The 56,514-nt window shown below is 56.1% G+C and carries 54 protein-coding genes, 5 tRNA genes and 2 pseudogenes (1 of these 61 only partly in view); 23 read left to right on the top strand and 38 right to left on the bottom strand.

From position 1 onward, the window contains the following. The 15 genes from QC823_RS11140 to QC823_RS11070 form a co-directional block, all read right to left on the bottom strand. Positions 1 to 57, bottom strand: partial view of a type II secretion system F family protein gene (locus QC823_RS11140; protein WP_309656418.1) — the beginning only. Its footprint begins 912 nt before the window's first position; 57 of the gene's 969 nt are visible here — the first part of the coding sequence; the start codon lies at positions 55 to 57; its stop codon lies beyond the left edge, outside the window. 12 nt (positions 58 to 69) lie between these two features. After that, positions 70 to 1,071 (bottom strand): type II secretion system F family protein, encoded by a 1,002-nt coding sequence (locus QC823_RS11135; RefSeq protein WP_309656417.1) that lies wholly within the window; start codon positions 1,069 to 1,071, stop codon positions 70 to 72. Continuing rightward, a complete protein-coding gene (locus QC823_RS11130) occupies positions 1,062 to 2,426 on the bottom strand; it encodes a TadA family conjugal transfer-associated ATPase (protein ID WP_309656416.1) in 1,365 nt (454 codons plus the stop codon). Before QC823_RS11130 ends, QC823_RS11135 begins: the two co-directional genes overlap by 10 nt. 50 nt (positions 2,427 to 2,476) lie before the next feature. After that, entirely contained in the window at positions 2,477 to 3,664 is a 1,188-nt protein-coding gene (locus QC823_RS11125) for a CpaE/TadZ family protein (RefSeq protein WP_309656415.1), read from the bottom strand. A gap of 52 nt (positions 3,665 to 3,716) precedes the next feature. After that, complete coding sequence (locus tag QC823_RS11120) at positions 3,717 to 4,055, bottom strand: hypothetical protein (protein ID WP_309656414.1); 339 nt, start codon at positions 4,053 to 4,055, stop codon at positions 3,717 to 3,719. Then, positions 4,045 to 5,640, bottom strand: a complete 1,596-nt coding sequence (locus QC823_RS11115; RefSeq protein ID WP_309656413.1) for a type II and III secretion system protein family protein — start codon at positions 5,638 to 5,640, stop codon at positions 4,045 to 4,047. The genes QC823_RS11120 and QC823_RS11115 overlap by 11 nt, the downstream gene beginning before the upstream one ends. 28 nt (positions 5,641 to 5,668) lie before the next feature. Further along, complete coding sequence (gene cpaB, locus QC823_RS11110) at positions 5,669 to 6,496, bottom strand: Flp pilus assembly protein CpaB (protein ID WP_309656412.1); 828 nt, start codon at positions 6,494 to 6,496, stop codon at positions 5,669 to 5,671. Continuing rightward, the gene (locus QC823_RS11105; protein ID WP_309656411.1) at positions 6,493 to 7,869 is read right to left on the bottom strand and encodes an AAA family ATPase; all 1,377 of its coding nucleotides are present in this window, start codon (positions 7,867 to 7,869) and stop codon (positions 6,493 to 6,495) included. Before QC823_RS11105 ends, cpaB begins: the two co-directional genes overlap by 4 nt. A 109-nt stretch (positions 7,870 to 7,978) precedes the next feature. Further along, positions 7,979 to 8,512: an A24 family peptidase gene (locus QC823_RS11100; RefSeq protein WP_309656410.1), complete on the bottom strand. Its 534-nt coding sequence runs from the start codon at positions 8,510 to 8,512 to the stop codon at positions 7,979 to 7,981. Positions 8,513 to 8,595: 83 nt separating this feature from the next. Then, a complete protein-coding gene (locus tag QC823_RS11095) occupies positions 8,596 to 8,817 on the bottom strand; it encodes a Flp family type IVb pilin (RefSeq protein WP_309656409.1) in 222 nt (73 codons plus the stop codon). A gap of 496 nt (positions 8,818 to 9,313) precedes the next feature. Continuing rightward, positions 9,314 to 9,832 carry a transcription/translation regulatory transformer protein RfaH gene (rfaH, locus tag QC823_RS11090; protein WP_309656408.1) on the bottom strand — a complete coding sequence of 173 codons (519 nt, stop codon included), beginning with the start codon at positions 9,830 to 9,832 and terminating at the stop codon, positions 9,314 to 9,316. A 376-nt stretch (positions 9,833 to 10,208) separates the two neighbouring features. Next, positions 10,209 to 10,646 (bottom strand): low molecular weight protein-tyrosine-phosphatase, encoded by a 438-nt coding sequence (locus tag QC823_RS11085; RefSeq protein WP_309656407.1) that lies wholly within the window; start codon positions 10,644 to 10,646, stop codon positions 10,209 to 10,211. Positions 10,647 to 10,695: 49 nt separating this feature from the next. Next, entirely contained in the window at positions 10,696 to 11,334 is a 639-nt protein-coding gene (locus QC823_RS11080; protein ID WP_309656406.1) for an ElyC/SanA/YdcF family protein, read from the bottom strand. A 31-nt stretch (positions 11,335 to 11,365) separates the two neighbouring features. Further along, positions 11,366 to 12,541, bottom strand: coding sequence for an O-antigen ligase family protein (locus QC823_RS11075; RefSeq protein WP_309656405.1), 1,176 nt, complete (start codon positions 12,539 to 12,541; stop codon positions 11,366 to 11,368). 171 nt (positions 12,542 to 12,712) lie between these two features. Continuing rightward, the gene (locus QC823_RS11070) at positions 12,713 to 13,273 is read right to left on the bottom strand and encodes a sugar transferase (protein WP_309656404.1); all 561 of its coding nucleotides are present in this window, start codon (positions 13,271 to 13,273) and stop codon (positions 12,713 to 12,715) included. 391 nt (positions 13,274 to 13,664) lie between these two features. Here QC823_RS11070 and QC823_RS11065 point away from each other — a divergent pair. Next, positions 13,665 to 13,853, top strand: a pseudogene (locus QC823_RS11065) (transposase); the annotation flags it as partial. 53 nt (positions 13,854 to 13,906) lie between these two features. On the opposite strand, the gene QC823_RS11060 reads toward QC823_RS11065, so the two are convergent. The 6 genes from QC823_RS11060 to hemA form a co-directional block, all read right to left on the bottom strand. After that, positions 13,907 to 14,659, bottom strand: coding sequence for a HesA/MoeB/ThiF family protein (locus QC823_RS11060; RefSeq protein ID WP_309656403.1), 753 nt, complete (start codon positions 14,657 to 14,659; stop codon positions 13,907 to 13,909). Positions 14,660 to 14,686: 27 nt separating this feature from the next. Further along, positions 14,687 to 15,190 carry an Lrp/AsnC ligand binding domain-containing protein gene (locus QC823_RS11055; RefSeq protein WP_309656402.1) on the bottom strand — a complete coding sequence of 168 codons (504 nt, stop codon included), beginning with the start codon at positions 15,188 to 15,190 and terminating at the stop codon, positions 14,687 to 14,689. Between the two features lie 72 nt (positions 15,191 to 15,262). Next, positions 15,263 to 16,630 carry an RNA-guided endonuclease IscB gene (gene iscB / locus QC823_RS11050; RefSeq protein WP_309656401.1) on the bottom strand — a complete coding sequence of 456 codons (1,368 nt, stop codon included), beginning with the start codon at positions 16,628 to 16,630 and terminating at the stop codon, positions 15,263 to 15,265. Between the two features lie 308 nt (positions 16,631 to 16,938). Continuing rightward, positions 16,939 to 17,796 (bottom strand): peptide chain release factor N(5)-glutamine methyltransferase, encoded by an 858-nt coding sequence (prmC, locus tag QC823_RS11045; protein WP_309656400.1) that lies wholly within the window; start codon positions 17,794 to 17,796, stop codon positions 16,939 to 16,941. Further along, positions 17,793 to 18,884 (bottom strand): peptide chain release factor 1, encoded by a 1,092-nt coding sequence (gene prfA, locus QC823_RS11040; RefSeq protein ID WP_309656399.1) that lies wholly within the window; start codon positions 18,882 to 18,884, stop codon positions 17,793 to 17,795. The genes prmC and prfA overlap by 4 nt, the downstream gene beginning before the upstream one ends. Further along, on the bottom strand, positions 18,881 to 20,194 hold the full coding sequence (gene hemA / locus QC823_RS11035; RefSeq protein WP_309656398.1) for a glutamyl-tRNA reductase: 1,314 nt from the start codon (positions 20,192 to 20,194) through the stop codon (positions 18,881 to 18,883). Before hemA ends, prfA begins: the two co-directional genes overlap by 4 nt. Before the next feature lie 171 nt (positions 20,195 to 20,365). Here hemA and QC823_RS11030 point away from each other — a divergent pair, with 171 nt between their 5' ends. The 10 genes from QC823_RS11030 to QC823_RS10985 all read left to right on the top strand — a co-directional run bounded on the left by QC823_RS11030 (position 20,366) and on the right by QC823_RS10985 (position 29,189). Further along, the gene (locus tag QC823_RS11030) at positions 20,366 to 22,147 is read left to right on the top strand and encodes a tetratricopeptide repeat protein (protein WP_309656397.1); all 1,782 of its coding nucleotides are present in this window, start codon (positions 20,366 to 20,368) and stop codon (positions 22,145 to 22,147) included. Between the two features lie 58 nt (positions 22,148 to 22,205). Then, positions 22,206 to 22,889 carry a lipoprotein insertase outer membrane protein LolB gene (gene lolB / locus QC823_RS11025; RefSeq protein WP_309656396.1) on the top strand — a complete coding sequence of 228 codons (684 nt, stop codon included), beginning with the start codon at positions 22,206 to 22,208 and terminating at the stop codon, positions 22,887 to 22,889. 9 nt (positions 22,890 to 22,898) lie between these two features. Next, positions 22,899 to 23,768, top strand: a complete 870-nt coding sequence (gene ispE / locus QC823_RS11020; protein ID WP_309656395.1) for a 4-(cytidine 5'-diphospho)-2-C-methyl-D-erythritol kinase — start codon at positions 22,899 to 22,901, stop codon at positions 23,766 to 23,768. Positions 23,769 to 23,800: 32 nt separating this feature from the next. Then, a tRNA-Gln gene (locus QC823_RS11015) sits at positions 23,801 to 23,875 on the top strand. 58 nt (positions 23,876 to 23,933) lie between these two features. Continuing rightward, positions 23,934 to 24,875 carry a ribose-phosphate diphosphokinase gene (locus QC823_RS11010; RefSeq protein WP_179930342.1) on the top strand — a complete coding sequence of 314 codons (942 nt, stop codon included), beginning with the start codon at positions 23,934 to 23,936 and terminating at the stop codon, positions 24,873 to 24,875. Positions 24,876 to 24,971: 96 nt separating this feature from the next. Continuing rightward, complete coding sequence (locus tag QC823_RS11005) at positions 24,972 to 25,628, top strand: 50S ribosomal protein L25/general stress protein Ctc (RefSeq protein ID WP_309656394.1); 657 nt, start codon at positions 24,972 to 24,974, stop codon at positions 25,626 to 25,628. A gap of 108 nt (positions 25,629 to 25,736) precedes the next feature. Next, positions 25,737 to 26,318: an aminoacyl-tRNA hydrolase gene (pth, locus tag QC823_RS11000; RefSeq protein WP_309656393.1), complete on the top strand. Its 582-nt coding sequence runs from the start codon at positions 25,737 to 25,739 to the stop codon at positions 26,316 to 26,318. 108 nt (positions 26,319 to 26,426) lie between these two features. Next, on the top strand, positions 26,427 to 27,518 hold the full coding sequence (gene ychF / locus QC823_RS10995; protein WP_309656392.1) for a redox-regulated ATPase YchF: 1,092 nt from the start codon (positions 26,427 to 26,429) through the stop codon (positions 27,516 to 27,518). A 106-nt stretch (positions 27,519 to 27,624) separates the two neighbouring features. Next, entirely contained in the window at positions 27,625 to 29,043 is a 1,419-nt protein-coding gene (mltF, locus tag QC823_RS10990; RefSeq protein WP_309656391.1) for a membrane-bound lytic murein transglycosylase MltF, read from the top strand. 69 nt (positions 29,044 to 29,112) lie between these two features. Then, positions 29,113 to 29,189, top strand: a tRNA-Met gene (locus QC823_RS10985). A gap of 104 nt (positions 29,190 to 29,293) precedes the next feature. On the opposite strand, the gene QC823_RS10980 is transcribed toward QC823_RS10985, so the two are convergent. Next, a complete protein-coding gene (locus tag QC823_RS10980; RefSeq protein ID WP_309656390.1) occupies positions 29,294 to 30,595 on the bottom strand; it encodes a M18 family aminopeptidase in 1,302 nt (433 codons plus the stop codon). Between the two features lie 245 nt (positions 30,596 to 30,840). On the opposite strand from QC823_RS10980, the gene QC823_RS10975 reads away from it, so the two are divergent. Continuing rightward, on the top strand, positions 30,841 to 32,919 hold the full coding sequence (locus QC823_RS10975; protein ID WP_309656389.1) for a carboxy terminal-processing peptidase: 2,079 nt from the start codon (positions 30,841 to 30,843) through the stop codon (positions 32,917 to 32,919). Positions 32,920 to 33,003: 84 nt separating this feature from the next. On the opposite strand, the gene QC823_RS10970 is transcribed toward QC823_RS10975, so the two are convergent. The 4 genes from QC823_RS10970 to QC823_RS10955 all read right to left on the bottom strand — a co-directional run bounded on the left by QC823_RS10970 (position 33,004) and on the right by QC823_RS10955 (position 33,804). Next, complete coding sequence (locus tag QC823_RS10970; protein WP_309656388.1) at positions 33,004 to 33,366, bottom strand: metalloregulator ArsR/SmtB family transcription factor; 363 nt, start codon at positions 33,364 to 33,366, stop codon at positions 33,004 to 33,006. A gap of 105 nt (positions 33,367 to 33,471) precedes the next feature. Next, a tRNA-Asn gene (locus tag QC823_RS10965) sits at positions 33,472 to 33,547 on the bottom strand. A 71-nt stretch (positions 33,548 to 33,618) separates the two neighbouring features. After that, positions 33,619 to 33,694: transfer RNA gene (locus QC823_RS10960), tRNA-Asn, on the bottom strand. Between the two features lie 34 nt (positions 33,695 to 33,728). Further along, a tRNA-Asn gene (locus QC823_RS10955) sits at positions 33,729 to 33,804 on the bottom strand. 191 nt (positions 33,805 to 33,995) lie between these two features. On the opposite strand from QC823_RS10955, the gene miaB reads away from it, so the two are divergent. From miaB to lnt, 5 genes are all read left to right on the top strand, one after another. Further along, on the top strand, positions 33,996 to 35,339 hold the full coding sequence (gene miaB, locus QC823_RS10950; protein WP_309656387.1) for a tRNA (N6-isopentenyl adenosine(37)-C2)-methylthiotransferase MiaB: 1,344 nt from the start codon (positions 33,996 to 33,998) through the stop codon (positions 35,337 to 35,339). Between the two features lie 70 nt (positions 35,340 to 35,409). Continuing rightward, positions 35,410 to 36,474, top strand: coding sequence for a PhoH family protein (locus QC823_RS10945; RefSeq protein ID WP_309656386.1), 1,065 nt, complete (start codon positions 35,410 to 35,412; stop codon positions 36,472 to 36,474). After that, entirely contained in the window at positions 36,471 to 36,965 is a 495-nt protein-coding gene (gene ybeY, locus QC823_RS10940; RefSeq protein ID WP_309656385.1) for an rRNA maturation RNase YbeY, read from the top strand. Before QC823_RS10945 ends, ybeY begins: the two co-directional genes overlap by 4 nt. A 69-nt stretch (positions 36,966 to 37,034) precedes the next feature. Next, positions 37,035 to 37,910 carry an HlyC/CorC family transporter gene (locus tag QC823_RS10935; protein ID WP_309656384.1) on the top strand — a complete coding sequence of 292 codons (876 nt, stop codon included), beginning with the start codon at positions 37,035 to 37,037 and terminating at the stop codon, positions 37,908 to 37,910. A gap of 42 nt (positions 37,911 to 37,952) precedes the next feature. Further along, positions 37,953 to 39,425, top strand: coding sequence for an apolipoprotein N-acyltransferase (gene lnt, locus QC823_RS10930; protein ID WP_309656383.1), 1,473 nt, complete (start codon positions 37,953 to 37,955; stop codon positions 39,423 to 39,425). Between the two features lie 91 nt (positions 39,426 to 39,516). Here the strand turns inward: lnt and phaC are convergent, their stop codons facing one another. The 5 genes from phaC to prmB form a co-directional block, all read right to left on the bottom strand. Continuing rightward, a complete protein-coding gene (phaC, locus tag QC823_RS10925; protein WP_309656382.1) occupies positions 39,517 to 41,394 on the bottom strand; it encodes a class I poly(R)-hydroxyalkanoic acid synthase in 1,878 nt (625 codons plus the stop codon). 140 nt (positions 41,395 to 41,534) lie between these two features. Further along, a complete protein-coding gene (locus tag QC823_RS10920; protein WP_309656381.1) occupies positions 41,535 to 41,972 on the bottom strand; it encodes a phasin family protein in 438 nt (145 codons plus the stop codon). A 152-nt stretch (positions 41,973 to 42,124) separates the two neighbouring features. Further along, positions 42,125 to 42,613 (bottom strand): DUF6489 family protein, encoded by a 489-nt coding sequence (locus tag QC823_RS10915; RefSeq protein WP_309656380.1) that lies wholly within the window; start codon positions 42,611 to 42,613, stop codon positions 42,125 to 42,127. A gap of 110 nt (positions 42,614 to 42,723) precedes the next feature. Beyond that, on the bottom strand, positions 42,724 to 43,815 hold the full coding sequence (gene aroC / locus QC823_RS10910) for a chorismate synthase (RefSeq protein ID WP_309656379.1): 1,092 nt from the start codon (positions 43,813 to 43,815) through the stop codon (positions 42,724 to 42,726). A 13-nt stretch (positions 43,816 to 43,828) separates the two neighbouring features. Further along, complete coding sequence (gene prmB / locus QC823_RS10905; RefSeq protein ID WP_309656436.1) at positions 43,829 to 44,758, bottom strand: 50S ribosomal protein L3 N(5)-glutamine methyltransferase; 930 nt, start codon at positions 44,756 to 44,758, stop codon at positions 43,829 to 43,831. A gap of 206 nt (positions 44,759 to 44,964) precedes the next feature. Between prmB and QC823_RS10900 the strand changes: the two genes are divergently transcribed. Next, positions 44,965 to 45,534: a Smr/MutS family protein gene (locus QC823_RS10900; protein WP_309656378.1), complete on the top strand. Its 570-nt coding sequence runs from the start codon at positions 44,965 to 44,967 to the stop codon at positions 45,532 to 45,534. Here QC823_RS10900 and QC823_RS10895 read toward each other — a convergent pair. The 4 genes from QC823_RS10895 to QC823_RS10880 all read right to left on the bottom strand — a co-directional run bounded on the left by QC823_RS10895 (position 45,457) and on the right by QC823_RS10880 (position 50,508). Then, positions 45,457 to 46,518 (bottom strand): patatin-like phospholipase family protein, encoded by a 1,062-nt coding sequence (locus QC823_RS10895; protein ID WP_309656377.1) that lies wholly within the window; start codon positions 46,516 to 46,518, stop codon positions 45,457 to 45,459. The genes QC823_RS10900 and QC823_RS10895 overlap by 78 nt on opposite strands. Beyond that, a complete protein-coding gene (locus tag QC823_RS10890; protein WP_309656376.1) occupies positions 46,511 to 47,473 on the bottom strand; it encodes an alpha/beta fold hydrolase in 963 nt (320 codons plus the stop codon). The genes QC823_RS10895 and QC823_RS10890 overlap by 8 nt, the downstream gene beginning before the upstream one ends. Positions 47,474 to 47,731: 258 nt before the next feature. Beyond that, a complete protein-coding gene (locus tag QC823_RS10885) occupies positions 47,732 to 49,204 on the bottom strand; it encodes a sodium-dependent transporter (RefSeq protein ID WP_309656375.1) in 1,473 nt (490 codons plus the stop codon). Positions 49,205 to 49,284: 80 nt separating this feature from the next. Beyond that, positions 49,285 to 50,508: a YbfB/YjiJ family MFS transporter gene (locus tag QC823_RS10880; RefSeq protein WP_422823647.1), complete on the bottom strand. Its 1,224-nt coding sequence runs from the start codon at positions 50,506 to 50,508 to the stop codon at positions 49,285 to 49,287. Positions 50,509 to 50,773: 265 nt separating this feature from the next. Here QC823_RS10880 and QC823_RS10875 point away from each other — a divergent pair, with 265 nt between their 5' ends. Continuing rightward, positions 50,774 to 52,042 (top strand): M20/M25/M40 family metallo-hydrolase, encoded by a 1,269-nt coding sequence (locus QC823_RS10875; protein WP_309656373.1) that lies wholly within the window; start codon positions 50,774 to 50,776, stop codon positions 52,040 to 52,042. Positions 52,043 to 52,144: 102 nt separating this feature from the next. Here QC823_RS10875 and QC823_RS10870 read toward each other — a convergent pair whose 3' ends face one another. Beyond that, on the bottom strand, positions 52,145 to 52,834 hold the full coding sequence (locus QC823_RS10870; RefSeq protein WP_309656372.1) for a type 1 glutamine amidotransferase domain-containing protein: 690 nt from the start codon (positions 52,832 to 52,834) through the stop codon (positions 52,145 to 52,147). Between the two features lie 383 nt (positions 52,835 to 53,217). On the opposite strand from QC823_RS10870, the gene QC823_RS10865 reads away from it, so the two are divergent. Further along, the gene (locus QC823_RS10865; protein ID WP_309656371.1) at positions 53,218 to 53,676 is read left to right on the top strand and encodes an SRPBCC family protein; all 459 of its coding nucleotides are present in this window, start codon (positions 53,218 to 53,220) and stop codon (positions 53,674 to 53,676) included. Between the two features lie 35 nt (positions 53,677 to 53,711). After that, the gene (locus tag QC823_RS10860; RefSeq protein ID WP_309656370.1) at positions 53,712 to 54,167 is read left to right on the top strand and encodes a PAS domain-containing protein; all 456 of its coding nucleotides are present in this window, start codon (positions 53,712 to 53,714) and stop codon (positions 54,165 to 54,167) included. Between the two features lie 21 nt (positions 54,168 to 54,188). On the opposite strand, the pseudogene QC823_RS10855 reads toward QC823_RS10860, so the two are convergent. Next, positions 54,189 to 54,425: pseudogene (locus QC823_RS10855) on the bottom strand (zinc ribbon domain-containing protein); the annotation flags it as partial. A gap of 34 nt (positions 54,426 to 54,459) precedes the next feature. On the opposite strand from QC823_RS10855, the gene QC823_RS10850 reads away from it, so the two are divergent. Further along, complete coding sequence (locus tag QC823_RS10850; RefSeq protein WP_309656369.1) at positions 54,460 to 54,834, top strand: DUF2237 family protein; 375 nt, start codon at positions 54,460 to 54,462, stop codon at positions 54,832 to 54,834. A gap of 242 nt (positions 54,835 to 55,076) precedes the next feature. Then, positions 55,077 to 55,364: a sll1863 family stress response protein gene (locus QC823_RS10845; RefSeq protein ID WP_309656368.1), complete on the top strand. Its 288-nt coding sequence runs from the start codon at positions 55,077 to 55,079 to the stop codon at positions 55,362 to 55,364. A 46-nt stretch (positions 55,365 to 55,410) separates the two neighbouring features. Here QC823_RS10845 and QC823_RS10840 read toward each other — a convergent pair whose 3' ends face one another. Next, positions 55,411 to 55,992 carry a nucleoside deaminase gene (locus tag QC823_RS10840; RefSeq protein ID WP_309656367.1) on the bottom strand — a complete coding sequence of 194 codons (582 nt, stop codon included), beginning with the start codon at positions 55,990 to 55,992 and terminating at the stop codon, positions 55,411 to 55,413. Between the last annotated feature and the right edge of the window lie 522 nt (positions 55,993 to 56,514).

The following is a 56,514-nucleotide window of genomic DNA, read 5'->3' as shown; positions in this document are numbered from 1 at the left end:
TTTCGGATCGTCGAGAGTGTTGCTAAACGGCTGCAACCATTGCATTAAAGCGTCCATGTCCTACCCTCCTCAGACCTCGATGCGCACAATCTTGCGCATCCACAGAATACCAATAACGATCATCACGAAGGCCGCCATCACCAGTTGCCGCCCGATCGGATCCTGGGTCAGCATGGGAATGAAGTTAGGCGAGACCAACGTGAGCACACCCGCCAGTACAAACGGCAGTAATGAGAGAATCCAGGCTGCCATCCGCCCTTGGGCGGAGAGCGTCTTCACTTTGCGATGAAAGCGGAAGCGGTCACGCACTACGGCGGCCAGGCCATCGAGCAACTCAGCCAAGTTGCCGCCGGTCTCCTTCTGGATCAGCACCGAGGTAACGAAGATCATCACCGTCACGCTCTGCACTCGCCGCAACAGACCGAGCATGGCACCGCGAACGTCACCGCCGTAGTTGATCTCCATGAAGGTGGTGCGAAACTCCCCCGCGAGGGGCTCGGTCATTTCCTCGGCCACTAGGTTCATGGCATCGCTGAAGGGATGACCGGCACGCAGTGCCCTGGCCATGATGATTAGCGCATCGGGCAGTTGCTCCTCGAAGTGAGTCAGGCGCTGGCTGCGTTGCCGCAGTAGGCGCATGAAGGGAAACGCCGCCACGGCCACCCCCAGCAGCACCCCAAGCAAAGGCTGAGGCAGCAAAAAGTAACCCGCCACGCCGCTGACACCGCCCAGGCAGACCGAGTAGAGCACCACGCGATAGGCAGGCGTCTCCTTGCCCGCCTGCTCGATAAGCTGTTCCAGACGCTCCATTCCCGGCAGCGATTCCAGCGCCCGTTCCAGGGGCGAGAGCTTGTGCAGGTACTTGCGCCGCATTAGCGAGACCTCGCCGGAAGCTTGGGCCTCGCTGGAAATCGCCCGTAATCGCTTCTTTAGACGCTTTCGCGCCTGACGGTTTTCGCCAAAGGCGGGTACCAGGAAACTCTGCATCAGCAAGAAGGCGGCAATGAACACCATGCCGATGACGATCGTTTGGTCGGAGAACTTGATATCCATAAGGCTGCTCAGATCCATGACCGCGACCCTCCTGTGTTCTGGAAGATCTCCAAACCAGGGTCGAGCCCGCGCCGCTTGAGGTGATCGTGGAAGCCTGGCACCACGCCAGTGGCCACATAGCGGCCGATTACCTTTCCATCGGCATCGACACCCTCACGATCAAAGCGGAATATCTCCGACATGGTGATAATCTCGCCTTCCTGGCCGTTTACCTCCTGCACGCTGACCAGGCGGCGCACGCCATCCTCCTGGCGCTCGATCTGCACCACCACGTCGATGGCCGAGGCGATCTGCGAGCGCAGCGCCTGGGGTGGCAGTTGGTAGCCGCTCATAGCTACCATATTCTCAATGCGTGTAAGGGCGTCGCGAGGGGTGTTAGCGTGGATGGTGGTCAGCGAACCGTCGTGGCCGGTGTTCATGGCCTGCAGCATGTCGAAGGCCTCGCCGCCGCGCACCTCGCCCACCACAATGCGGTCGGGGCGCATGCGCAGGCTGTTGCGTACCAGGTCACGTTGGCTGATCTCGCCCTTGCCCTCGATATTAGGCGGACGGGTCTCCAGACGCCCCACATGGGGCTGCTGCAGTTGCAGCTCCGCCGAATCCTCGATGGTGACGATCCGCTCATCTCGGGGAATGAAGCCCGAGAGTACGTTGAGCAGGGTGGTTTTACCGGCACCAGTGCCGCCGGAGACCAATACGTTGAGCCGCGCCTTGACCACCTTTTCCATCAGCAGGGCGATCTCCGGCGAAATACTGCCGTACTCCACTAGGCTGTTGGCGTCCAAGCGCTCCACGGCGAAGCGGCGGATGGAGAGCATAGGACCGTCGATGGCCAGCGGTGCAATCACCGCATTGACCCGCGAGCCGTCCTTGAGGCGCGCATCCACCATGGGGGATGACTCGTCGATACGTCGCCCCACGCTGGAGACGATGCGGTCGATAATACTCATCAGGTGGGCGTCGCTGTCGAAGCGCAGCTCGGTTTGCTCAAGCTTGCCGCGCCGCTCAACGTAGATGGGCGTGGTACCGTTGACCAGAATATCGGAGATCGTTTTGTCGGCAAGCAGTGTCTCCAGCGGCCCCAGACCCAGCACTTCGTCCTGCAGTTCGCTGACGATGCGCTGGCGTACTCCGGCGTTGAAGGGCAGCGTTTCCTTGCTCATCAGCGACTCGCACACCTGCTGCACCTGCAGGCGCGCCTCGCGCTCGTCCAGACTGCTCAGCAGGGTCAAATCCATCACCTTGACCAGCTTGCGAAAGAGCTGCTGTTTGTACTCCTGCTCTTCCCGCGACAGCCGCCCGGCGACACGGCTCGCCCAGCCGGCGCGCAACTCGCCTTCGGTTTCAGGGTTCATACGCTCGCGCAGATTCATGGCCGTTCTCCTGGTAAATGCTCCGTATTCTTGTTAGTGACGACGGTGTTTTAGTGTCGCCCGGGCAGAGCCCAGCTCAACAGCGAGCGCTTCCGGCTCGGGCCAGCGCCCGGCGACGGGGCGTCCAGTGCCTCGGCCAGCCCCTTGATCTGTTGGGTGAGCGGTGCCTTGGGCGCGATGTCGTGCAAGGGGCTGCCCACGTTGATACTGAGGCTGGCACGCTTAAAGTCGTTGGGCAGGGTGCGCAGCGTTAGTCCTGGCAGGGCATCGCCGATGGCACCGAGGTCGACATCGTGCTTTCTGTCATAACGGTTAACCACCACGCTGATCCGCGAGGGGGAAATCCTCAGTTCATGGACAAGGATGTCGCGCAGTCGCTGGGCATCGTGCAGGTGGGCCACGCTCTGCTGCATCACCACCAGCACGTTATCAGCGTGCTCCAGCACCCAGGCGGTAGCGCCGTTGAACCAGCGCGGCAGATCTACCACCACTTCCTCATGGGCCTGCGTGAGCACCTGCAGCAACTGCTCGACCCGCGACTCGGGCACCTCGCTGAGCCCTAGGTGGTCCCCCGGCGAGGAGGCGAGCAGCGCCAGCCCGCTCTCATGGCGCTGCAAGTAGGCCTCCAGCGCCAGAGTATCGAGGCTGTCGGCAGCTTCCAGCGCGCGCACTAGACCGTGATCGGGCACCATATTGAAATAGAGCGGCAGCGAGCCGAACTGCACGTCCATGTCTACCAGCACGGTATTGCGCTCCCAGCGCGCCAGACAGTGCGCCAGATTCGCCGCCACTAGGCTGGCACCAGAGCCACCCTTAGCGTTGATCACTGCTGTGGTGCGCGAAGCTCGGCCCGGCTCCAGCGGGCGATCGCGGGAGAGTTCACGCAAAAACTGGATGATTTCGCCATCGTCGATGGGCGGTGAGAAGAAGTCCCGGGCTCCGGCACGCATGGCGAGCCGAATCAGTTCCACGTTACCCTTGGGCCCCACCACCAGCAGTGGTGGGCGCTCGCTGGCCGGGCGCTCGCACAGCGCCGTTAACTCCGCCTCCCAGTGATCGCCGACTAACAGCACTAGGGCATTGGGTAGCGGGGCGACACCGGCTAACGGGTCGACGTTGCCGTTAATCATCAGCCGGGAAAGCACCTCGATATCGCTCTGGCTGCGCAGTAGCGACTCCAGAGCTTTCAGCTCTTCCTGGGCCCTTCCCGCTAACAATATCTCGAGCCGTTTGCGCATGGTGTCACCTACCTGTCATTAAAACTGTTATGAATAAATGCCCTGAATATGTTCACTGCGTGGAAGTGGGTGCCTGACCGCCACCCACCGGCGCGATACGATAGGTGCGCATTGCCTCGGCCGCCTTGTCGCCGCTCAGTGGCGTCACCTCATCACCGAGTTGGTAAGTCTGGATCTGCTTGGTGTGGCGCACGCTATCGCCAAAGGGAGGCAGGTCGGCGCCTGGGCGCGGTGCCGTGCAGCCCGCCAGCAACACCGTGACGGCCACGGCTAGCCCCAAGCGGCAAAGTATGGTGGCGTTTGCCCTAGTGGACGGACGACGTAAAGTGGAATGGAACATGGCGCGTTCTCCCGAGCCGGTAAAAGGGAACACATAGCGATCAGAGGTCATGGCCGAACTTCCCTTCGGTACCGCCCTCACGGCGGCTCGTCATCAGTTCCAGGTCCAGGCTCGTTGGACGCGGCCATGGGTTACCTCGCTCCCTGATCGGCTGAAAGCTGCCTAGCAAATAGAACTCCAGGTCGCTCGGCGGCACGAAGGAACCAGTGGGCAGGCGTACCTGCTGCGGTTCGAAGGAGCGCGCCAGGCGTGGGGTGACGAAGATCACCAGCTCTGTCTGCTCCTTAACGAACTCCTGACTGCGAAACAGGGCCCCGAGCAGCGGCACTTCACCGAGGCCAGGCAGCTTGGATACGTTCTCTCGCAGGCTCTCGTTGAGCATGCCGGCAATGGCGATGGTCTGGCCGGTGGCCAACTCCACCGTAGAACTGGCACTTCGCTTGGTCAGCGCCGGCACGAAGAACTGCGCACTCACTCCGCTGCCCACGCCCACCTGAAGGCTGTTGGCCGGCACCAGATCGGAGACCGTGACATCCACCTTAAGGTTGATGGTGCCGGAATCCAGTACCACTGGCAGAAAGCCAAGCCCCACGCCGAACTCCTTGTGTTCGATGGCCACCTGGCCGTCGCCCTGGGGAACGGGAATGGGAAACTCGCCGCCGGCCAGAAACTGGGCCGGCTGACCGGTAAGGGTGGTGAGGTTAGGTTCGGCAAGAATCTTGGCCACCCCTTCAGTCGTGGCGGCATCCAGCACTAGGTTGAGCAGGTAGTCAGCGCGCTGGTAACTGGCGAAAATGCCGGTATCAGCAATGGTGGCGGTGGCCGGGGCAAACTCATCGATGACAGGACCAACCGGCGTGCCATCACCGAATATCGGCATCCTGCCTCCCAGTCCCTCCGCCCCCTCGAAAACAGCATCGGGGAAGCTGGCACCGCCGCTGACGCCACCAAGACGCAGCGCCGAGGAGCCGACATTAAACACGTTAAAATTGGCTTCAAGGCGCTTGACCAGCGAGCGCGACACTTCTGCCACCTTAACGTCGAGCATCACTTGCTGGGCGCCGCCCACCTGCATCAGGTTAAGCACGGCGCCCTCCTCGCTGCCGGCGTAGCGGTTGGCCAAGCGCAGGGCGGTTTCCAGCCGCGCGGCGCTGGAAACCTCGCCGCTGAGCACGATACCCTCCTGGGTGGAGCGCACCTGGATGCTCTCGCCGGGCAGCAGTTCGTGCAGGTTGCTCTTAAGCGTCTCCAGGTCATGGGTGACGGTAACGTTGAGCGAGCCCTTGACGCTTTCGGAGCGATCCCATAGCACGACGTTGGTGGTGCCGGTGGACTTGCCCAATACATAGAGTTGACGCGAGCCCATCACCACGATGTCGGCGATATCGGGGTTGCCCACCGAAACCATCCGCACCGGGCGAGGGAACTCCAATACCTGCCCCTTGTTGATCGCCACGGCTACCGTTACCGCCCGCCCTTCCAGCGGCATGGAGACGCGACGGGCATTGTCGTTATCTAGCCTTTGCTGCTGGGCCGCCAGCTCCAGCCCCCAACCCGCCGTCAGCAGCGCCACCAACACAAGGGCCAACCACTTGATAACCTCGTGATGTTTACTGTATTTGTCCTTGATCATCATAGCGATTCTCCCCTGTTGTGTTGGTAGCCTATTGGCGTACGCTGACGCTGCTCATCTGGGTGCCGCGCAGCACATCCACGCGACGCTGCACTGGAGCGGCACGCCGTGGCTGCGCGGGCTCGGCACGTGCCTCGACTTCCGAAATTTCTGGAAGATTGAGGGTCTTGCGCTGGGCCAGCATTATGTCGTTCTCTTCCGCCTGTTCCAGGGGGTTACGCAGGGTGAGCTGCACCTTTCCCTCCTGGGTAGCCTCGGCCAGTATTTCGGCTTCCTGGGTGGTGACTGCCAGGGTGACGGCGCGTACGATCACCGGGCTATCGCGCTCCTGGCCGGCGATCTGATCCACCGCCAGCACCTTGAGGTTACTCAGCACCGTCTTTGTCTCGACACTATTACGGTTACCGTTGCGCTTTGTGGAAACCACATCAACCCGATTGCCGGGCAGCAGGAAACCGGCCACGCCCACCACGTCATCGACCCGCACGCTCATGGCACGCATGCCGGGTTCGAGCAACGCGGCCAGTGCGCTTCCACCTAGGTGTTCGGAAACGCGACCTTCCAGCACAATCTCGCCGGGATAGATCACCTGATTGTTGACCCGCCCCACCACCTTCTCGATGTCATTGAAGCTGTTGGGCGGCACCAACGCTCGGGGCATGGCCACCATCTTGAGATCCGAGGCCTCCACGGTGGAGCCGAAAGGCACCTGTAGCGTCGCTACCACTACCTGGGCGAGATCATTTGGCCCCTCCTCGTCGTCGCCCTGCTTCTGCATCCAGCTCATGGCCACCACGGCAGCCCCTAGCGCCATGATCAGCGAGAGCGTGAACATGGCGAAAATACCCTTGCGTTTCATGGTGCATCCCTCCGGTTAGTGGCAGCTTCTCCCTCATGATGCCCCTTTGAGACATCGGAGAAGTCGCCGAAGTAGGTCTGCCAGGCCCAGCGCAGAATCTCGCGATCCGGCGCGTTGCGGCCTTGGTAGTCGAGCTGGTCCTGGGCGAGGCTCAGGATGTCGCGGGGATGGCAGGCGAGCAGCGGCGTATCGAAGCGCGTATGCAACTCATCGATCACGAAGTCGGCGAGCTCTGCTTCGAAGGGCAGCCCCTGGGCCTGGCACTGTTGCCGCCAGATGGCCAGATACGCCTCGCGCTCCAGCGGCGCGAAGCGGATCTTGTAGCCGATGCGGCGCAGAAAGGCGGCATCGGCCAGCGAGAGCGGGTCAAGGTTGGTGGAAAACACCAGCGCCACGTCGAAGGGCACACTGAAGTGGTAGCCGTTACTCAGTGCCAGGAAGTCGCGGCGCTCTTCCAGCGGCACAATCCAGCGATTGAAAAGCTCGGTGGGCGTCATTTGCTGGCGCCCCAGGTCATCGATCACCAGCATGCCGTTGTTGGCCAGCAGCTGCACCGGCGCCTGATGGATATGAGTGGCAGAATCGTACTGCACTTCAAGGCGCGCCATGCTCAGCTCGCCGCCGGTGATGACGCAGGGCCGGTGGCAGCGCACGTAGCGCGGGTCGTGGCCCTGTTCCAGGTAGAGCTGCGTAGCGGGCGTCGCCTCGGCCGGGTCGTCCAGCGCCTTGTGTACGGCAGGGTCATAGCAGCGTAGCGCCTTGCCACCCACCAAAATAGCGTGGGGCACCAGCACGTCGCCGGGCAGCAGCCGCACCAGGCGCCTGGCGATATAGCTCTTGCCGGTGCCGGCATGGCCGTGGATGAACATGGCACGGCCTGAGTGCAGGCCCGGGCCGAGCTGGTCGAGCAGCGCCGGGTCGATCACGGTATCGGCGAAGGCCTGCATCACCGAGTCGCGGTTGATACCCACTTCGCTAAGCGCCTGTTCGCGTACCCGGGCGCTGTACTCTTCAAGAGTAACCGCTGCCTTGCCGCTGTAGCCGTCGCGGTTGAGCGCCTCCAACGCCGAGGCGCGGCCGCGATCAGTAAGGGCAAAGCGCAGCGCGCCGCTTGCGCCCTGGCCGCGCACCTCCACGCGCCCCTCCTCACGCAGAAAGCGGCACACCTCTTCAACCACGCTGCCGGCCAGGGCACTCTCGCGGCTAAGCTGGTGCAGGTCGAGCACGCCCTGCTCGAAGAGCTGCTTGATCAGCAGATCACCGAGATACAAAAGCGACAAGCCGGTCTCCGCCACCGTGCCGGGGCGCGGCGCCCGCTGCGCCGCCGGATGGCTTGCGCCGCTGCCGCTTGTCGTCAACGCTTCCTTAAGCATGGCTCGACCTCACATTTTGTTACAAATCTTTAACTTGCAGGCGAAAGGCCTGGCAATGGCCACTAGAGTTCCGTTTTTACCGTTGTATTTCCTTTTAACCTACCAGCGGCTATTGCCAGATCATCCAGGCAGTAGTACCGATAGCAATCGACACCGCAAAGGGAAACTTCTTGCCCATTACCTCGCCCTCTTGCGGCGCGATATAGAGCGGCTTTCCCGTTACTACCAGTGTCTTCATCATCAGGCCGTAGCGGCCCCAAGGTGAGACGGTATGGCTGTTGAACAGGGCCGATGCGGCAAAGCCCATGCCGATGATTCCGCCGACCACAATGCTGGCGAGCCCCGCCTGCAATACGCCCAACGGCCCCAAAAAGGTGCCGATTGCCGCCATCAACTTAGCGTCACCCGCGCCGGTAAAGCCCATCAGGTAGCCAGGCATCAAGATCGCCAACCCCACCAGCAACCCGGTGATGGCGGCCAGGACACCGCTTGGGCCTGCCAGTAAACCCTGCAACAGCAGCCCAGTAGCGGCCCCGGCCAGAACGAGTGCGTTGGGGATGCGCCGTTGACGAAAATCCAAAATCATTGCCAGCACAATTAACAGCATTATGGCCGACATCATCAGGAGAGAATCAAACGGCATGGACATTTCCTCGGCAGCTGAGAATGAAGGGAGGCGCCGGAACTCCGGCGCCTATACATCATACAAAAACTTGATCCTTGGCCTTATTCGCCTTCAGCAGCAGTAGCAGCAGTCCCAACAGCGGTCGCCGCTGCATCGGTCTGCTCTGCCAGAAAACCGAGTGCGGTAGCAACGTTGTCACCGATGGTGATGAAGAGTGCGGCACCAACTGCCACAATCAATCCTCCTACCAAGGCCCATTCCACTACCTCGGTACCTTCTTCTTCTTTCCAGAAACGCTCGATACCTTGCATTAGCTTGTTCATGACAATTCTCCTAGGGTTAAGTCATCAAACCTGCACAGTGCCGTTGTGGAGCGACAAAAGCTTCAATCGCTCACACAAATAATGATTGCAGATACAACTCAGTTACGCTTGGATAATATTGCAATACACTAGGAGTATCTTGCAGCGCGAAGGAGAGCTGGAGGAAGGGTAAGAGGGGCGATGACGGTGCTGTATAGGATGGGGGCCGATTGCCGCCTGGCGGCGCTGGCTTAGGCGAACTCCCCCTGCCAAGGCGTACAATGGTGGTAGAACAAGAAGAGTTTCAGGTGGCTGACAAAAACGCTAGCCAAACGCACAAGCGTTATGGCGAGGATCGGAAATACGATGGCAGCCGACGACATGGTTCATCGCCGCGAACCTGGCTCTTGACTTTGCCACTTCCCGCTTCCGTCCTGCGACGGTACTTGTTCCCAAGGCACGTCAACATGCCGGGATGCCTTTCTGGCTACGCCCGCCTGGCGGCGTGGCTTTGGCACTACTTCTTTAACTGGTGCACGCTTATTTCAATGGCTTGCGGGCGTTGCAGCATATTGAGCAGCACGATCGCGCGTTCTTCGCCCTTGGTGTGCTTGAAAATCGCGGCTAGCTCCTTAAACGGTCCTTCTGTAATAGTCACTTTATCGCCTGGGCTGAAATAGTCGTGTATGCCTTTCTGCTGGTGTGGATGCGTTTTGATGGCGTCAATCAAGGCATCCGCCACGGGAATCGGCATATTGCCGAAAGTGATCAATCGCAACACGCCACGCGTGGAACGAAGGGGGCGCCAGTTACTGACGATTTGATCCAGCCGGATAAACAGATAATACGGAAACAGCGGTTCGCTGAGCGTGATGAGTTTGCCGTTGCGCTTGCGCGGTATGTTCATCACGGGGTGAAACACGTCGTACCCCTGATTGGCTAAGTTCTCGGCGGCACGAAAAGATTCGCCGCCTTTGCACTGAATAACGTACCAGGACGGTCGACTTGCTTGCGTTGGTTTCGATACTTGCTCCATAAACGAGACCCTCGGCTTTCAGGTAAAAGAGAAAGCGGGGCGTCGTTACCCGCCAAGGCCCCTTTCCTTTTGTCAATGAAGGCTGTCAGCTAGCGGCAACCCTTTTTGAAGCGACCATCTTCCAACTATCCTCCAACTACCTCCCTACTATCTCCCTACTATCTCCCTACTATCTCCCTACTATCTCCCTACTACCCACAAGAATAGCGCCTTATCGGAGGAGAACGCGCGACCTTGTTGGTGAGTTGACCGTTTTGGTGTTCATACCCGGCCCGTTGCTTGGCCTCATGCCCCGTCCCTGCCGCTTACGATAAAGTTCATCACATTCACACAGCGCACGGGATTGTGCCCGCAAAACCGTTTGTAGTGTCGCTGGCTAGAGTTTTTCCGCCCAAGCGAGAGAGGCATCTTTCAATAACATATGTATATGTTCAAAAACTTCCGTGGACTTGCGGTATGGATCGGGAATATTTTGTCCTTTGCCGCTATCTAACCAACGTCCAAGCAATAGTGTCTTGCCCAAGGCTTGGGGTGCTTGTTGCCCTACCGCCCGCCTCTGACGCTCGGTCATCACCAGAATGAGATCGGCCTCTTGTATCATTGCCACTGTTAGTTGTCGTGCCTGATGATGGTTAACATCCAGACCATCGGCTTCGGCCAACTGACGGGCAAGTGGTGATACAGGCTTACCTTCCAGGGCGCCCAAACCGGCGGAACTGATCCGGCGCTCGGGTAACCGCTGTCGAAGAAATGCCTCAGCTACAGGACTACGGCAAATATTGCCGGTACACACCACTAAAATACGCTCGAACATGGCTTACTTATCTCCTGGATAAGCAGAAGGACAATTTCCGATAAAATAGTTAGTGCTCCCACCGAACGGCAAGAAGACCAAGTGCTTCGTAGATGGCCCTTTCTGTCTTGCGCAACTCACTTGCAGAAGGTAGCCAATAAGCCAGACCCAACCCTTCAGTTCGATCCGCCAGATAATGGGTCGGTGCGGCAAATGGCGACAAACCTGCCGCCTCGAAATGCCGCATCGCGCGCGGCATATGAGACGCGGAGGTCACCAGTAATACTTGTGCATTTTCGCCGAACAAGGCCTGCACCGCTTTGGCCTCTTCGGCAGTATCAGTGGGCGATACCAGTGTCATGATACGCATTCGGGGCACGCCCAATGCCTCGGCGGCTTCGGCATAGCCGTGGGCCATCGTCATTTCTGAATTCCCGCCACCCCCTGACACCACAAGTGGCAAGCTTGGGCGTTGATACCACAGCCGCAGACCTTCCATCAGACGCACCCCTGAACTTTCGCTAAATCTGCCAGTTATGGACCACGGGCGATTTGGTTGCCATCCACCCCCTAGCACTACCACTGCCTCTATGTTCCGGTCTTCCGGCCACTTCTCCCAGGCAGGATATTGAGACTCCAACGGCACTAACAGATTGTCTGCAACGGGCGCCCATGCCGCCAGCAATAGCAAAAGCATGGCTAGCGTCATAAGGCTGCCCCCTAGGCGATATCTCCCTAGCTTACGAATCCACCATCCGAGGGTAAAAATGACTGCCATCAGAGGCATCGGCATCAACAATATAGCCGCTAGGCTTTTCGTTAGAGTATACATAGCGATGATAATGCGGCACTTTCTCAGAAACGTGAACCCAAATAAAGATTAGCCAACTTGCATACACTGCAATTCCTGCCGGATATGCAAAAAAAGAATAGCTCAAACCAAAACTCATAAACGCGATTGGCAGTAACATGCCAGCCACGGCATAAGCGCGCTGAATAGCACTTTTGGCACGCAATCCTGAGAAAAAAAGCCAAATAGGCATGAGATAAAGGCCGAGTGTCATCAAAAAGCCTGGCAAGCCTTTGCGCACCCAGGCATCCAGAAGGTCGTTGTGTGCATGCCAGTAATTTCCTAGTTCAGGACTTAGTACGCCTTGCGCCTCTAGACGCTGCATGGCGGGATGAAAACCTTGATGCCCATATCCCACTAGGGGTCGTTCACCAATCAACCAAAATGCACCACGGTACATCTCCAAACGAGCCCCAACGGAGCCGTAGTCGGTGCCGGCGATATAGCCATTGATTTCGGTCACCGCTTTTTCCACCCGTTTTTCCACACCGCTGTATGGCGTAACATACATTGCCACCACCACGGCTATTACCATACTCAGTGCCAGCCAACGCCATAGTGCTCGCCACAAGCGCGCATAAGCGTAGTAAAACACCCATATTATCAGCGGTAATGCCAACCACCCGCCTCGTGTGCCGGAAAGTGCCGAGGCTAGCCCCCCTCCTATCGCCCCACCCAGTAAAAGCATTACCCAAAAAAAACGCGTTGATCGCTGCTGCCAGGCCCAACCCAATCCGGCCAAACATAGCACAGCCACCAAAAGCGCAAGGTTGCCGAAGAAGATAGAGTGTAACGGTGGGTGGCCTGTCGCTCGGGTTAAACCGACCCCCCACTTTTGCCATGCCGCCCATCCCCCCACGCCCAATCCGCTCAACGCCAATCCTACCCACCATGCCGAAGGGTTTGGTGGTACAGCACGGATCATCACGAAGGCCAGGGCTGCTAGCCACGCTGCACCCGCCAATGGCAAGGCTTGCATCAGGGTAGAATGCCAAGCACCTACCGCCATTTCGACAACACCGACTCCTAGTAATAACGCCAGCAGTGGGCCATCGCCCCGCGCCATTACCTTCCTTAAAAAGCCACGCTCCCGTCGTATATTCAGGACAGCAATTGTCCATATAATAGTAATGGCCATTCCCAGCCAATAACCCAGGGGAACCAATAGCGGAAAGGTGCTGATTGCAATTGCCTGCATGCATTCTTTACCTTAAAAGATTACAGGAGTTCGTATGCGTTATAGCTTCACACGATCTCCGCTTCCTCGCCCCAGAACGGTCAGGAACAAATAGCGGAAATACGCTGGCAGCGCCATGGTTGCCAACATTTTTTGATCCATTTCCGCGAGCACCAGGGGCGTAGACATATCAATGTCGTTAAGTTGCGCCAAACCGGTAATACCTGGACGAGCGTTGTATACACCCCGCTCGAAGCGCTCCTGGATCAACTCACTCTGCGTGTATAAGCACGGGCGAGGCCCCACCAAGCTCATTTCTCCTTTCAATACATTCCATAGCTGAGGTAATTCATCCAACTTAGTGCGACGCAAGAAACGTCCGAAACGCGTTATTGAGGAAGCATCCGCCAGGTGCGAAGCTACCCATGCGGTATCACGCTTCATGGTACGAAACTTGATCAGTACAAACGGACTGCCACGATACCCGACTCGTTCTTGCAAGAAAAAAGGAGAGCCTGTATCCCAATAGCCGATCAAAGCTATTAATAAAAATAGTGGCAGACCAATGAGCAAACCCGTACTGGCAATTAGAATGTCACAAAAACGAAGTATTTTTTCCATGATATCAAAGCCTGAAGAAAGTTAAGTTTCAATCATCACTATCAAAATTAAGTCTTGTAAAATCTTTTGATTTCACAAAACTTATTATAAATATCAAGGATCACTAAATAGAAACTTTAAACTCTAAAAACGTTTTTCGTTGTAAAAGAAAAAACACCTTGTTAGTGTTTTTTAGTTATTGTCTCAGTCTAAAACAGACTTCGCATGATATCATTTAAATTCTATGCAATAAGGAGAAAGATCAGAAATGGGAAAGAAATCACTCAACCAAAATAATCAATAGAATAATTAAATTTAGTGATATTTTTAGTCTTCCAAATGCTTTAACTATAATTTGTCTGAAAACTCGATTTTGCTAATATTTTCTATGCAGCAGTTGCATAGGTGATTTATGGCAGGAGGTTACGAAATCTCTGATCAAGGCTCGGAGATCATCAAAGACCTTGTGGTATCGCACGCGAAAGCCACTGGGCGTCCATGTCGTGATGACCGCCAAATGCTAACCGGCATTTTTTGGATTCTTTGCTCAGGGGCTAAATGGCGTGATTTACCCGACCGTTATGGCCCTTGGAAAACGGTGTAAGACCGATTCCGGCAATGGCGCGATGATGGGCTCTTCGCCGTTACAGAGTTTCAAGGCTTACCACATACCGGGCAGGCGGGATCGCGGGGAACCTGAAAATGGCGCCACTGACCGCTTAATCCGTCAAATGTGGAAAGCCCTGTATGCACTCGTCCGGCGCCGCTTAACAGCTTAAAGGCCTCCACCGCTTGGAAGCTGCCAATCAAGCCGACCAGCGGGGCCATGACTCCGCTTTCGGCACAGGAAAGTGCTTCATCGCCGCTCTCATCAGGCGGATACAAGCAGGCATAACAAGGAGATGCCGGGTCGCGGGGGTCAAACACCGCGAGCTGACCGGAAAAACGAATAGCGGCACCAGAGACTAAGGGCACCCCTGCCGCTTGGCAGGCTGCGTTAATCGCATAGCGGCTAGAGAAGCGGTCAGTGCAATCGAGCACCACATCCACCCGTTCCACCAGCGTCCTGAGCGCATCACCAGACACATGCTCATGGATGGCCACCGCTTCACACCCGGGGTTAAGCGCGGCGGCACTTTCACAGGCTGAATCCGCTTTGTTGCGCCCCAAATCTGCCTGCTGATGGGCGATCTGGCGCTGTAGGTTGGATATTTCGACCTCATCGGCATCGGCAACCGTGAGCTGACCGACACCCGCAGCCGCCAAGTAAAGCGCTACCGGCGAGCCGAGTCCACCAGCACCAACCACGAGCGCATGGGCGCTGAGCAAACGCTCTTGGCCATCGATTTCGACCTCGGGCAGCATAATTTGGCGGCTGTAGCGCAAAAGCGCCTGGTCATCCATCATCGCTTAGCTATCCTCTACCTTGGTGTTTCACGCTTTGTCGTCAAGCTCGTCAATATCGGGCATGTGCAGGCTAAAGCTCTCTTTCACTTCTTCCATGACAACGTAACTTTTTGACTCCTTCACGCCGGGCAAGGTCAACACAACATCACCCAGCAATTGCCGATAAGCTGACATCTCCGGAATCCGGCACTTTAAGATGTAATCAAAATGGCCAGAGACCAAATGGCACTCTTGAATTTGCGGCAATGTCTCGACGGCCCGGCGAAACTCGTCAAACACCGCCGGTGACTGAGTCTCCAGGCTGATTTCAACAAACACTAACAAATTGGCCTTTAACGCCCGCGGGTCAAGAATGGCTTGATAGCCGCGGATAATACCGGTGCGCTCTAACCGCTTCACGCGCTCTAAACACGGCGTCGTGGAAAGCCCCACTTCAGCGGCCAAATCAACGTAAGAAATACGCGCGTTCTCCTGCAGGCAGCGCAGGATTTTGAGGTCAATGCGGTCCAGCGTTCTGTTTTTGGCTTTCATCAGATTTTGCGCGGGAAACCCGGTGCTTTTAGCGCCGGGAGGGATAGCGCGTCGTGCGAAGCACGACCTGGATTACGCTACCGCCTGCCCCGCATCTCCTTTCAGGTTAATGGCCGGTAAAAGGTGATAGCCGTAGCCATCACCGCGCTGGATCACGGTGCAGTGCTTATGCGAAATGCCTTGTACGGCACCTTGTTCGGTCTGGATGTTAAAGCTGCCGGTTTTACGCACCGCGACACGGCCCGTATGGGTACCGATTTTCTTGCCGGTGGGCACGATGGCGTTGACCATATCGCCGGTCTGAAAGCCGTGTACCTGCTTTTGGCGCATTAAAATGCCTCGGCGAAAACCGTATTTATCCAGCCGTGTCCGCTGGTAACTCCCGCGTCCGGTGGCTTTAATGGTTAGCGTTGGCATCTGCCAATCGTGCAAGGCATCCATCGGGCCAACGCACGCCGCGTCCAGGGCATGGGTTTTAGGGATGCCGAGCCGCTGCTGGTTGTATTTCGTGCGCCCGCCTGTACCCACGGCGACCGGCAAGCCGGTGACTTTGAGGGCGTTAAATAGCGCCCAGCGGGTGGTGTTGACCGCGCTGGCATCCCGCAACGGGCGTTGTTGCTGGCGCTGCACTCGCTCAAGCCGCGCCTCAGAAGTGTGGCCGCATTTTTTCAGACGCTTCTTGAGCCCTTTGTTGGTAGCGAAAAAGTCGGCAAGCGGCTGGCGATCTTTCTCGGTGTTGCAGTCGTGACAACTTAGGGTCAAGTTACTGACACGATTAGAACCGCCTCGACTGCGCGCCACGATATGCTCGATCTCCAGCGGGGTGTTGGTGGCGCCGCAATAAGCGCACTCACGCCCCCATTTTTCCAGCAGGTATTCACGCACCTCGTAGCCGAGTAACGTGTCTTGCTGGTATTCGACGCCGCTGATCTCGGGGGTTTCCAGCTTTTGCGTATCAAAGCGTACCAATTCCTGATCCAGTGCCGTAATCGTCGCCAGCTTATTGAGCCGTTGCACCCACGCCATGACCGTATCAACGCGGTGCTGCAATGACGGTGGCAACCACCCCTCTGGTCGAGTGCGGTTATCAAAGCGCGGGGCACGATGGCACAAATTCGCCGAGCGGCGACGACGCCGAAAAGCCGCACGCTGTTGCAGGGCTTTTTTAATCTGGAAGCCGCGATGCACCAACTCAAACAGGCACAGCACATGCTGCCCGTCATCGTCCTCACGCACCACGGCCAGCCCGGTTGTTTTGCTGCCCGGATCGAGCTTGAGGCGCAAGGGTTGTGTGTCGCCACCCACCCGGTCTTTGAGCCGAATCGTGAACGGGTAACGTTTATGCACCACGGCGCGACCGCGCTGAAGCAGCAACCGCGCGCGCTTTTCGCTGCACGGCATCAACAGCCGCTTGTGTTTGTCCCATACGAAAACCGCCACGGCGATTTCCTCCCTATTGGCGCCCTTACGGGCCTAGTGTCGCGGGGCTTACGCCCCGTCTCCCCTCGGGAATGTGCTACACCGGATTGGCTTTCCGCCGCCTTGCCACCTTCGGCGCTCACTCCGACGCCAGCATGATGGTTCGTTCCAGCGTCCGAAGCTGAGGAAGCACCTCGGAGTGGGTCTTTACCCTATGTAGCACGTAGCGGGTTGGGTACCGCTTTCCCTGGTCAACCGTGCGAACTTGTTAAGTCACAAGCTCGGAGGCTTTAGCCCCGAGTAGTTGACAGCGGGATCCATTACGGTCATTAAATCAACTTATCCAAGCGCCCAAGCGTAACCCGTTCATGCCCTGATAAGTCACACACGCTTTCAACGTTGCTATAACCGGCTTTACGAAGTGCGGCGCGAACATGAGCGGCTTGCGTGTGACCATGCTCCAACATCAGCCAGCCAAAAGTGGCTAAAAACTGCCGCGCGCAGGCGACTAAGTGAAGCAGATCGGCCATACCCGCGCTTTCGGCGACCAGCGCTGAGCGTGGTTCAAAACGCACATCGCCCTGCGTTAAATGCGGGTCATCCGCGGCGATATAAGGCGGGTTACTGACGATGATATCGAACACCGGCGTTTTTACCTGTGTTTCAAACGCGCTAAACCAATCACTCTGCTCAAAGCGCACGTTGGCAATGCCGAGGGCTTGGGCATTACGCGTGGCAAGCGCTACCGCCTCAGGACGAATATCCACGCCTTGTATTTGCCAGTGAGGTCGTTCAGAAGCAAACGCGAGCGCAATGGCCCCGGTACCCGTGCCAAGGTCAAGCAACGTGCCGCTTGAGGTGTTGGCACGCGCGAGGGCGGCTTCCACCAAGGTTTCGGTGTCGGGGCGAGGAATAAGGGTACCCGACGAGGTTGCGAGCGCTAACCCCCAGAACTCGCGGGTGCCAATCAGGTAAGCGACTGGCTCACCTTGCGCGCGAGCCGCGACAAGGGCGGCAAAGCGCGCCCGCTGCCAGCGCTCACCAGGGCGGTCTCCCCAGGTATAAAGCCAGGTGCGGTCGCGCCCTATCACATGACACAGCAGCACCTCGGCATCAAGCCGTGGCGATGCCGAACCCGCGTGGGTTAGCCGGGCCGTCGCCTCTACAAGCAATGCATCCAGCGTCATTCGCTGCCCTGTAACGCCGACAGCTGTTCTGCTTGGTATTCGTGGATCAGCGGGTCAATCACATCGTCGAGCTGCTCGCCGCTAACGACTTCATTGAGCTTATAAAGCGTCAGATTGATCCGGTGATCGCTAATTCGCCCTTGGGGATAGTTGTAGGTGCGAATGCGCTCGCTACGATCGCCCGAGCCCACGAGCGAGCGCCGCGCGTCAGCTTGCGACTGACGTTGGGCATCCTCGGCGCTTTGCTTAAGTTTCGCCGCGAGCAGAGACATCGCTTTGGCGCGGTTTTTGTGTTGGCTACGCTCTTCTTGACACTCCACCACCACGCCGCTGGGCAAGTGCGTAATGCGGATAGCGGAATCGGTGGTGTTGACGTGCTGCCCGCCGGCCCCGCTAGAACGGAAGGTATCCACGCGCAGGTCGGACGGGTTGATATCGACATCCTCGACATCATCGACTTCGGGCATCACCGCCACGGTGCACGCCGAGGTGTGAATCCGCCCTTGAGATTCGGTTGCGGGAACACGCTGCACGCGGTGCGCGCCGGACTCAAATTTTAGCCGCGCGTAAACACTGTCACCTTTCACCCGTGAGATAATTTCTTTATAGCCGCCCATTTCACCGTGATTGGCGCTGATCACTTCCACGCGCCAGCCGTGTTTCTCGGCATAGCGTGAATACATACGGAAAAGATCACCGGCAAACAGCGCCGCCTCATCACCACCAGTGCCAGCGCGGACTTCCAAGAATACGCTGCGGCCATCATCAGGGTCTTTCGGTACCAATAAGCGCTTGAGCTCGATCTCTAACGCGTCAAGTTTTTCGCGCCCATCTTCAAGTTCCATTTCCGCCAGTTCGCGCATCTCCGCGTCACTGTCGCGCACGAGCTGTTCAGCTCCCTGCATGTCTTTTTCGATGCTGCGATAGCGCTGCCAGGCGGTCACGAGTTCGTCTAGTTCGGCGTATTCACGCGAGTAGTCACGGAAACGTTTCTGGTCGGTGATCACGTCAGGCTCCGCTAGTAGCAGCGCAAGCTCTTCAAAACGTTCAACGAAGCTGTCTAGGCGTTGGCGCAGCGTCTCTTTCATGCGGGCGTATTATCCTTATGGCGGCGCGGGTTCGCGGGTGAATGGGTTTCAAAAGCAGGCTTTGGAGGCATCAGTAAGCGCGGCACCGCGTCAAGTAGCGCCGACTCTTCTTTAGAAGAGGCATCACGAATGGCTTGAGTAGGCTGGTGCATCAACCGGTTGGCCAGCTGGTGAGCCAAGCGCTCCACCACGGCGGCGGGGTCTTCGCCGCGGGCTAAGCGCTCTAGCGCCTGCTCGCGCGACAAATCCCGCAGCGCTTCGCCGTGACGACGGTACTCGCGAATCAACTCTCCACCGTTACGCACTCGCCGCTCGTGCTGCCAGTGACTGACGCCGTGCTCAATCAGGGATTCGGCTTGATCCGCCGCGACTTGTCGATGACGACGGTTCTCTTCAATGACTTCTTGCAGATCGTCCACGGTATAAAGGAAGACATCGGCAAGCTCGCCCACTTCCGGTTCAATATCCCGGGGGACCGCAATGTCCACCATGAACACCGGGCGATGGCGACGCTTTTTAAGCGCGCGCTCCATCACCCCTTTCCCGACAATAGGAAGCGGCGAGGCCGTCGAGGAAATCACAATATCCGCGTCAACCAGTGCCTCGGGAATTTCGCTCAGGGTAATGGCGTTCGCGCCCAATGCGGCGGAAATTTTCTCCGCGCGTTCACGGGTTCGGTTAGCGACCGTTAACTCGCGCACCCCAGCCTCGTGTAAATGGCGCGCCACCAACTCGATTGTCTCTCCAGCGCCAATTAGCAGCGCCCGCGAACGACTGAAATCGTCAAAAATGCGATTTGCCATACTCACCGCCGCATACGCGACGGAAACCGGGTTTTTACCAATACCGGTTTCGGTACGTACCTGCTTGGCAACGGCAAACGTATGCTGAAAAAGACGCTCAAGTTGCCCCCCGAGGCCACGCGCATGGCGCGCCTGTTGGTAGGCGTCTTTAAGTTGACCCAGTATTTGCGGCTCCCCCAGCACCATGGAGTCAAGCCCGACCGCTACGCGCATTAAATGGCGTGCCGCATCGTTATCGAGGTAGTGGTAAGCGCAACGGGCAAGATCGTCCACACGCAGGTTGTGAAAACGCCCTAACCAGTTGAGCACGGTTTGCTCCCCTGCCGCGTCGGTGACGCAGTAGAGTTCCGTGCGGTTACAAGTCGACAGCACCGCGGCTTCGCTGATTTGTGGCAGGCTACATAACTCTTCCAGCGCGGACTCTAACTGCGCCGGTGTAAAAGCCACCTGCTCACGCACGGCCACCGTGGCGGTACGATGATTAATTCCCAGGGCAAGAAGCGTCATGCGATAGGCGTCTTCGCTCGTGTGTCAGTCTTAAACGTGTGGGTATTGGCTTGCGGTACAAGCTAACCGGGCGGATATTCTATCACAGCCTACCTTGATCTGACGCGTACCACTTTGCCATCACTGAGCAAGACGCTATGCTGAGTATCCGGCCACTAAATCGAGACACGCATGCCACTTCGCTTGAGAGCCTTGAATATCGCCCTACTACCGCTTGGGGCCGCGACATTTTTACTCAGCGGCTGCCAACTGGCGCCTTCCTTTGGCGACACGACGGCAGCAAGAGCGAGCGAAAGCGACCCCATGCACTCGGCGCCACCCATTACCCGTGGATTAGACGCCCAGGGATTGAGTACCTTACTTGCGGCGGAACTCGCCGGCCAACGCGGCAACTATCAAGCCGCCACGCAAGGCTATATGGAGGCTTCTCAGCGCTATCCCAGCCCGACGCTTGCCGAACGCGCCACGTTTGCTGCCCGCTTTAGTGATTCGCCTGTACTTCTGCAAGCCGCTGCCGAGCGTTGGCGTGAGCTAGCGCCTAGCGATAGCGCCCCAAGACGTGTGCTGGCCGCGATTACCCTCAGGCAAGGACGTTGGGCGGAAAGCCTCGAACAACGGCTAGCGATCACCCGCGCCGGCGACAACGGAGAGTTAACCGCCCTAGCAGAGCTTGCCGTGGCTGATGGCGCCCCACTTGAGCCACTGCTCATCCGTTTGCGTGAGCACTTGGCGACCCCGAACACTAACGCCTTGCCGCATCATAGCGATGTACTCCTCGCTACCGCGCTTATCGAGGCAAGCGCGGGCGAAACCCAAGCCGCCCGGCAGCGTTTAGAAAAAGCACAAGCATTAACGCCGGACGCCCTTCCACTCTGGCTCGCCAAAGCGCGCTTGGCATTAGAGACCCAAGCGTACGCCGACGCCCGCCAAGCGGCCAAACGCGGGCTTGAGCTGAACCCCGGCGACGTGCGTTTTATTTTGCTCCTCGCTCAAGCGGAAATTCGTCTTAACAATATCCGCGCGGCCGAGGCGCAAACCGATGCACTTCTTGAGAGCCATGGCGGCAGCCATGATTTGCGCCTGGCGCTCGCTCAGCTCTATTTAGAAGAAGGACACAGTGACCCGGCAAAGCGATTGCTTCAGCCGTTGATCGGCCAGGACGACATCCCCAATTTGGCTTATTATTTACTCGGCGCCATCGCAGAGGCCGAAAATGAGGTAGATAACGCCCTCCTTTACTATCGTCAGGTAAGCGAGGGAGAAGAGTTTATTCCCGCGCGTGTTAAAGCCGCTCGCATGTTAATTGCCCAAGATCGCTTGCTGGATGCTCGTGCCTTTTTGCGCATTGAGCGAATGCGCTTTGATCAGCAATTCAATGCACTGGTCATGCTAGAGGTCCAGATGCTTGACGAACTGGGCCAAACAGAAGAAGCCGATGCGCTGCTCAGCCGCGAACTTGAGCGTACCCCGGACGATAATGCCCTTTTATACCAGCGGGCGATGCGTGCTTGGGAAGCAGGCGACCTGGCGCAAATGGAAGCCGACATTCAGCGGATTTTGCACAATGATCCCGACGATGCGATGGCCCTCAATGCCTTGGGCTATACGCTCGCTGATGAAAATCTTGCCGGACGCCTGGACCAAGCGCAGGCGATGATTGAACGCGCACATGAACTCGACCCGGATAACCCAGCGGTCATGGATAGCCTCGGCTGGGTGTATTACCGCCAAGGCGACCTAGAGCGCGCTTTACCCTGGCTCGAACGCGCTTATGCCCTAATGCCCGATCAAGAAGTTGCCGCCCACTTAGCGGAAGTGCTACATGCAATGGGGCGCTCCGAAGAAGCCCGAGAGGTTCTCACTGAGATAATGACCTATACGCAAGAGCACCCTGTTATTGACGCGCTGTTGGAACGTCACCCGGAACTAACCCCGCCTGGCTCTCAGCCATAGCGCCACCTTATTTGAGCCTACTGTTGTCTATCCCTACTTTTAGGAGTTAATACGTCTTATGTTTTTACGCTCAGGGGGTTCTCTCACAAAACGCGCATTAGGGCGGTTTTCACTAACACGATTTTCGCTAATACCTGGCTTTACGCCACGCCTAAGCATCGCAGCGCTTACCCTCATGCTGCTTGCCGGCTGTGCAACACAAACACCCATGGATGAGAGCGGCCGCCAGTTAGGCCAATGGGAAGCCCAGCAACAAGACGTCGAGGCACTACAAACGTGGTCTCTCGCCGGCAAAGCGGGCTTGCGCACGCCGGAAGAGTCTACCAGCGCCAATCTTGACTGGAGCCAATACCCACACTATTTCCGCATGCTGATCAGCGGCCCCTTTGGAGGCGGTCGCACTGTGCTTGAGGGCCGCGAAGGACGCTTTTCGCTTAGCAATAACGAGGGCCGTTTTGAGGCCCCAACGCCAGAGGCACTTATGCAAGCGCAGCTGGGCTGGGCGCTGCCCATTCGTGCCCTGCCCGACTGGGTGCGCGGCCTGCCCAATGACGCAAGTTCCTACCAACTCGAAACAGACGAATTCGGCTTTCCTTTACATCTAAAGCAAGATGGCTGGGAAATTGACTACCGCGATTGGGAACAAGTCGACTCGCTATGGTTACCGCGCCGGCTGGTGATGCAGTACGGTGAAATGCGCATCACCTTAGTCGTTAACCGCTGGCAACCAAACGCGGAGTAAATCGTCACCATGACAAAAACGCTTTACCTTCCGGCGCCGGCCAAGCTTAACCGCTTGCTGCATATTACCCGTCGACGCGAAGACGGTTATCACGAGCTGCAAACGCTTTTTCAGCTTGTGGATATAAGCGATACCATCGGCCTCACCCCGCGTGATGACCACCGCATCGTGCTCAACGAAGGTATCGACGACGTCGCCCATGAGCACAACCTCGTTGTGCGTGCGGCTCGCCTCCTTCAAAACACTCATCTCCTTCATAACGCAATGGAAACCCCGCGTGGCGTTACCCTCTCAATAGAGAAGCGGCTACCCATGGGCGGCGGGCTCGGCGGCGGCAGCTCTAACGCGGCCACGGTGCTACTTGGGCTCAATCATTTGTGGCAGCTGAACCTAAGCGTTGACCGGCTCGCCGCGCTCGGCTTGCAGCTCGGGGCAGATGTCCCGGTATTCGTCAAAGGTCACAGCGCTTGGGCGGAAGGCGTGGGCGAAAAGTTGACGTCCGTTACGCTTGACACCCCCTGGTTCGTGATCCTTCATCCTGGTGTAAGCGTCTCCACGGCGGCGGTCTTCCAAGATCCGGAATTGACACGCAACACCCCGCCCATTACCATGGCGCGCGCACTGCAGGGGGGAGCGCCAACGTGGCGCAATGATTGCGAAGCAGTGGTCAAAAAGCGTTATCCGCCGATTGCGGCAGCGCTTGATTGGCTAAACTGTTTTGCGCCCAGCCAATTGACGGGGACCGGCGCTTGTGTTTTTGCTGCGTTTGAAACGCAAGAAGCGGCAAAGCAAATCGCACGCAACGCTTCTCAACACTGGCCAACATGGGTAGCGAAAGGCCTAAATCGCTCTCCTCTCCATGATGCTCTGGGTGGTTAAACGCCCCCAACTGTTAGATTTTTTGATGTTACTGGGGTATAGCCAAGTGGTAAGGCACCGGTTTTTGGTATCGGCATTCCCAGGTTCGAATCCTGGTACCCCAGCCAATCTAACGGCAAACCGCGTTTTCTCCCATGATCCCCAACACTGCAAAGGTGGCTGCGCGTGTCAAAATTGATGGTTTTCGCCGGGAACGCCAATCCCGAGCTTGCTCATAAGATTGCCGAAAGCTTGGACAGCCGAATGGGTAATGCCACGGTAGGTCAATTCAGCGACGGCGAAATCGCGGTCGAAATCAATGAAAACGTGCGCGGTAAGGATGTGTTTATCCTGCAGTCCACCTGTGCACCGACCAACGACAACTTGATGGAATTGATCCTGATGGTCGATGCGCTGCGACGGGCCTCAGCGACTCGCATCACGGCGGTGCTGCCTTATTTCGGCTATGCGCGCCAAGATCGTCGCGTGCGCTCAGCCCGGGTACCGATCTCTGCCAAAGTTGTCGCCGACATGATGGTCAAGGGCGGCGTTGACCGTGTCATGACCATGGATTTGCACGCCGATCAAATTCAAGGCTTTTTTGATGTGCCGGTCGACAACGTCTATGGCTCGCCGATCTTGCTCGATGATATCGAGCGTCAGAACTATAGCGACCTTGTCGTTGTGTCTCCGGACGTGGGCGGTGTCGTTCGCGCTCGCGCCATTGCCAAACAGCTCAATGCGGATTTGGCGATTATCGACAAGCGTCGCCCTCAGGCGAACCAAGCGCAAGTCATGCACATCATTGGCGAAATTGAAGGCCGCACCTGCGTGGTGGTGGACGATATGATCGACACCGCCGGCACCTTGTGTAAAGCAGGTGAGGCCCTTAAAGACCACGGCGCGAAGCGCGTGGTCGCTTACGCGACTCACCCAATTTTATCTGGCCCCGCGGTTGATAACATCGTCAACTCCGTGCTTGATGAAGTGGTGGTGACCGACACCATCCCGCTGTCAGACGCGGCACGCCGCAGCGGACGCATCCGCCAGCTAAGCGTTGCCGGTTTGATAGCAGAAGCCATTCGTCGGGTGAGTAACGAAGAATCTGTCAGCGCGATGTTCCATTAATCGCCTGACAAACACGGCTCGCAAAGAGCTCCTGGGAACGTCGTCGCCTGGTCGCGGGGGGCGGCGTTTCCTTACTTTAACTAAGAGGCAACCTTAATGTCTGATTTTATCCTGAACGCCACTGTTCGTAACGACCTGGGGAAAGGTGCGAGCCGCCGCCTGCGTCGTGCGAACCAGCAAGTCCCCGCCGTTATTTACGGCGGTGAAAAAGCGCCGCAGTCTATCGCCGTCGAAAAGACCGCTTTCTACAAGGCGATCGAAGACGAGTCGTTCTTCTCTTCTGTCATCAAACTCGTCATCGAAGGCAGCGAAGAGCAGGTTGTTGTTCGTGACCTGCAACGCCATCCTTTCAAGCCACTTTTGACGCACGCTGACTTTTTGCGTGTTGATGCCACGCACGAAATCAACATGAACGTGCCGCTTCACGTGGTGGGCGAAGAGGCGTGTGTCGGCATTAAAGACCAAGACGGTGAACTGCACGTATTGGCCAACGAAGTTGCCATCAGCTGCTTGCCGAAAGATCTGCCTGACTTTTTGGAAGTCGACATTTCTGCACTTGAGGTGGGCACAACGCTGCACCTGTCTGACCTGAGCCTGCCGGCCGGCGTGACCTCTGTTGACCTGTCTCACGGTGAAGATCACGACAACGCCATCCTCAGCATCACCAAGATGAAAGTTCGCGCTTCTGATGAAGACGACGAAGGTGAAAGCAAGGACGACAGTGAAGGTGAAGAAGACACCAGCGCCGAGTAAGCACTACCGCACACCTTGGGCCATGCACGCCATGGCCCTTGTAATGCTATGATCAAGCGCCTCGGCGCTTGATTTTTTTTGCCGTTGCGCATGTCAAGAGGGGATAAAATGAGTCAGGTGTTAGCGATCATCGGCCTAGGCAACCCCGGCGCTGAATACGCCACCACGCGCCACAACGCGGGCGCATGGCTGGTTGAAGCGGTTGCCCGAAATGCCCATGTGGAACTGCGGCCGGAAAAGAAATTTCTCGGCCTTTACGCTAAGGCTAATTTTGACGGTCATACCATCCACCTCCTTAACCCCACGACCTTTATGAACCGCAGCGGTGGCTCAATTGCCGCGCTATGCCAGTTTTTTAAGCTCACGCCAGAGCAGCTTTTGGTGGCCCATGACGAACTTGATTTACCCCCAGGCCAAGCGCGCTACAAAGCCGGCGGTGGGCACGGCGGGCATAATGGCCTTCGCGATACCATAAGCGCCTTGGGCAACCAAAAGCAGTTTCATCGTCTGCGGGTTGGCATCGGCCACCCGGGCAGTGCCAATCAGGTGGTTAACTACGTGCTGAATCGCCCCGGTAAAGCCGAACTAAGCGCTATCGAGCACGCCCTTGATGAGTGCATTGCTACGCTGCCCCATGCGCTCAGCGGCGACTGGGCGAAAGCCATGAACCGCCTGCATAGCGTAAAATAGTCACAACGTTGATTGGTTTCGTGTGACTAACGTCTTTTTACTAATTTCTCTTTGGGTAGCGCTGCCGCATTGATACGCGCTGCGCCCCAAGCGGCTAGGAATGATCTTATGGGTTTTAACTGCGGCATTGTCGGCCTTCCTAACGTTGGCAAATCCACCTTGTTCAACGCGCTGACCAAATCGGGTATCGACGCGGAAAATTTCCCCTTTTGTACCATCGAGCCCAATGTCGGCATCGTCCCCATGCCCGACCCGCGCCTCGATAAGCTCGCGGCAATCGTCAAACCGGAGAAAGTCATCCCAACGACGATGGAATTTGTCGATATTGCGGGCCTGGTGGCCGGTGCGTCCAAGGGGGAAGGTTTGGGCAATAAATTCCTGGCCAACATCCGGGAAACGCAGGCGATTGCGCACGTGGTACGCTGTTTCGATAACGACAACGTCATCCACGTGGCCAATGAGATTGACCCGCGCGCGGATATCGAAACCATCAACCTTGAGCTAGCACTCGCGGATCTCGATACCGTCGAAAAAGCCAGCCAACGCCTGGTGCGCGTCGTGAAAGGTGGCGACAAAGACGCCATCGCCACCAAGGCCGTACTGGATAAAATCCAGCCGCACCTGGCCGAAGGGCATCCGCTACGCAGCTTCGGGCTAAGCGACGACGAGAAACAACAGGTCAAAAGCTTTGGCTTTTTGACCCTAAAGCCCACGATGTACATCGCCAACGTCAACGAAGATGGGTTTGACAATAACCCCTACCTCGATGTGGTCAACGACATCGCCGCAGAAGAAGGCGCCGTCGTCGTGCCAGTGTGCAACCAAATCGAAGCGGAAATCGCCGAGCTTGAGGATGAAGAGCGCGCCATGTTCCTTGATGAGATGGGCATGGAGGAGCCAGGCTTAGACCGCGTTATTCGCGCCGGTTACGCGCTACTTGGCCTGCAAACCTACTTCACTGCAGGCGTCAAAGAAGTCCGCGCGTGGACGGTAAAAGAAGGCGCGACGGCGCCGGAAGCCGCTGGCGTGATTCATACCGATTTCCAGAAAGGCTTTATCCGCGCAGAAGTGGTTGCTTATGAAGACTTCGTGACACTCGGTGGTGAGCAAGGCGCCAAAGACGCCGGTAAGTGGCGCCTAGAAGGCAAAGAGTACATTGTCAAAGACGGCGATGTGATTCACTTCCGCTTCAATGTGTAACCGGCGGGGCATCTTCTGAATATTTTTTAGCACATCGATAGGCATGCCTAGCGCCGTTTAACGCGCTGCCTTCCGGGCAGCGCAAAAGCCTGCTAGAGTTTATGTCATGCCTATCAAACGCTCCCTCCCTCATCAAGATACTCGTCTTAAATACCGGTCCCGTTTGTTGATCGCCACTTCACTGTTGGCGCTGTTCATGCTCATGGGCTGCGAACAGAGCGAGCCCATCACACAGCTAGACCCGCCAGAGCCGGGTGAAACACTCAAGGTTGCCACGCGCAATAGCGCTACCACCTACTACCTTGATCGTGATGAAACACCGGCAGGGCCGGAGCACGATCTGGTCGCGTCATTCGCCGACGCCCACAATTGGCAGGTCGAATGGACGCTGTTCAATTCCACTTCCGAGGTGCTTCAAGCCCTGAAAGACGGCGAGTTTCATTTGGCAGCTGCTGGCCTGACGCACCTTCCCTCACGCGATGGACACTTTACCCAAGGTCCCACCCACACCGACATCGTCGAGCAACTGGTGTGCCATCGCGATATGCGCCCCTTGCCACGCCAGATTGAAGAAATGGCGGGGCTCAATATCCGCGTTACAGCGGATTCAAGCTACGCAGAAAAGCTCGAAACCCTAGTCAATCAGCACACGGGCATTGCCTTCGAGGAGGATCCTCGCACCACCGAGATGCTGCTCGCCGAGGTGGCTGAAAAGCGCATCGATTGCACCGTAGCCGACTCCAATATTGTGCAGGTGGTACGCCGCCACTTCCCACACCTAGAGGTTGCCATGAACCTCACCAGCGGCGATACGCTGGGCTGGTATTTGCCTGTTGGCCACCAAGCGTTGGCTAACATGGCCCAGCAATGGAGGGAAAGTGCCGAGGGTGAAGAAACTATCGAGACGGTCACGCAACGCTACTACGCCTATATCAGTGAGTTCGACTTTGTCGATCTACGTGCACTCAACCAGCGCATCGACGAGCGTCTACCCAACTTCCTCGACTTGTTCCTAAAAGCCGAGGAAGAAACCGGAATGCCCGCCGACCTGCTCGCCGCCCTGGCTTACCAGGAATCGCACTGGGACCCCCAGGCCGTTTCCCCGACCGGCGTGCGCGGCATTATGATGCTTACCCAGAACACCGCGACATCCCTCGGCGTCGATAATCGCCTGAATCCAGCAGCGGCTATTGATGGCGGCGCCCGTTATCTAGCCGACCGCCACGAGCGTCTGCCCGACACCCTTCCCGAACCAGACCGCACCTACCTAGCACTGGCAAGTTACAACATTGGCCGTGGTCACGTGTTAGACGCGCAAAAACTGGCCCAGGAGCTGGGTAAAGATCCGCATTCTTGGGAAGACATGAAAGAGGTACTACCGCTTAAGGCTGACAAGCGCTACTACCCACAGACTCGCTATGGCTATGCGCGAGGCTATGAACCGGTGCACTACGTGCAGCGAATCCGCAACTACCAAGACGTGATTAGCGCCGCGATGGTGTGGTTACCCCTGGAAAAGGACTAACGGCCTCTTGGCGTGCAACAAACCCTTGACGGGTGGCGTGTCGCTGAGTATTATTCGCCCCCGTTGAATGGCTACGTAGCTCAGCTGGTTAGAGCACATCACTCATAATGATGGGGTCCCCTGTTCAAATCAGGGCGTAGCCACCAACCGAATATCGAAAGCCCGCTGACTCTGTCAGCGGGCTTTTTTTACGTTTAATGTTTGTCGTTAGCACTTTATGGCCAGTACTTTATCGCTAGTACTTTGTCGTTTAAAGCACCTTGCGATTAAGAAACACCGTCAACGCATCGGTCAAATAGCCCACGTCACGGGTTCCCGCGGTTTCGCGGATCGAGTGCATGGCCCACTGCGCCACCCCCACATCAATGGTTGGCACCCCAATCTCAGTCGCGGTAATCGGCCCGATCGTGCTACCGCAGCCCATGTCGGCGCGGGTCACAAACGCCTGCACGGGCACCTCGGCCTCACGGCACACATCGCGAAACAATGCGCTCGTTGCACTGTTGGTGGCGTAACGCTGATTGGCGTTGATCTTGATCACCGGACCACCGTTGATAGCAGGACCGTGGCGCTCGTCGTGCTTATCGCGAAAATTAGGATGCAGCGCATGGGCGTTATCGCAGGAAATCATGCACGATGACTGAATCAACTGAATCAACGACTCTTCACTGCCACCGCCTACCTGCGCATTGACGCGTTTAAGCACATCGCCTAGAAACGGCCCTTGGGCCCCACAAGCACTGGCACTCCCCACTTCTTCATGATCGTTGGCGACAAAAAGCGCCCCTTGCTCACCATTGCTTGCCAGCAGCGCTTCCAACCCCATAAAGCACGACAGCAAGTTATCCAAGCGGGCGCTAGCCACAAGCTCCTGATTGACTCCAATAAGTGACGGCGCTTGCAAATCATAAAAACTCAGCTCGAAATCCACGACCTCAGCATCAGTTAAACCATGCTGCTCGTGCAGCCACGTGGTCAACAATGGCGCCAGTTCGGCGGTCTCAGTTTGCATCAACACAGGCGCCATTTGCGTTTGCGGGTTAATAGCACGACCGTTATTAGCCTCGCGGTCGAGGTGAATCGCAAGACTTGGCACCATGGCAATGGGCTGATCGACATTAAGCAGTAAACCCTCTAAGCGCCCATCGGCGTGGCGCACATGCACGCGCCCGCCAATGCCCAAATCGCGATCAAACCACGGCGCCAATAACGCCCCGCCATACACCTCTACCCCCAGCTGTAACCAGCCGGCGTTGTGCTGCGTGGCATTCGGCTTTACCCGCAAGCCAGGACTGTCGGTATGCGCCCCCACCATACGCAGCGTCTCCACACGGCCCTTGGGCAATTGGAACGCAATAATCGACGAGTCATTACGCGTCACGAAGTAACGCTGCCCCGGTACTAGCTGCCACGTTGCGGTTTCTTGCAAACGTTTAAATCCCGACTGCTCAAGGCGAGCCGCCATGTTGTGCGTGGCGTGCCAGGGGGAAGGCGAGGCGCGTAAAAATTCACACAACCGCGCCAATAGCGGAGTTTCAAAAGCGTTAGGCATAGCGTTCCTTTTTTAGGGTGAACATGAATTGACTCAGTGATTAACCAACATGGCGATGAAAACACCAATGTATTGCAAAATCACAATGAAGTAGTCTCAGCCAAGCAATCGACCTGCTACAATGCGCGTTCGGTCAACGTCATTGTTGTTCACCATGCGATTTTCGCAACTCCATCGCTGATAACAGGTCATAACGCATAAGCTGTCTGTAGGCGAGTGTACACAAATCCGGGAGAGCTTGATTGATGAGCTTGTTTACCACCCTTTCGCGCTCAATTGCCTTGACCATGATGCTAGTTATCACTAGCCCGACCGTCATTGCCCTTGAGCCGACTGATGAACAACGTCAGGTCGCCATAGAAATTGCAGACTCTCTGCGTTATGGCCATTACGCTAACATTGACTTTAATACCGCATGGTCTGAAAACGCGTTTAACCGTTATTTAGATATCCTCGATGGTCAACGCGCCTATCTTTTACACCGCGATATTGAGCCCTATCGGCATTTGGAAAGTGGCTTTGCTGACGCGCTATTTGATGGCGAACTTGCTGATATTTTTGCGCTTCACGAAAAATCCGAAGCGCGCCGTAAAGCACGCTTAGAGTGGTTACTGACACGCCTTGATTCAGGTCTCGATCTCAACTTCGACAGCAATGAACGCTTAGAAGTCGAGCGCGAAAATGCGCCCTGGGCGAGAAACGAAAGCGAGCTAAACGCCCTGTGGGAAAAACGACTCAAAAATGATGCGTTAACCCTGGCCTTGAGCGATCAAGATAATGAACAAGTCGAAACCAATCTACGCCAACGCTATGAAGGTCAGCTTTCACGCATCGAGCAAACCGAGCCCGAGGATGTGTTTGGCCTGGTAATGGCCGCTGTCACTGGCACCATCGATCCTCACACCGGCTATCTCTCCCCTCGCCAGGGTGAATCCTTTGATATTCAAATGAGCCTCTCACTTGAAGGTATCGGCGCCATGCTGCAGGCAGATGGTGAGTACGTCAAAGTCGCCAGCCTCGTCCCCGGCGGCCCCGCCGAACGTGCAGGCGTACTCGAGCCCGCCGACCGAATTATTGGTGTTGGCCAGGAAGACGAAGACGAGATAGTCAACGTCATCGGTATGCGCCTGGATAATGTGGTTGACCTTATTCGCGGCCCAAAAGGCTCTGTCGTGCGGCTGGAAGTGATTCCGGCACAAGCGGTAGACATGACACGCTCGCATGTCGTTGAAATCATCCGCGACACGGTGAACCTAGAAGATCAAGCCGCACAAAGTGAAATCATTGAGGTGGAACGTGACGGCAACATCCGTCAAATCGGCGTCATTACGGTTCCTACGTTCTATGTTGATTTCGATGCCTGGCAAGCCGGTGAAGAGGATTACCGCAGCACGACTCGTGATGTGACAAAGGAAGTCGAAAAGCTCAAAAGCGCAGACGTTGAAGGGATCGTCTTAGACCTGCGCAATAACGGTGGCGGCGCGCTGCAAGAAGCCAATTCTTTATTGGGGCTGTTCATCGACCGCGGACCCACTGTGCAGGTGCGCGACGCCGAAGGTCGCATTCAGCTTTATGGCGACAGCGAGGCAGGCGCATTATACGACGGCCCTCTTACCGTCTTGGTGAATCGCCTTTCGGCATCGGCCTCAGAAATTTTCGCTGGTGCCATTCAAGACTACGGCCGGGGTTTAGTCGTGGGTGCCGCCACTTTTGGCAAAGGTACCGTACAAACCCTGAGCGACTTAAGCCACGGCGAAATCAAGCTCACACGTGCCAAGTTTTACCGTATTTCGGGCGATAGCACGCAAAATCGCGGCGTTGTCCCGGATATTCATTTTCCTAGCTTGGTGGACCCCGAACGCATTGGCGAAAGCAGCCTGGATAACGCGCTAAAATGGGACACGGTTCAGAATGTGCAATATCGCCGTTACGGTGAGCCGGAAAACTACCTAGATACGCTCACTACACGTCATGAGTCCCGTGCCGATGACAACCCTAACTTTCGCTACCTAGAGCAGCAGTCGACACTGGCGCGCCAACTACGCGAGCAGCACGTCAGCGTCAGTTTGAACCGCGAACAGCGCGAACGTGAAATGCAGGCGCAAGAAGCCGAGCAGCTAGCACTGGAGAACCAGCGCCGCCTGGCGCTCGGCAAAGAAGCACTTGAAGAGTGGAGCGACGCCCGAGAAGAGGGCGAGCAAGGCGAACAGGACGAAGATGATAACGGAGTCATGGCCCCAGAGCGCGCCCACGTACTGGAAGCCGCGGAGATTCTACTCGACTATGCGCAGTTGAAAAATTCACAGCGTATGGTTAAACGCTAAGCGTTTAACCAAAAACAAAAACCGAGGCCTTTTGGACCTCGGTTTTCTTATGCGCGTTTCAGCATAGCATCTCAACACAACCTCTCAGCACATTAACGCGCGACGGGAGGGACGGTCGCCCATATCCGCCAAGCGCTGGGTAAGCGCCTCCACTTTCTTTAGGCTCCCTTCACGGGCCGCACAAATAGCGTCATGTGTCCAAGCAGGTAAGTCACGCGCAATACGGTAGTACACCCACTGCCCTTCCCGCTGGTCATTAAGCAACCCGCACTGGCGCAGCTGTGCCAAATGGCGCGACACTTTCGGCTGCGACTCCTGCAACACATGGGTCATTTCACATACGCAAAGCTCGCCTTCTTCCGCAATCAACAACACCAAATGAAGACGCGTCTCGTCACTAAGGCATTTAAACGTTTGCAAGGGCGTTAGCGGTATAGAAGTACTCACAGGGCTTTTTCCAATTACGCACAAAAAAGAAACACAAAATAACGGCGTGCGTGAGTATACCTGATGAAAGTAGGGAGAGAAATTAATGCAGAAAAGTGTTTTTGCTGGCTCCCCGAGCAGGACTCGAACCTGCGACCCAATGATTAACAGTCATTTGCTCTACCAACTGAGCTATCGGGGAATTACCGGAATGGTGACAGCTGTCAAAATGTAACGAAACCCGTACGAGCGTAAAAGGCTAACATTACACGTTGGCTCCTCGAGCAGGACTCGAACCTGCGACCCAATGATTAACAGTCATTTGCTCTACCAACTGAGCTATCGAGGAACATTTTAAGCTGCGTGTTTTGGCTATCTGTTATTGGCTCCCCGAGCAGGACTCGAACCTGCGACCCAATGATTAACAGTCATTTGCTCTACCAACTGAGCTATCGGGGAACTGCCGAAACACGGAGCGTAGTATACGGATACAAACGCCCTGGTCAAGTATCGATTTCGACCAATGCTAGCCGGGAGTTTCTTGTGTCCGTATAATACGTCCATTCACCCACGCGGCGCTTTCCTAAAAAAAGCCAAGCAGCGCCACCATTCATCCTCGTCCCCCGACGACCCATAGATGACAGGTACCGATGGCGAAGAAACTCTTCATCAAAACGCACGGCTGCCAAATGAACGAGTACGACTCCTCGCGCATGGCAGATCTGCTCGGCGAATCACATCAGATGGAGCTCACTGATAACGAACAGGAAGCCGATGTCATTTTGTTAAACACCTGCTCCATTCGCGAGAAAGCGCAAGAGAAGGTCTTTCATCAGCTGGGACGCTGGAAAAAACTTAAAGAGGCCAACCCCGATCTGGTGATTGGGGTCGGTGGTTGTGTGGCCAGCCAAGAAGGCGAAGCTATCCGTAAACGTGCCTCGCATGTGGATATGGTATTTGGGCCACAAACCCTGCACCGCGTGCCGTCGATGCTGAACGCGCGTCAGGATAATCAAATCGCGGCAGTGGATGTCACTTTTCCTGAAATTGAAAAATTTGACCACCTGCCGAAGCCTACCTCCGACGGTGCAACAGCGTTTGTCTCGATAATGGAAGGCTGCTCTAAATACTGCACCTTTTGCGTTGTGCCCTACACCCGCGGCGAAGAGGTGTCACGCCCGTTTGAAGCGGTGATGGATGAGGTCATTCACTTGGCCGACCAAGGGGTGCGCGAGATCAACCTGCTCGGCCAGAACGTCAATGCGTACCGGGGCGAAAACCAGCTCGGCGATGAAATTGACCTTGCCGAGCTGATTGCCTGCGTGGCGGCAGTGGAAGGCATCGACCGCGTTCGCTTTACCACCTCGCACCCGGTGGAATTCACCGATAGCCTGGTCGACGCTTACGCCGATATTCCGGAGCTTGTTAGTCATCTTCACTTACCCGTTCAATCCGGCTCAGACCGTATTCTCAGCGCCATGAAACGTGGCCATACGACTAACGAGTATATCGAGAAGATGGAGCGCATCCGTGCGAACCGCCCGGATATCAGCTTCTCGTCGGATTTCATCATTGGCTTCCCCGGTGAGACCGAAGAAGATTTCGAAGCAACAATGGATTTGATCCACCGCATCGGTTTTGATCACTCTTTTAGTTTCGTTTTTTCAGCACGCCCTGGCACGCCCGCGGCCTCACTGCCGGACGAAACGCCGGAAAGCGTCAAAAAACAGCGCTTGGCGATTTTGCAAGAACGCATCATCCAGCACACCATGCAAATCAGCCACCGCATGGTGGACACAACACAGCGCATCCTGGTAACCGGCTTTTCACCAAAAGACCCTGGCCAGCTTTCCGGTCGTACGGAAAACAACCGTGTTGTCAATTTTCGTGCCGCTAACCCTACGGAGTTGATTGGCTACTTTGTTGATGTGGATATCACCGAAGCCCTACCGAACTCGCTTCGTGGCGAACTTGCCTCTCCTGAGCGCTTCTGATGATTGCCCCGACACCGGTCGGGGCAGTAAGCTTGGCTAATACACCCACTAACAGACGAGTTTTTCTCTCTTGAGCCAGCCATCCTCTCAGGCCAACCGCATTATTACCTTAAGCCTTGAACCGAATGATCCTCAGCGGCTTGCGAGCCTTTGTGGCCAGCAAGATGAGCATCTAAAACTGATTGAAAGCCGTTTGGATGTCACGCTGCGCAATCGAGGCAACATCTTTCAGCTCGCGGGTGCGGCCAACCGCATTAAAGCGGCGGCCAACGTGCTAGAGCACCTGTACCGCGAAACCGCAGCAAGTGAACTTGAACCCGATACAGTGCACCTGTTCCTGCAGGAATCAGGGCTTGAGTCACTCGACGATGAGGACGAAAGCGAAGACGGCGATGTCGTCATGCGTACCCCGCGAACCATGATTAAGCCGCGCGGCTTGAATCAGCAACGTTATGTCAGCAGCATTCGCGAACACGATATCAACTTTGGTATTGGCCCGGCGGGTACCGGCAAGACTTATTTAGCGGTTGCCGCTGCCGTCGAGGCGCTTAACCAACAAGAAGTTCGCCGCATTCTACTGGTTCGTCCGGCAGTTGAAGCGGGCGAGAAGTTGGGCTTTCTACCCGGCGATTTGGCTCAGAAGATAGACCCTTACCTGCGCCCGCTTTACGATGCTCTGTATGAAATGATCGGTTTTGAGCAGGTAGCGAAGTTGATTGAGCGTCAGGTCATTGAAATTGCCCCGCTGGCGTATATGCGCGGCCGCACGCTCAATAACGCTTACATCATTCTGGATGAGAGCCAGAATACCACCCCGGAACAGATGAAGATGTTCCTGACCCGTATCGGCTTTGGCTCTACCGCCGTGATTACCGGCGACGTGACCCAGGTGGATCTGCCCAAAGGTCAGCGTTCGGGACTCATTCAAGTGCTCGACGTATTGAAAGACACTCAAGGCATCGGCGTCACGCATTTTGCCGCCAAAGATGTGGTTCGCCACCCGTTGGTGCAACGTATTATTGAAGCCTACGACGCTTTCGAGTCGCAGCAAGAAGCCGAAGAACGCGAGCAGCGTGAAAAGCGTCAACAGGAACGCGAAGCCCGCTTGCGAATACGCGAGGACAACGCGCGATGAGCTCGGCACCGATAAGCCCTTCCTCACAACATTTGGCCGTGATTGACCGTCAAGTCGCTACCGAGGCTGACTTACTGCCAAGCGAATCCGAACTCATCGACTGGGTGAGCCGTGTGTTGGCGTATCACCCAGCGGAAACGCGCCATGAAGTGACGGTAAGGCTCGTGGAGGTGCCGGAAAGCCAAGCGCTTAATCGCGATTATCGCGGCAAGGATGCACCTACCAACGTGCTATCGTTCCCTTTTGAGGCACCACCCGAGGTGCCGCTTCCGTTGCTGGGGGATCTCGTGATCTGCCACGAGATCGTCGCGCAAGAAGCGCAACAACAACGCAAGCCGCTCGCGCAGCATTATGCTCACATGGTGATTCATGGCACCTTGCATTTGTTAGGCTACGATCATATAGAAGACGACGAGGCTGAGGCGATGGAGCATCTAGAGCGCGATATCCTGGCCGATCTTGAGATTCCCGATCCGTACGTAGAAACTTAAACGATATTGTCGTCATCCAACGGCTAATATCCGCAAATAAGTGACCGCAAATAAGAGAAGATCAACCGAATGAGCGAAGACCGATCGAGTACGCCCAATCAAAAAACCTGGATCGAAAAACTCTTAGGCGCCCTCTCTGGGGATAGCGATGAACCCAGCTCCCGCGATGAATTAATGGCGTTTTTGCGTCACACCGCTGGGCGTTTGAAGCTGGACCAAGACGCCATGATGATCATTGAAGGGGCGTTGCAAATCAGTGATCAACAAGTGCGTGAAATTCTGATCCCGCGCTCTCAAGTCGCCGCCATTCCCCTGGATCAATCTAGCGACGATTATCTACCACTCATCCAAGAAACCGGACACTCACGCTACCCGGTGATTGGCGAGAACCTTGACGAGGTGAAAGGAATATTACTGGTCAAGGATTTGCTACCGCTTTTATCGCAAACCCAAGCCCAGCTTGACGCTTTCAAACTGGACGACATTCTTCGCCCAGCAATGTTTATCCCCGAGTCCAAGCGCCTAAACAGCCTCCTCAAAGAGTTTCGCGATACCCATAATCACATGGCGGTTGTCGTCGACGAGTATGGCGGCACCGCTGGCATTATCACGATTGAAGATATCCTTGAGCAGATCGTCGGCGACATTGAAGACGAACACGACACCGATGAAGAAGACGATATTCGCGCCTTAGACAATGACCGCTACGCCGTACGCGCCCTAACGCCTATCGATGACTTCAATGACCGCTTTGGCACCCACTTTCCTGATGACGAGTTCGATACACTGGGTGGGCTGGTGATGCAGCAATTCGGCCACCTTCCCCGTCGCGGCGAGGAAACGTCGCTAGGCGGTTGGCACTTTAATGTAATGAATGCCGACAACCGCCGCATCCGTCTGTTAGAAGTTTATTACGACGGTAGCGACGCAGAGACCGACGACTAACGCCACACCACCGACGGACTCACCTCGATAGGATATCAATCGATGAAGACGGGACTTTCTTTCACGCTTGGCGTACAGCTTATTATCGCCCTTGTTGCCGGTGGCTTGACCACGCTAACCGCCTCGCCTTTTGAACTCTGGTGGCTTGGCCCTGTGGCAGCGGGCCTAATGTACCTCGGCGTTCATGCGTTAACGCCCGCACAAGCGGCGCTAAAAGGATGGTGTTACGGGGTTGGGCTTTTTGCCAGCGGCACCTCGTGGGTATACGTATCGATTCACGACTACGGCTATACCGGCGTTCCGCTGGCGGTGTTTTTAACCGTGCTGTTTGTGGTGATTCTCGCCCTCTTTTTTGCTGGTACTTTTTGGCTTTACCGGCGCTTTACCACCCCCCGCTTTGCGCTCTTAACGTTTGCCGGGGCTTGGGTGTTGGGCGAAGTGTTACGCACTTATCTTTTTACCGGTTTTCCTTGGCTGCTTCTCGGGTCCAGTCATGTCGATTCTCCGCTCGCACCCTGGGCACCGATTGGTGGCGTTTATCTGCTCTCGCTCTTTGTTGCCTTTAGTGGTGCGCTTGGTGCAGAACTGCTGTTTCGCCGCCGCATTTGGACGCTAGCCCCTCTTGCCGCTATCTGGGTGACGCCTTTGTTCTTACCCACCCAGTGGACAACACCCAGCGATATGCCCACTCGCGTAGCGCTTTTACAAGGTAATCTTCCCCAGCTCATCAAGTGGACGCCCGAGGGCCAGCGCAAGGCGGCTAATACGTATATGCAGCTGACCCGCGCGCTCGATGATGACATCGACCTTATTTTATGGCCCGAAACGGCGCTTCCTATGGTCGAGACACAAGCACGCCCAGTGCTGGAGCGTGTTCAAGCCAACCTTGCGGCAGATACCGCACTGCTCACCGGCATCGTCCAACGCGATGAAAGCGGACGCTTTTTCAACAGTGTGATTGGCCTAGGCAACGTCGAGGGGAGCTACCATAAAGAGCACCTCGTCCCTTTCGGCGAATACTTACCGCTTGAGAGCGTACTACGCGGGGCAATTAATTTTTTCGATCTCCCCATGTCGACGTTTACCCCCGGCGAGCGTGATCAAGCACCCATTCAGGCTGCCGGCGTTACGCTGGGCAACGCTATTTGTTATGAAATCATCTACCCGCAACTGGTGGCCAAGCGTGCTCGCGAGAGCAACGTACTGATGACGGTCTCCAACGATACATGGTTTGGGGCCTCTATCGGCCCGCATCAGCATCTGCAAATGGCTCGGCTGCGTGCGTTAGAAAACGGCCGCTATGTTGCCCGCGCCACTAGCAATGGAATTACCGCCATCATCGACGCAAAAGGCCACGTCGTGGAGCGTGCCCCGCAGTTTGAAGCAGCAACGCTAACCGGCGACGTGTATGCCATGGAAGGCGTTACGCCGTTTACCCTCATGGGCAGCTGGCCTACCTGGCTGCTTGCCGGACTTTTACTCCTTCCGGGGTTGCGTGTACGCCACCACGCATAGAGGTTTTCTCAACACGAGTCCTAAGCCAGCCAGCCAGACAGCAGAAGGGCGCCATTAAGGCGCCCTTCTGCTGTTTAAGGCTTTATCACGGCTATGTCTTTGGTCGACTACTATTGGCTGCTGCGGCACTTTTAAGTGTGTCCGCCGCTGCCTCACCCAATACTTCAGGAATGGTCTGGCGCACGTAGCGACCCGGTGCAGGCTCAATAATTGAAAGCTCACCTTCGCCCGGCTGGCGTACCGGCACCATTTTTTCTTTATCGGCATAGCCGTTATCGGTCATCCAGGCTTGCCAGTGCGGCCACCAGGAACCTTCATTAAAGGTAGACCCTTCAAACCATTCTTGGTGCGTGTCCGGCAGTTCGCTGTTGGTCCAATAACCATATTTGTTCTTATGCGGCGGATTCACAATTCCCGCAATATGGCCTGACCCACCGAGCACAAACGTGACCGGGCCCTTCGGAAGCAAGGCGCCATAATAGGTGCTATTCCACTTGGCAATGTGGTCTTCTTTCGTGGAGATGAAATAGCTTGGCGTCGATATTTTACGTAGATCAATTTTTACGCCATCCAGCTCAATGCCATCCGGCTCGACCAGGCGATTTTCCAAGTACATGTGGCGCAAGTACCAAGCGTGGGTTCCTGCCGGCAGATTGGTGCCATCGGTATTCCAATACAGCAGATCGAATGCTGGCGGCATTTCGCCCTTCAAATAGTTGCTGATATAGAACGACCAAAACAGATCGTTTTCTTTCAACAAATTGAAGGTATACGCCATGGAGCGGCCATCTAAATAGCCTTTGTTTTCTATTGTCCGCTCGATACCTTGTACCACCTGCTCATTGAGGAATACCCCAACATCTCCTGGGTCGCGAAAGTCCTGCAGTGTGGCCATGTAGGTCACAGACTTCACCTTGCGACCGCGTCGTGTGCTAGTGAGATACGCCATCACCGATGCCGTCAACGTCCCGCCAATGCAGTAACTCATCAGGTTGACGGATTTTTCACCACACGCTTGCTCAATGGCATCAATCGCACTGATCGGACCCATTTGCATGTAATCCGCCCAAGTGAGATCGCGTTGTGAAGGCCCAGGATTGCGCCAGGAGATCAAAAACACAATATGGCCTTGATCCACCAGCCATTTCATCAATGAGTTATCTTGGCGAAGATCCAAAATATAATACTTATTGATCCAAGGGGGAACGACCAGAAGAGGTGTTTTAAATGTCTGCTCCGTTGTCGGCGTGTACTGAATCAACTGGATCAGCTCATTTTCGTACACCACCGCACCCGGCGTCACGGCAATATTGTCGCCCACGCCAAACGCGCTGCGATCGGTCATACGCACGTTAATGCCTTCCGCCGAGTTTTCCAGATCTTCCCGCAGGCGGGTCATCCCATCAACGAGGTTTTGACCGCGCGTTTCCAGTGTGCAGCGCATCACTTCTGGATTGGTGGCAGCAAAGTTAGTCGGCGCCATGGCATTAACCATCTGACGCGCATAAAACTGTAGATGATGTTTGCGAGTTTCATCCAAGCCGTCAAGGCTCTCTATCAACTCTTCCACTAGCTGAGAGAAAAGCAGATATTGCTGCATGATGGCGAGATAGTAAGGCTCTTGCGTCCACGCCTCGTCTTTGAAACGACGATCCCCTTTTGCAGGCTGGATCAACGGCTTGACGTCTTCTCCCGCCATGGAGCGCACGCCTTGCTGCCATAACAGCCATTGGTCTTGCGCTAAGCGCGCTTGGGTTTGCCACAGCAGCGCAGGGTCTTCCGCCAGTGCTTTGGCCCCGGCTTCGAAACTTTCGCGCATATCGCTGTAAACGGAATCTGCTGCCTCGCTTGGCGCAAGGCGTGCGAGCAGATCCTGCATCAAGGCTTGGTACTGCTCACCGATCTCTTTCAGCTGAGCGTTCCAGGCATTCGTATCTACCTGAGATGGCATTTCCCACCCTGATTGCATACTCACTCTCCCATAATACCCGCGCAAGCGCACTTAGCGCCTCACGCTTCGAGCTTCGCTTAGTAACAAGCCCAACGTTGACTTAACGAGGAAACAAAAAGTGCGGCGCCTTTTTGGCGCCGCATTTATCTATCTACTGCTTAGCTTTTAGTGCTGTTGGCGCCACCGCTGCGCGACGACTGACTTGAGGCCTTCGCCGTTGATTGGGGCTGGCCTTTTGCCGCCGCACTGGCTTGTTCACTCATCTGCTTGCCAGCTTCGTTAAAGAGCTTCTCCATCTCTGTTTTAAACTCAACGCTCATCTCGCTCATGGCGCGCGCATCTTCCTGCATTTGCTGGGAAAGCTCGTTAAGCATTTCGGCCTGCTTAGCACCAAACTCTTTCAAGCTTTCCGCGTCTTCAATCTCGCTCGCGCTGCGCATGCGTTCAGTACCCATATGGCTGTAGCGCTTCATGGCTTCCAGCTGGTACTGAGTCATTTTTTCCATGTTATTGAGCATTAGCGAATTAACTTTACGCATTGGCTCAAAAAGTTGGCGTGTCTGCGTGTTGAAAGCGTCCATCATTTTATCTTGCATGGTATATACTCCTTGGTTGAGTCGTTACATGCTTACATTGTTACGTGCTTGAGATGTTATGTACCGCGCATCCTTGCTGCAGTGCAACAAGAATAGTCAAAGCCCTATTTCTTTGCAACTGCGCTTTTGCAACCCCCTGCACGGCTGGCATGTTAGCTTTCTGTGCGTTTGGTACGAGAGCTGGCTGATGCTGCCTTTGCTTTGCTACCACTACTGCCATCACCGTTATTGGAATCATCACGACGGGAATGGCTTTTGCTGTCGCTGCTACTGCTACTGGATGCTTCCCTGCCCGAGGACGTATTGCTGTTCGTTTGCGATGAGGTACTGGTATCACTCTCTTCCGCGCTTTCTTTCGAGCTTCCGGTCGAGTAACTGGCATTACCCGCTTGCTTTAGCATATCCATCATCATTTGCTGATACGTGCCAAAGTTAGCCAACCCTTGCGAAAGCCCCTGCTGCATCATTGGCTGCTGCATATACGGCTTCATCAGGCTCATAGGGTCATAACCTTCTACCCCAGATTCCATCTGTCGCTGAATGTTACCCAAAAGGTTTTGCTGAAATGCTTCAACGTCCGGTAAGCCCATCGCGCGGCGAAACTCGTCTGGCGTAAGGTCAAATTCTACGTTTATTTTCATTACGTTCTCCTCATCGCACTATTCTTAGTGTAGCAGTCATCTTGCACCTTCACCGCGAACAGTTAGTACCCATTTAGTACACCTTCTTCAACGCGTTGTTTAACATTAATTTAACACTGTCCCAATCGCGGCGTAGTCACGCTAACGTCCGCATTTTGCCCCCGATGACGCAACCAGTGATCTGCCAATGTGATTGCCATCATCGCCTCAGCGATAGGAGTGGCGCGAATGCCCACACACGGGTCGTGGCGCCCTTTGGTAACGATTTCAACCGGTTCACCGTGCACATCAATGGAGCGCCCAGGCGTTGTAATACTGGAGGTCGGTTTGAGCGCTAAACGGGCAATAATCGGCTGCCCGCTGGAAATACCACCCAGTACGCCCCCCGCGTGGTTGGAGAGAAAGCCATCTGGCGTCATTTCATCACGATGTTCGCTGCCCCGTTGGGCCACACTGGCAAACCCGGCGCCGATTTCAATGCCTTTGACGGCGTTAATGCTCATCAAGCCATGGGCGAGCTCCGCGTCTAATCGATCGAATACTGGCTCCCCCAACCCCACGGGCACACCTTCGGCTACCACGGTGATTTCCGCACCCACGGAGTCTTGATCGCGGCGCAGCTGATCCATGTAGGCCTCAAGCTCGGGCACTTTGTCCGGATCAGGGCTAAAAAATGCATTCTGATCAATGGACTCCCAGGTTTTGAAATCAATCTTGAGCGGCCCAAGCTGGCTCATATAACCGCGAATCACCACGCCCTGAGCCGCGAGAAACCGTTTGGCGATGGCCCCCGCCGCCACGCGCATGGCAGTTTCCCGGGCGCTGGAGCGCCCGCCACCACGGTAATCGCGATGACCGTATTTGTGATGGTAGGTGTAATCGGCATGTGCTGGGCGAAATTGGTCTTTGATTTTGGAGTAATCTTTGGAGCGCTGGTCGGTGTTTTCGATCAACAGGCCGATTGAGCACCCCGTGGTTTTGCCTTCAAACACACCCGAAAGAATGCGCACTTGGTCGGGCTCTTGGCGCTGCGTGGTGTGGCGCGAGCTACCAGGGCGGCGGCGGTCCAGGTCGCGCTGAAGGTCTTCCTCTGAGAGAGGCAACCCCGGTGGGCAGCCATCTACAATAGCGCCCAGCGCAGCGCCATGGCTCTCACCAAAAGTTGTCACGGTAAATAGCTTGCCAAATGTATTGCCAGACATGGGCGTTATTTCCTCACGCAAAAGACGCCGCATGGGCGTCGAGTTCAGCGGCGGAAAGGGCAAACACGCCCTGGCCGCCACGCTCGAATTCTAGCCAAATAAAAGGCACCTCGGGGAAAGCCGCCTCGACGTGGCTATCCGAGTTACCTACCTCCACCACTAGCCAACCGTCATCGGTTAAATGTCCGCGCGCCTCACGCAAAATGCGCCGCACAATGTCCAGGCCATCATTGCCTGCCCCAAGCGCCAGCGCCGGCTCGTGACGAAACTCCGCGGGCATGGTGGCTAAATCACGGGTATCGACATACGGCGGGTTGGAAACAATCAGGTCAAAGCGCTGCCCCGCCAAACCATCAAACACATCAGACTCAACCGCGCGCACGCGCTCGCCCACGTCATGGCGAGTAATGTTCTCTCTGGCTACGGAAAGTGCTTCCTGGCTAATATCAGCCAAGATGACCTCGCTGGTGGGCAGGTAAAGCGCGGTGGCAATGCCGATACAGCCCGAGCCGGTGCAAAGATCCAGCACCCGCGCGGGCGGCTCTTCCGGGAACCACGCCGCAAAACCGTCTTCGATGAGCTCGGCAATCGGCGAGCGTGGTATTAACACCCGCTCGTCGACGTTAAACGGAAAGCCCGCAAAAAAAGCTTCCCCCAGCAGGTACGGCAGCGGGCGGCGGGTTTCGATACGCGCGCGGGCAAACGCCACGATACGGGCGCGCTCTATGGGCAAAAGGCGCGCCTCCAATACCGCCGGATCAATATTCCACGGCAGATGCAGTGCGCCCAAGCAAAGCGCCACGGCCTCATCCCACGCCGAGGCAGTGCCATGACCATAATGCAGCCCCGCAAGATGAAATTCGCTAGCGACCCAGCGCAAGTAGTCGCGCAGGGTATAAAGCTCCTGAGAGACCTCGGCGTCGCTTAGCGTAAGCGTTGACATCGCGGGTAAAGCGGCTTGAGACTGAGAAGAAAGCGTGGTGGCCACAGTGGCTCCTGGTTGGCAGGCGGTCATCAAATCCGTCGAGACGGTATAGAAAAGGATTGTACCTTTCACATTGCCCGGTTCACAGCGGCGCTAAGGCCGCTATACTGTGCGCTTTCGTGATCACCCCATTAACGTTTACTTTCTTTTCTTTCGAGTTTGCCATGACACGCCGCTCCCACCCGCCAAACGATGACGATATCAGCGCCTTTCGCCAAGCATTGGAAGCGGCGGGCGTTCGCCGTATCGACAGAAATCAGGCGGACCCCGGCAAACCTAAGCGCAACACCGCTAACCAAGCGGTTCGTCGACAAGCCGCCGTTGAAAGCCAGAGCTTACAAACCACCGGACGCACGTCTGATGGGCGCGTTGAGGCGGTACGCCCGTCCGAGTATTTGGAATTTTCCGTGCCTGATCTGCCGTGGCGCACGCTCAGCCAACTCAAGCGCGGCCAAACCACTTGGCAAGCGGGGCTGGACCTTCACGGCTACACCTTGGAAGAAGCCCGCACCCAGCTAGAAAGCTTTTTGCGCGACGCCACCGCTCAGCACATGCGCTGCGTGTTGATCGTCCATGGCAAAGCATGGGGCACCACGGCAGACTATCCCGTACTGAAAAGCCACACCAACGCGTGGCTTCGCGAATGGCCCGGCGTGTTAGCGTTTTGCTCCGCTATCGAGATCGATGGCGGCACGGGCGCGGTCTATGTGCTGCTGCGCAAGAGTGCGCGGTAGCGATGCATCCAGTGCCTTATCGGTTAAGTGGTGCCCTAAGCGAATCAGTTCGTTGGCGCGGTGGAATTCATAAGCGCTACACACGGTTTTAGGCACTTCGATCAGCACGTCCGGGGGGTAACCGGCGATCTTATATTTCGCCAGTGCCGCCTGGGTAATGTCGAACGATTCCAGCACCATATCCAGCTTGCTCCACTCGCGCTTACCACGCTCCTCAGCGCTTTCGTTGCTGCCACTTTCGCCTGACAAGTTGCCCAACCCTTCCCATAACCGGCGAGTGGCGTTGCGTACGTCGTCAAGCCATCCGCCGATACTTTCTTCGTCCTCGCGTTTGCTATCGCAGCGGATATCCTCCTCTTCTGCTGCTGGCAGCATATCCTCCAATGACACCGGCTGCGGGCTGTGCGCGGTCACGTTGACGGCCACGACCAAATCCGCCTCGTGAGCCGCCACGGCGGGCAAGATTGGCAATGGATTCAGCAGGCCCCCGTCGACCAACACTTGATCGCCCACGTGTACTGGGGTAATCACCCCCGGCACGGCAATTGACGCGCGAATCGCACGCAACAACGAGCCTTTTTGGAACCACACCTCACGCTGGCGAACCAAATCAGTGGCCACGGTGGTCACGGGAATCGACAGGTCTTCGATTTGCATGTTCCCCACCAGGCTTTCGAGCTTCTCCATCACTTTGTTGGCACGCATGGCACCCATCGGGCTCCAGGTCACATCCACCAGTTTGACCACGTCAAGATAATCAAGCTGACTCACCCAATCGCGGTATTCCGACAGCTTTCCCGCCGCATAAACGCCACCGACCAAAGCACCCATTGAGCAGCCAGAAACGGAGATAATCTCAAACCCACGGGCTTCTAACGCGTCGATGACCCCGATATGGGCGTACCCCCGCGCGCCACCGCTGCCCAGCACCAAGGCGACTTTATTGCCCGAATGGGCTGGCACTGATTGGGTCAGTTCATCCATGCGTTGCCTCCTGATTGTCTTGGCGTGCCACTGTTTGCTGAGTGTCCGAATGCTGAGTGTCCGTGTGCTGAATAATCGTCTGCGCGACGGACGTCACCGCGGCCGGCTCCAGATGCAAATGATGCCCACCGGCCAACACGTGTCGAGTGAGCGTTGGCACTGCCTGGCGGGCTTTTTTTGCCCAGGCGCGCTCACCTAGAATGCCGCCGTCGCCTTCGATCAACAGCACCGGGCAGCGAATATCACCCAGCATCGACAGCACCTGCGCCGGGGTAAAACGCACCAGCGACGGTTTGAGTAGCCGACCATCCGTGCGCAGTAACACATGGCCGTCGTCATCGAGGCGGCTATTGCGCGCGACCAGCGGCTTTGCCGTCTCCGCGTCAATCGGCGTGACGCCACCCGCCACGCGCGCGGCCACGGCGCTGTCGATATCCACATAGCGCGGCGGGTTCGAGCGCGGGCGACGATGGGCGACCAGCCCCTTGCGCAGCTGTTCGGACGTCTCTTCTGGCGGTGTGGTGATCGCCCCCAGGCCATCGATAAGCAAAAGCTGTGTGACGCGTTCGGGCACGGAGGCAGCGAGCAAGCAGCTGACGGCGGCGCCCATAGAATGCGCCAGCAATGTGACTTGCGACAACGCCAATTCCTCCATGGCGTCGAGCACATCGTGGCAGTAGTCCCAAAGGGCATAATCGTGCTGAATCGCTCCCTCGCCTAACGACTCACCGTGGCCACGAAAATCGATCGCTACAATGCGAATATCCAGCACCTCCACCAAACGTGGCGCTAGCCGGGAAAAGCTCGCGGCGTTATCCAACCAGCCGTGCAGCGCAAGCCACGTAGGCGCATCACGCCGACCCCAGCTCAACGCCGCCAAGCGTCCGTTAGCCAACGTTAACGGCTCGGTGGGCGGCACCGTATCTGCTGGTTGTGTTTTTGACGCTGTTGTCATCTCAATTCCTTCACCCGATAAGCGTAAATCGCTACCATCACCCTGCTTCATTTATTATGTCGCTCGCGATATTGGCTCCTATTCCCCTTTAGACTACAAGAGGCCTGCATGAAACCCCACCGCGATACCCGCACCCGTAACTGGATCTTTTTTATCACCGTGTTAAGCGCCATTGCGGTAGGCCTATGGCTTGCCCGCTAGCGAGGCTGGCATAGCCTATACGATCCATAAAAGCACAGAAACGATGCCTTAAGCGTGTTATGGCCGGGTTGGGGTAGTAAGTGCTTGGCGCAAGCGCGGGCTCAGCCCCTCACCCACGGCGACCATCACCACCAGAATCGCCAGCAGCCACGGCCAATGTGCCGCAAAGGTGACCGAATAAATCCCCAGGGCATCGGTAAAAACTACCAGGATGCCCAGCGGGCTTACATAACGCACCATCATAAGCCACAACGTATAAAGTCGCGGTGATAGCCCCAGCTCCTCACGAAAGGTGTCAGACTTGAGCACAAAACCGGCCAGCACCACCGTGCCTAAGCCGCCCAGCGGCATCATCCAGCGCGCGGTAAGATAATCGAGCCAGTCGAACACGTTTTTTCCCGCGAGCGTCCAATCGGCTCCGAGGTTGAACGACAGCATGGCCAATGTACTGATTAGCCACAGCACGATACCGGTGCCCCACGCGGCCGCCCGACGGGAAAGCCCTTTGTTATCGCACAGCCAGGAAACCGTCGCTTCGACCATCGAGATCGATGAAGTCAGCGCCGCCATGGAGAGCATGGCAAAAAAGAGAATACCAAACAGCGTGCCTAACGGCATGGCGTCAAACGCCAACGGCAGGCTCATAAAAATCAGCCCCGGCCCTTGGCCCGGGTTCATGCCATTAGCAAAAATCACCGGAAAGATCGCCAGCCCTGCCATCAACGCGACCACGGTGTCAGCCGCCGCCACCCCTAATGTGGTGCGGGCAATCGAGGCGTTTTTGGGTAGGTAGCTGCCATACGTCAGGATGGCCCCAGACGCCAGCGACAAGGTAAAAAACGCATGCCCTAACGCGGCCAGCATCCCCTCGCTTGAGAGACTCCCCGCGTTAAAGGAGAAAAGAAACGTCACCGCTTCACCAAAGCCACCGGAAAACATACCGTAAACGATCAGCACCAACAGCATGACCACCAGCCCCGGCATCATCCAACTGACGTTTTTTTCGATCCCCTCTTGCACGCCTTTGCCCACGATCAACATGGTTAGCAACGTCACGAGCGTGCTCCAAAAACCCAGATTGAGGGGATTTTCGTTATTGGCAACAAACACCGCCACCATGTCATCCACGTTCTCGCCGCTTAAGCCGCCGCTAAGCATCTTCCAGAGATAAGAAAACGACCAGCCCGCGACCACGACATAAAACGACAGAATCAAAAAGCCGCACAGCATGGCCATCCAGCCGATCAGCGACCACGCCGAGCGCCCCCCCGACTCATTAACCACACGACGAATCGCATCAATGGGGCTACCACGCCCACGGCGACCAAAAGCAATTTCCGTCATCATCACCGGCACACCAACGGCTAAGATACACGCCAGATAGACCAGCACGAAGGCACCGCCGCCGAATTCGCCGGTGATGTAAGGAAACTTCCAAATATTGCCCAGCCCCACGGCGGAGCCCGTGGCGGCCAACAAAAATCCCCAGCGGCCAAGCCACTGAGTTCTCGGTTGAGTGGCAGAGGTCATGTCGTTCTTCCTGTGGGAAAAACGCGCCATGCTAGTCGATTTTGGCGCAAATGCCTAAGCTCAGCGGAAAAAAGTGCCGTTCAGCCGTAGGTCGCTGCTTTTGCTTCGCTATCCAATCGCTGCGCCGTCTGATCCACCACACGTAGCCACGCTAACAACACCGCCCCCAAAGCGACAAAGCCGCCCGCGAGCCACAGCCCAATGCCATAGTGGCCGGTCGCTTCGGCGAGCATTCCCGTCAGCGCTGGCGCGATAATCTGCGCTACCCCGTAAGCTAAGGTCATGCGCCCCATCAACCGCGCAGGGCTTGCCGGGTATAGCCGCCCGGCCATGGTCAACACCAAGCTCACACACCCCAGAAAGGTGCCGCCGTAAAGCACCGCGCTTAAGAGCACGGCGGGCAGGCTAGAGGTTACCGCGGGCAGCACAATGCCCACCACCTGCAGCAGCATCGCGGCAATCAGCGCGCCCAAATAGCCAATACGCCGCGCGATTAAATCCCATAACATCACCGCTGGCGCCGCGGCCAGCCCGATCAGCGCAAACGCCCAGTTACCCGCCCCCGTCAAAAGCGGCTCGCGCTCCACAATCGTGACGATAAAAGTAGCGCTGATGACATAGCCGTAACCGGCGCAGAAGTACGCCGCCATCATCAGGCGCATGAAGGTACGACCCGGCGGCTTATTCTGTGCAGCAGAGGCGGACGCCCCACCCGCTACCGGCTTCACCGGGCGCGGCAGCCAATGCCACGCGGGGACCAACAGCAGTACGGCCAAAACGCTAAAACCCCACCACTGAAGTTGCCAACTCATAGACAAACGCAGCATGACTTCCACCGCCACGGCCGCCAGTAGAATACCCACGCCTACGCCGGCAAAGTGGATGCCCAGCTCGCCACGCTGGCGATGCTGAATCAGCCAGTGCAAAATCAAACCCGACGCCAGCAGCATGGAAGCGCTACTCGCAAGCCCGGCAAAAAAGCGCAGCCCTGCCCATAGCCAGAAATGCTCGGTCAGCGCCATGCCCGCCGTGGTAACCACGGCGAGCACAAGCCCGATGCGATAGAACCAATCCTTAAGATAAATACTGCGAATTGACGCCGCCAGCACTGCGCCAAGCATATAGCCTGCGTAATTAAGGGCCGCCAGCCACCCGCCATCGGCATCGCCCAGCCCAGTCTGCTGCTGCATCACCGGCAACAACGGTGTATAAGCGAAGCGCGCCACGCCGATACACAGCAGTTGGCTAAAAACGCCGGCGAGCAATACCTTAAAGCGTTTTGCGCGTAGTTCAGTTCCCGTCACCCCTAGCTCCTTGTGCATCGCCGTATTTCGTTATGTCGTCATAATTTCTTGCGTTATCTTACGAGTATTAAAGGCCTTGCGACTACACGACCTACGCACAAGCCCCCAGCTTCTGGCAAACTGTGTACAAGAACATCTAAGTCGATAACCCCCGCTGTTAATATGGGTTGTTAACGCAATCTGTTAACACTGTCTGATAACACCGTCTGTCAGCACAGGCTGTTAACACCGATTTTTACCACAGCACCATTAAGGAGCGACATTAATGAGCGATAGCGCCACTACCCCCTGGACTCAACCAATGCCCGACGCGCAGTTTAAACTGATGCGCGACATTCTCGCCGCCCCAAGCCCCGTGGGCTTGGAAGCCGCCATGACCTATGGTGTGCTCAAGCCGCACTTTGAGAGTTTTGCCCCCAAGAGTTGGCACCTGCACCAGTTCCGCGGTAACGCCGGTGTTGTGCTCGACACCCACCCCGGCCGCGACGATATGTTCAAGCTGATGATTATCGGCCACGCCGACAAGATCCGCATGCAGGTACGCTCGATCGGTGACGACGGTAAGATCTGGATCAACACCGATTCTTTCTTGCCCACGGTGCTGATCGGCCACGAGGTGAAGCTGTTCAGCGAAGACCCGGAGGCCCCCGGCAGCTACCGCAGCATTGAAGGCGGCACCGTTGAAGCCCTCGGCGCCATTCACTTCTCCGACCCCGCGATGCGCGATGGCAGCAAAGGCCTGAAAAAAGAGCAGATCTACCTGGATTTACAAATCCACGGCGAGAACAAAAAGCAGCAGGTACTGAATCTCGGCGTGAAACCTGGCGATTCCATTATCTTCGACCGCCCGATTCGCCACGGCTTTAGCCCCAACACCTTTTTTGGTGCTTACCTAGATAACGGTTTGGGCTGCTTTGTGACCAGCGAGATTGCCCGGCTCATTGCCGAAGCCGGCGGCACCGAGCAAGTCCGCGTGATGTTCGCGATCGCCAGTTACGAAGAGATTGGCCGCTTCGGTAGCCGCGTTTTCGCCGGCGAACTCAAACCCGATGCGCTGATTGGCGTCGATGTGAACCACGATTACGTCGCGGCCCCAGGCATCGGTGATAAGCGCATGCAGCCGTTAGAAATGGGCAAAGGTTTCACGATGGCCGTCGGTTCTATTGCCAGCGAACAGTTAAACCGTGTTATCGCCCAGGCCGCGAAAGAAAACGACATTCCCATGCAGCGCGATATCGTCGGCGTGGATACCGGCACCGATGGCATGGCGGGCGTATTGGCCTCAGTGGATAGCGCTGCCACGTCTATCGGCTTTCCAATCCGCAATATGCATACCATCTCGGAAACCGGCAACACCCAAGACGTTCTCGCCGCCATTCACGCGCTCACTCGTACCATCCAGTCGCTAGATAAACTGCCGGATATTAAGCGCGAGTTTCTCGATAACCACCCACGCCTCGATCAAGCCAGCCCGCTTAGCCATCAAGGCAGTGAGAAACCCGAAAGCGAAAAAGACGACGATAAAGACAGCTAGTCGTTATCGATTGGCTTACGCTTTATCTACCAAAAGGCCCCGTTACAAAAAAAGCCCCGTTTTGAACGGGGCTTTTTGCGGAGACGGCAACGCTAACCAGTACTAAGCGCGTTCAAGCCACGCGATCAACGCTTCAGCCGTCGGCGCGGAAGACGGTGGGTTCTGGCCGGTAATCAGCTGGCCATCTTCACGCACATAAGGGGCAAAATCGCCTGCTTTACTGTACTTGCCGCCGCACTTTTGCAGCGCTTCTTCCACCAAGTGCGGCACGACTTGTGTTAAACCTACCGCCTCTTCTTCGCCGTTGGTAAAGCCGGTCACTTGACGGCCTTTGACGAGCGGCTCACCTGCGGCGTCTTTGGCGTTAATCAGCGCAATCGGTGCGTGACAAACGCTTGCTACCGGCTTGCCCTGGGCGATGAAAGTTTCAATGAGACGAATGGAGTCCGGGTCATCGACCAAATCCCAGAGTGGGCCATGGCCGCCGGGATAAAAAATCGCATCGAAATCATCGGCCTTCATCTCGCTCAACGGAAGGGTCGTCGCCAACGCTGCTTGCGCTTCTGAATCCTGCTTAAAACGACGCGTGTCGTCGGTTTGGCTCTCTTCTGCATCGCTCGTTGGGTCTAGCGGCGGCTGCCCACCTTGAGGAGATGCCAGCGTAAGCTCAGCCCCGGCGCCTTTAAACACATAGTAAGGAGCTGCGAGCTCCTCTAACCAGAAGCCTGTTTTATTACCGGTATCGCCTAGCTGGTCGTGCGAGGTCAGTACCACGAGAATACGTTTGCTCATTGCGAACTCCTGTTCGGTATAAGCATGCATGCCGGATTGGTTAGCATAATGCTCTATACACTTAATGGAGACGCAGAAGGAAAATACAACACTCCTCGCTTTCAACCGTTACGATTATCGAGATAACAACCTGAGGCGTGCCGACATCATGGTTGAAAACCATTATTTATCAAAGGTTAGCAGTGTGCTCAGTGCGGCTCAGCGGCGGCGGGTGTGTTTATTAAATCGTGTCTCTGGTAAATGATGCCTTGAGAGCCTACTGAGATTTCTGCTAACTTCAATGTATGCGCACTCGCAACAGGAACTAATGATGATTCTATTCGCGCAAATCCTCGTAGCGTTGCGAACTACCGTAAACCGTCTTCATGGGAAGTGCTCGAACGATGGTTAAGTCCCAATCCAGTACCCTGATTCGCTGTCCGGTATCTGATGTCTTTCGCTTCGTGGTGACCGATTTTGTCCGTAACTATCCGCGGTGGTCTCCTGAGGTCCAGAAGCTGACACCCTTGAGCAGCGGGCCATTGGCCGTCGGATGGATGGCACGGCAGGTCAGAATAGACCAAGGGCGCCGTTCCGAGGCCGATTTCAGGGTCATTGCGCTAGAACTTGATCGCCGAGTGTGTTTTAAAGGCATTAAGGATCCGTTCGAAATCAATTACATTTTCGAACCGCAATTTGACTACACGCGGCTCACCTTCAGTTTTGAGCTGGCGCGCCTGAACTTCGCTATGCGGCCGTTCGAGAAACTTATACGTATAGCGGTCAAGGATGGTACGGATCGTGTAGTGCGCGATCTGAAAACACTGGCCGAACGGGAACTTGGTCAAAAGAAGACAGACTAATATTTTAGATATCGCGCCTCTTGGCTGGAGATACCATGCTATTTATCCCTGATAAAGATACTGGCGTTATTCCGCACGTATTGACACAAATTCTGGATACTTGCGTCAATGGAGTCACCCTTTCCGACCCGGACCAGCCAGACTCTCCGATTATTTATGCCAATGCCATCTTCGAGCAGCTAACGGGCTACAGCCAGGAAGAAATCTTGGGTCGCAACTGTCGCTTCCTACAGGGTGAGGATCGTGATCAGCCCGAGCTTGATAGGATCCGCGCTGCCCTTAAAGTGCATGATCCCGTTGAAGTGACGCTGCGCAACTATCGTAAGGACGGCACGCTGTTTCACAACCGGCTGATGATTCAACCGCTGTATGATACCTCGGGTCATTTAATCTATTACCTTGGCGTGCAGTACGATGTAAGCGAACTCGTCAATGCACGGGCCGAGATCGAACGACTTGAAAATGTTCTAAAAACCTCTCCAGCCGATTGACCTTCATTCGACCTGTCTAATTCATAACAGATGATAGTGCCAAGAACGGCTATGTTGGCACCCGGGTTTACGCAAGCCTCTGTTGGCAGAAGCCGTCAGTCCTTCGGCTTGTAAGAGCAAAACACCTTGTTGGCGGATATTGAGCGCAGCCTTGGTATCGCGACTAATGTATGACATGCCACCGTGCGCGCAAACCCACTTGCGCACCAATAGCGACATCGCTTCGGCCTTATGGCCGCACGCATGGCACGTTTTCGAGCTGGCAAACCATTGCTTTTAAGGAATCGATAAGATGTCACGAGATCGTAATGTTTTGGGTGAGCCGTTAGCCCCTTGCTGCCATGATCCTGTTACCGGATTTTACCGCGATGGTTTTTGCCGGGTAGGCCCTACTGATCATGGGATCCATGCCGTATGTGCTATGGTGACCGAAGAGTTCCTGGCGTTCTCCTCTGGACAAGGCAATGACTTGGTGACCCCACACCCGGAATTCGGGTTTCCAGGCCTTAAACCTGGCGACCGATGGTGTCTGTGTGCCAGCCGCTGGAAAGAGGCTGCCGTTGTCGGATTGGCACCGCCTGTCATTCTATCTGCAACTCACGAAAAGGCATTGGATACGATCCCCTTGAGCAAACTCCAACAACATGCCCTGGATGCTATTCAATAGTGACCTTCCTAAACACCGCGCAATCTCACTTCACAAACCGTAAATAACACATTAGCGAGGGTTTTCTGCGCTAACAGTGTGTTTAAGTTGGAGAAGAGCACAGCACCCACGGCACGATGAGAGGCGGCGTGACCTTGAGACAGCCCTATTAATTTGTGCCATGCTGAACACGATATGCCCTGTCACTTGCTGATAGGCTATCTTCAAGATTCCTCACACCGTCATCCTGAAAGGAGTGCTCTATGAGTAACCGGGAAGCCTACGAACAGAAGCTGAACGCCAGACTAGAAGAATGGCAGGCCGAGATCGATAAACTGCGGGCCAAAGCCAGAGAGGCCGAAGCCGATTCCCGAATCGAGCAAGAAAAGGAAGCCGAACGCCTGGAGGCCAAGCGCGAAGAGGTGCGCGAAAAACTCAAGGAACTGCGCGAATCCAGTGACGACGCCTGGGACGATATCCAGGAAGGCGCCGAACGCGCTTGGCAGGCCTTCAGTGACTCCTTCGAAAAAGCGCGCAATCGCTTCAAGTGATTGGTGTTATATATCCGCCAACGGCGGCATACTGGCAGGTAAATGGTCAGGGTCTTAACGTCTGGATGGCACTCAGCCCTTTCCAGTCTTCTAGATCCAGCTCGGGGTTGCCTTCGCGGAATCGCGCGTAGAGCTCAATTCCGCGAGAATCTTCCAACACCTCCACCCGCACGCCCTTGTCACGTAGCAAGGTTTCCGTACCCGAAGCGTTGGTGACATCGCCCACCACCACTCGCGAGACGCAGCGCATATACAAAAGCGTGGCACAGACCTCGCAGGGGCTCAGCGAGGTGAACAACGTGGTACGACTGAAGTCGAGGCGGCCAGCATCGCGCATGGCAGAGGTTTCCCCATGATTGTAAGGATGACTCTCCTGTACCAAGGTGTTGTGTCCCTTACCGACAAGGCGGCGCGTGGCGTTGTCGATAATCACCGCACCGATGGGACAGCCACCCTCGTCATCGCTTTTCTGGGCCAACAGCACCGCGATGCGCATGAAATCAGCGTCGCTCAGGCGTCGGACGAAGTCATCGTCCATCAGCACCGGTAGGCTACCAGTGGGCATATGCGCAATGGCGGCTAGGGTCGCCTCAGTCACCTCCGTGCCGGCATTCAACAGCGTTTTCATTTTGCCTCCCTCTAGAAATCGAGCAACTCATCGATGGCCATTTCTTGGATCGTACCCGCTGAGATGCAAAGACGTCACGCGACAACCTCGGCCAATGGGTCATCGATAACAGGGAACCACTAGGGGAACCAAGGGAAAAAACGGGGATTTCAAAGAGAGAGGATAGTAGCAACCTACTGATTTTATTGGCGTCCCTGGCAGGAGTCGAACCTGCGACCTGCCGCTTAGGAGGCTTCAGGCCTTAAACAGCCGGATAGTTTCCCCATCGAAATCGGCTGGGTCGATACCCTCGGTAATAGCGATGCCTTCCTGATTCGCCCTTCTTCACAATGGTCTTATTGGGATGAGGCTGCGGAATCTCTGCATGGCATCACGCGTGAACAGTTAATGGAGGAAGGCATCTCGATAGAAGAAGCAGCAAAGCGACTAGATGTTTGGTCCCGGATGATGAAATCGCCCATAGAAGTTATCCTCTGCTAGCAGCCAGGGAGCTTCTTCATCAATTTATCCGGGAGCAGGTTC

This window comes from Vreelandella vilamensis (genome assembly GCF_031451755.1).
In the GTDB taxonomy this organism is placed as follows: Bacteria; Pseudomonadota; Gammaproteobacteria; order Pseudomonadales; family Halomonadaceae; genus Vreelandella; species Vreelandella vilamensis.
This window is presented reverse-complemented; position numbering and strand designations above follow the sequence as displayed.

Excerpts from the sequence above, each read along its gene's own strand:
- QC823_RS11135 (WP_309656417.1), bottom strand. The coding sequence starts at position 1,071 with ATGGATCTGAGCAGCCTTATGGATATCAAGTTCTCCGACCAAACGATC.
- QC823_RS11130 (WP_309656416.1), bottom strand. The coding sequence starts at position 2,426 with ATGAATCTGCGCGAGCGTATGAACCCTGAAACCGAAGGCGAGTTGCGC.
- QC823_RS11125 (WP_309656415.1), bottom strand. The coding sequence starts at position 3,664 with ATGCGCAAACGGCTCGAGATATTGTTAGCGGGAAGGGCCCAGGAAGAG.
- QC823_RS11120 (WP_309656414.1), bottom strand. The coding sequence starts at position 4,055 with ATGACCTCTGATCGCTATGTGTTCCCTTTTACCGGCTCGGGAGAACGC.
- QC823_RS11115 (WP_309656413.1), bottom strand. The coding sequence starts at position 5,640 with ATGATGATCAAGGACAAATACAGTAAACATCACGAGGTTATCAAGTGG.
- cpaB (WP_309656412.1), bottom strand. The coding sequence starts at position 6,496 with ATGAAACGCAAGGGTATTTTCGCCATGTTCACGCTCTCGCTGATCATG.
- QC823_RS11105 (WP_309656411.1), bottom strand. The coding sequence starts at position 7,869 with ATGCTTAAGGAAGCGTTGACGACAAGCGGCAGCGGCGCAAGCCATCCG.
- QC823_RS11100 (WP_309656410.1), bottom strand. The coding sequence starts at position 8,512 with ATGCCGTTTGATTCTCTCCTGATGATGTCGGCCATAATGCTGTTAATT.
- QC823_RS11095 (WP_309656409.1), bottom strand. The coding sequence starts at position 8,817 with ATGAACAAGCTAATGCAAGGTATCGAGCGTTTCTGGAAAGAAGAAGAA.
- rfaH (WP_309656408.1), bottom strand. The coding sequence starts at position 9,832 with ATGGAGCAAGTATCGAAACCAACGCAAGCAAGTCGACCGTCCTGGTAC.
- QC823_RS11085 (WP_309656407.1), bottom strand. The coding sequence starts at position 10,646 with ATGTTCGAGCGTATTTTAGTGGTGTGTACCGGCAATATTTGCCGTAGT.
- QC823_RS11080 (WP_309656406.1), bottom strand. The coding sequence starts at position 11,334 with ATGACGCTAGCCATGCTTTTGCTATTGCTGGCGGCATGGGCGCCCGTT.
- QC823_RS11075 (WP_309656405.1), bottom strand. The coding sequence starts at position 12,541 with ATGGCGCGGGGCGATGGCCCACTGCTGGCGTTATTACTAGGAGTCGGT.
- QC823_RS11070 (WP_309656404.1), bottom strand. The coding sequence starts at position 13,273 with ATGGAAAAAATACTTCGTTTTTGTGACATTCTAATTGCCAGTACGGGT.
- QC823_RS11060 (WP_309656403.1), bottom strand. The coding sequence starts at position 14,659 with ATGATGGATGACCAGGCGCTTTTGCGCTACAGCCGCCAAATTATGCTG.
- QC823_RS11055 (WP_309656402.1), bottom strand. The coding sequence starts at position 15,190 with ATGAAAGCCAAAAACAGAACGCTGGACCGCATTGACCTCAAAATCCTG.
- prmC (WP_309656400.1), bottom strand. The coding sequence starts at position 17,796 with ATGACGCTGGATGCATTGCTTGTAGAGGCGACGGCCCGGCTAACCCAC.
- prfA (WP_309656399.1), bottom strand. The coding sequence starts at position 18,884 with ATGAAAGAGACGCTGCGCCAACGCCTAGACAGCTTCGTTGAACGTTTT.
- hemA (WP_309656398.1), bottom strand. The coding sequence starts at position 20,194 with ATGACGCTTCTTGCCCTGGGAATTAATCATCGTACCGCCACGGTGGCC.
- QC823_RS11030 (WP_309656397.1), top strand. The coding sequence starts at position 20,366 with ATGCCACTTCGCTTGAGAGCCTTGAATATCGCCCTACTACCGCTTGGG.
- lolB (WP_309656396.1), top strand. The coding sequence starts at position 22,206 with ATGTTTTTACGCTCAGGGGGTTCTCTCACAAAACGCGCATTAGGGCGG.
- ispE (WP_309656395.1), top strand. The coding sequence starts at position 22,899 with ATGACAAAAACGCTTTACCTTCCGGCGCCGGCCAAGCTTAACCGCTTG.
- QC823_RS11005 (WP_309656394.1), top strand. The coding sequence starts at position 24,972 with ATGTCTGATTTTATCCTGAACGCCACTGTTCGTAACGACCTGGGGAAA.
- pth (WP_309656393.1), top strand. The coding sequence starts at position 25,737 with ATGAGTCAGGTGTTAGCGATCATCGGCCTAGGCAACCCCGGCGCTGAA.
- ychF (WP_309656392.1), top strand. The coding sequence starts at position 26,427 with ATGGGTTTTAACTGCGGCATTGTCGGCCTTCCTAACGTTGGCAAATCC.
- mltF (WP_309656391.1), top strand. The coding sequence starts at position 27,625 with ATGCCTATCAAACGCTCCCTCCCTCATCAAGATACTCGTCTTAAATAC.
- QC823_RS10980 (WP_309656390.1), bottom strand. The coding sequence starts at position 30,595 with ATGCCTAACGCTTTTGAAACTCCGCTATTGGCGCGGTTGTGTGAATTT.
- QC823_RS10975 (WP_309656389.1), top strand. The coding sequence starts at position 30,841 with ATGAGCTTGTTTACCACCCTTTCGCGCTCAATTGCCTTGACCATGATG.
- miaB (WP_309656387.1), top strand. The coding sequence starts at position 33,996 with ATGGCGAAGAAACTCTTCATCAAAACGCACGGCTGCCAAATGAACGAG.
- ybeY (WP_309656385.1), top strand. The coding sequence starts at position 36,471 with ATGAGCTCGGCACCGATAAGCCCTTCCTCACAACATTTGGCCGTGATT.
- QC823_RS10935 (WP_309656384.1), top strand. The coding sequence starts at position 37,035 with ATGAGCGAAGACCGATCGAGTACGCCCAATCAAAAAACCTGGATCGAA.
- lnt (WP_309656383.1), top strand. The coding sequence starts at position 37,953 with ATGAAGACGGGACTTTCTTTCACGCTTGGCGTACAGCTTATTATCGCC.
- phaC (WP_309656382.1), bottom strand. The coding sequence starts at position 41,394 with ATGCAATCAGGGTGGGAAATGCCATCTCAGGTAGATACGAATGCCTGG.
- QC823_RS10920 (WP_309656381.1), bottom strand. The coding sequence starts at position 41,972 with ATGCAAGATAAAATGATGGACGCTTTCAACACGCAGACACGCCAACTT.
- QC823_RS10915 (WP_309656380.1), bottom strand. The coding sequence starts at position 42,613 with ATGAAAATAAACGTAGAATTTGACCTTACGCCAGACGAGTTTCGCCGC.
- aroC (WP_309656379.1), bottom strand. The coding sequence starts at position 43,815 with ATGTCTGGCAATACATTTGGCAAGCTATTTACCGTGACAACTTTTGGT.
- prmB (WP_309656436.1), bottom strand. The coding sequence starts at position 44,758 with ATGTCAACGCTTACGCTAAGCGACGCCGAGGTCTCTCAGGAGCTTTAT.
- QC823_RS10900 (WP_309656378.1), top strand. The coding sequence starts at position 44,965 with ATGACACGCCGCTCCCACCCGCCAAACGATGACGATATCAGCGCCTTT.
- QC823_RS10895 (WP_309656377.1), bottom strand. The coding sequence starts at position 46,518 with ATGGATGAACTGACCCAATCAGTGCCAGCCCATTCGGGCAATAAAGTC.
- QC823_RS10890 (WP_309656376.1), bottom strand. The coding sequence starts at position 47,473 with ATGACAACAGCGTCAAAAACACAACCAGCAGATACGGTGCCGCCCACC.
- QC823_RS10885 (WP_309656375.1), bottom strand. The coding sequence starts at position 49,204 with ATGACCTCTGCCACTCAACCGAGAACTCAGTGGCTTGGCCGCTGGGGA.
- QC823_RS10875 (WP_309656373.1), top strand. The coding sequence starts at position 50,774 with ATGAGCGATAGCGCCACTACCCCCTGGACTCAACCAATGCCCGACGCG.
- QC823_RS10870 (WP_309656372.1), bottom strand. The coding sequence starts at position 52,834 with ATGAGCAAACGTATTCTCGTGGTACTGACCTCGCACGACCAGCTAGGC.
- QC823_RS10865 (WP_309656371.1), top strand. The coding sequence starts at position 53,218 with ATGGTTAAGTCCCAATCCAGTACCCTGATTCGCTGTCCGGTATCTGAT.
- QC823_RS10860 (WP_309656370.1), top strand. The coding sequence starts at position 53,712 with ATGCTATTTATCCCTGATAAAGATACTGGCGTTATTCCGCACGTATTG.
- QC823_RS10850 (WP_309656369.1), top strand. The coding sequence starts at position 54,460 with ATGTCACGAGATCGTAATGTTTTGGGTGAGCCGTTAGCCCCTTGCTGC.
- QC823_RS10845 (WP_309656368.1), top strand. The coding sequence starts at position 55,077 with ATGAGTAACCGGGAAGCCTACGAACAGAAGCTGAACGCCAGACTAGAA.
- QC823_RS10840 (WP_309656367.1), bottom strand. The coding sequence starts at position 55,992 with ATGAAAACGCTGTTGAATGCCGGCACGGAGGTGACTGAGGCGACCCTA.